This is a genomic window from Ruegeria sp. (genome assembly GCF_040830605.1).
In the GTDB taxonomy this organism is placed as follows: Bacteria; Pseudomonadota; Alphaproteobacteria; order Rhodobacterales; family Rhodobacteraceae; genus Ruegeria.
In genome coordinates, this window is the sequence record NZ_JBFOMD010000004.1 from 111,556 (window position 1) to 168,569 (window position 57,014).

At 63.5% G+C, this 57,014-nt stretch carries 49 protein-coding genes (1 of these 49 running past the window's edge); 27 read left to right on the top strand and 22 right to left on the bottom strand.

All coding sequences use genetic code 11. The features are described 5' to 3' along the window. On the bottom strand, window positions 1-676 hold the 5' portion of the coding sequence (gene pip / locus AB3N21_RS07270) for a prolyl aminopeptidase (protein ID WP_367934602.1). It extends 302 nt beyond the left edge of the window; the window shows 676 of its 978 coding nt (coding positions 1-676); it begins with the start codon at window positions 674-676; its stop codon lies beyond the left edge, outside the window. 48 nt (window positions 677-724) lie between these two features. Between pip and ubiG the strand changes: the two genes are divergently transcribed. Further along, complete coding sequence (gene ubiG, locus AB3N21_RS07275; protein ID WP_367934603.1) at window positions 725-1,471, top strand: bifunctional 2-polyprenyl-6-hydroxyphenol methylase/3-demethylubiquinol 3-O-methyltransferase UbiG; 747 nt, start codon at window positions 725-727, stop codon at window positions 1,469-1,471. 111 nt (window positions 1,472-1,582) lie between these two features. Here the strand turns inward: ubiG and AB3N21_RS07280 are convergent, their stop codons facing one another. From AB3N21_RS07280 to AB3N21_RS07295, 4 genes are read right to left on the bottom strand one after another with little or no spacing between them, the layout of a single operon-like run. Continuing rightward, a complete protein-coding gene (locus tag AB3N21_RS07280) occupies window positions 1,583-2,023 on the bottom strand; it encodes a MarR family winged helix-turn-helix transcriptional regulator (RefSeq protein ID WP_367934604.1) in 441 nt (146 codons plus the stop codon). Window positions 2,024-2,037: 14 nt separating this feature from the next. After that, window positions 2,038-2,868 carry a carbon-nitrogen hydrolase family protein gene (locus tag AB3N21_RS07285; protein WP_367934605.1) on the bottom strand — a complete coding sequence of 277 codons (831 nt, stop codon included), beginning with the start codon at window positions 2,866-2,868 and terminating at the stop codon, window positions 2,038-2,040. Further along, window positions 2,868-3,125, bottom strand: coding sequence for a glutaredoxin 3 (gene grxC, locus AB3N21_RS07290; RefSeq protein WP_367934606.1), 258 nt, complete (start codon window positions 3,123-3,125; stop codon window positions 2,868-2,870). The genes AB3N21_RS07285 and grxC overlap by 1 nt, the downstream gene beginning before the upstream one ends. Before the next feature lie 38 nt (window positions 3,126-3,163). Next, entirely contained in the window at window positions 3,164-3,892 is a 729-nt protein-coding gene (locus AB3N21_RS07295; RefSeq protein ID WP_367934607.1) for a double zinc ribbon domain-containing protein, read from the bottom strand. Window positions 3,893-3,908: 16 nt separating this feature from the next. On the opposite strand from AB3N21_RS07295, the gene AB3N21_RS07300 reads away from it, so the two are divergent. Together AB3N21_RS07300 and hemH are read left to right on the top strand one after the other, a co-directional pair. Further along, window positions 3,909-4,739, top strand: a complete 831-nt coding sequence (locus AB3N21_RS07300; RefSeq protein ID WP_367934608.1) for a methyltransferase domain-containing protein — start codon at window positions 3,909-3,911, stop codon at window positions 4,737-4,739. A 56-nt stretch (window positions 4,740-4,795) separates the two neighbouring features. Beyond that, window positions 4,796-5,845, top strand: a complete 1,050-nt coding sequence (gene hemH / locus AB3N21_RS07305; RefSeq protein WP_367934609.1) for a ferrochelatase — start codon at window positions 4,796-4,798, stop codon at window positions 5,843-5,845. A 74-nt stretch (window positions 5,846-5,919) separates the two neighbouring features. Here the strand turns inward: hemH and AB3N21_RS07310 are convergent, their stop codons facing one another. Together AB3N21_RS07310 and AB3N21_RS07315 are read right to left on the bottom strand one after the other, a co-directional pair. Beyond that, complete coding sequence (locus AB3N21_RS07310; protein WP_171175333.1) at window positions 5,920-6,102, bottom strand: hypothetical protein; 183 nt, start codon at window positions 6,100-6,102, stop codon at window positions 5,920-5,922. 139 nt (window positions 6,103-6,241) lie between these two features. After that, window positions 6,242-6,841, bottom strand: a complete 600-nt coding sequence (locus AB3N21_RS07315) for a L,D-transpeptidase (protein WP_367934610.1) — start codon at window positions 6,839-6,841, stop codon at window positions 6,242-6,244. Between the two features lie 27 nt (window positions 6,842-6,868). Between AB3N21_RS07315 and AB3N21_RS07320 the strand changes: the two genes are divergently transcribed. The 4 genes from AB3N21_RS07320 (at window position 6,869) to AB3N21_RS07335 (ending at window position 12,416) form a co-directional block, all read left to right on the top strand. Further along, a complete protein-coding gene (locus AB3N21_RS07320; protein ID WP_367934611.1) occupies window positions 6,869-7,540 on the top strand; it encodes a CAP domain-containing protein in 672 nt (223 codons plus the stop codon). 250 nt (window positions 7,541-7,790) lie between these two features. Beyond that, window positions 7,791-9,689 (top strand): M36 family metallopeptidase, encoded by a 1,899-nt coding sequence (locus AB3N21_RS07325; protein ID WP_367934612.1) that lies wholly within the window; start codon window positions 7,791-7,793, stop codon window positions 9,687-9,689. A gap of 24 nt (window positions 9,690-9,713) precedes the next feature. Next, window positions 9,714-10,346 (top strand): superoxide dismutase family protein, encoded by a 633-nt coding sequence (locus tag AB3N21_RS07330; protein WP_367934613.1) that lies wholly within the window; start codon window positions 9,714-9,716, stop codon window positions 10,344-10,346. Between the two features lie 12 nt (window positions 10,347-10,358). Further along, window positions 10,359-12,416, top strand: a complete 2,058-nt coding sequence (locus AB3N21_RS07335; protein ID WP_367934614.1) for a choice-of-anchor B family protein — start codon at window positions 10,359-10,361, stop codon at window positions 12,414-12,416. On the opposite strand, the gene AB3N21_RS07340 is transcribed toward AB3N21_RS07335, so the two are convergent. Next, on the bottom strand, window positions 12,413-15,346 hold the full coding sequence (locus AB3N21_RS07340) for an error-prone DNA polymerase (RefSeq protein WP_367934615.1): 2,934 nt from the start codon (window positions 15,344-15,346) through the stop codon (window positions 12,413-12,415). The genes AB3N21_RS07335 and AB3N21_RS07340 overlap by 4 nt on opposite strands. A gap of 121 nt (window positions 15,347-15,467) precedes the next feature. On the opposite strand from AB3N21_RS07340, the gene AB3N21_RS07345 reads away from it, so the two are divergent. Then, window positions 15,468-15,935 carry a DUF1203 domain-containing protein gene (locus AB3N21_RS07345; RefSeq protein WP_367934616.1) on the top strand — a complete coding sequence of 156 codons (468 nt, stop codon included), beginning with the start codon at window positions 15,468-15,470 and terminating at the stop codon, window positions 15,933-15,935. Between the two features lie 75 nt (window positions 15,936-16,010). On the opposite strand, the gene AB3N21_RS07350 is transcribed toward AB3N21_RS07345, so the two are convergent. After that, window positions 16,011-16,940, bottom strand: a complete 930-nt coding sequence (locus AB3N21_RS07350; protein ID WP_367934617.1) for an ABC transporter ATP-binding protein — start codon at window positions 16,938-16,940, stop codon at window positions 16,011-16,013. Window positions 16,941-17,029: 89 nt separating this feature from the next. Between AB3N21_RS07350 and AB3N21_RS07355 the strand changes: the two genes are divergently transcribed. The 3 genes from AB3N21_RS07355 to polA all read left to right on the top strand — a co-directional run bounded on the left by AB3N21_RS07355 (window position 17,030) and on the right by polA (window position 20,627). Beyond that, window positions 17,030-17,206: a zinc-finger domain-containing protein gene (locus AB3N21_RS07355; protein WP_171175347.1), complete on the top strand. Its 177-nt coding sequence runs from the start codon at window positions 17,030-17,032 to the stop codon at window positions 17,204-17,206. A gap of 81 nt (window positions 17,207-17,287) precedes the next feature. Beyond that, window positions 17,288-17,758, top strand: coding sequence for a hypothetical protein (locus tag AB3N21_RS07360; protein ID WP_367934618.1), 471 nt, complete (start codon window positions 17,288-17,290; stop codon window positions 17,756-17,758). 70 nt (window positions 17,759-17,828) lie between these two features. Beyond that, on the top strand, window positions 17,829-20,627 hold the full coding sequence (gene polA / locus AB3N21_RS07365) for a DNA polymerase I (RefSeq protein WP_367934619.1): 2,799 nt from the start codon (window positions 17,829-17,831) through the stop codon (window positions 20,625-20,627). Between the two features lie 45 nt (window positions 20,628-20,672). Here polA and AB3N21_RS07370 read toward each other — a convergent pair whose 3' ends face one another. The 3 genes from AB3N21_RS07370 to AB3N21_RS07380 form a co-directional block, all read right to left on the bottom strand. Beyond that, window positions 20,673-20,906 (bottom strand): DUF2798 domain-containing protein, encoded by a 234-nt coding sequence (locus tag AB3N21_RS07370; protein ID WP_367934620.1) that lies wholly within the window; start codon window positions 20,904-20,906, stop codon window positions 20,673-20,675. 74 nt (window positions 20,907-20,980) lie between these two features. Next, window positions 20,981-21,736, bottom strand: coding sequence for a hydroxypyruvate isomerase family protein (locus AB3N21_RS07375; protein WP_367934621.1), 756 nt, complete (start codon window positions 21,734-21,736; stop codon window positions 20,981-20,983). Between the two features lie 159 nt (window positions 21,737-21,895). Next, entirely contained in the window at window positions 21,896-22,492 is a 597-nt protein-coding gene (locus AB3N21_RS07380) for a DUF1285 domain-containing protein (RefSeq protein WP_367934622.1), read from the bottom strand. Between the two features lie 64 nt (window positions 22,493-22,556). On the opposite strand from AB3N21_RS07380, the gene AB3N21_RS07385 reads away from it, so the two are divergent. The 4 genes from AB3N21_RS07385 to AB3N21_RS07400 are packed head-to-tail and all read left to right on the top strand — an operon-like array spanning window position 22,557 to window position 29,234. Continuing rightward, window positions 22,557-23,564: an AAA family ATPase gene (locus AB3N21_RS07385; protein WP_367935063.1), complete on the top strand. Its 1,008-nt coding sequence runs from the start codon at window positions 22,557-22,559 to the stop codon at window positions 23,562-23,564. Further along, window positions 23,561-24,436 carry a DUF58 domain-containing protein gene (locus AB3N21_RS07390; RefSeq protein ID WP_367934623.1) on the top strand — a complete coding sequence of 292 codons (876 nt, stop codon included), beginning with the start codon at window positions 23,561-23,563 and terminating at the stop codon, window positions 24,434-24,436. Before AB3N21_RS07385 ends, AB3N21_RS07390 begins: the two co-directional genes overlap by 4 nt. Next, window positions 24,433-27,195 carry a DUF4159 domain-containing protein gene (locus AB3N21_RS07395; RefSeq protein ID WP_367934624.1) on the top strand — a complete coding sequence of 921 codons (2,763 nt, stop codon included), beginning with the start codon at window positions 24,433-24,435 and terminating at the stop codon, window positions 27,193-27,195. Before AB3N21_RS07390 ends, AB3N21_RS07395 begins: the two co-directional genes overlap by 4 nt. After that, on the top strand, window positions 27,192-29,234 hold the full coding sequence (locus tag AB3N21_RS07400; RefSeq protein WP_367934625.1) for a hypothetical protein: 2,043 nt from the start codon (window positions 27,192-27,194) through the stop codon (window positions 29,232-29,234). The genes AB3N21_RS07395 and AB3N21_RS07400 overlap by 4 nt, the downstream gene beginning before the upstream one ends. On the opposite strand, the gene AB3N21_RS07405 is transcribed toward AB3N21_RS07400, so the two are convergent. The 4 genes from AB3N21_RS07405 to AB3N21_RS07420 are packed head-to-tail and all read right to left on the bottom strand — an operon-like array spanning window position 29,231 to window position 38,114. Then, window positions 29,231-30,079 (bottom strand): 2-keto-4-pentenoate hydratase, encoded by an 849-nt coding sequence (locus AB3N21_RS07405; RefSeq protein ID WP_367934626.1) that lies wholly within the window; start codon window positions 30,077-30,079, stop codon window positions 29,231-29,233. The two genes, AB3N21_RS07400 and AB3N21_RS07405, sit on opposite strands and share 4 nt — an antisense overlap. Before the next feature lie 19 nt (window positions 30,080-30,098). Continuing rightward, window positions 30,099-32,135, bottom strand: a complete 2,037-nt coding sequence (gene pbpC, locus AB3N21_RS07410) for a penicillin-binding protein 1C (RefSeq protein WP_367934627.1) — start codon at window positions 32,133-32,135, stop codon at window positions 30,099-30,101. Next, the gene (locus tag AB3N21_RS07415) at window positions 32,128-32,691 is read right to left on the bottom strand and encodes a putative glycolipid-binding domain-containing protein (RefSeq protein WP_367934628.1); all 564 of its coding nucleotides are present in this window, start codon (window positions 32,689-32,691) and stop codon (window positions 32,128-32,130) included. Before AB3N21_RS07415 ends, pbpC begins: the two co-directional genes overlap by 8 nt. Next, window positions 32,688-38,114: an alpha-2-macroglobulin family protein gene (locus AB3N21_RS07420; protein ID WP_367934629.1), complete on the bottom strand. Its 5,427-nt coding sequence runs from the start codon at window positions 38,112-38,114 to the stop codon at window positions 32,688-32,690. Before AB3N21_RS07420 ends, AB3N21_RS07415 begins: the two co-directional genes overlap by 4 nt. A gap of 138 nt (window positions 38,115-38,252) precedes the next feature. Here AB3N21_RS07420 and AB3N21_RS07425 point away from each other — a divergent pair, with 138 nt between their 5' ends. Beyond that, a complete protein-coding gene (locus tag AB3N21_RS07425; protein WP_367934630.1) occupies window positions 38,253-40,469 on the top strand; it encodes a response regulator in 2,217 nt (738 codons plus the stop codon). A 113-nt stretch (window positions 40,470-40,582) separates the two neighbouring features. Then, window positions 40,583-41,047, top strand: a complete 465-nt coding sequence (locus tag AB3N21_RS07430; RefSeq protein WP_367934631.1) for a VOC family protein — start codon at window positions 40,583-40,585, stop codon at window positions 41,045-41,047. An 81-nt stretch (window positions 41,048-41,128) separates the two neighbouring features. On the opposite strand, the gene yaaA is transcribed toward AB3N21_RS07430, so the two are convergent. From yaaA to AB3N21_RS07445, 3 genes are all read right to left on the bottom strand, one after another. Then, entirely contained in the window at window positions 41,129-41,911 is a 783-nt protein-coding gene (gene yaaA, locus AB3N21_RS07435; protein WP_367934632.1) for a peroxide stress protein YaaA, read from the bottom strand. A gap of 30 nt (window positions 41,912-41,941) precedes the next feature. Then, the gene (gene recQ, locus AB3N21_RS07440) at window positions 41,942-43,981 is read right to left on the bottom strand and encodes a DNA helicase RecQ (protein ID WP_367934633.1); all 2,040 of its coding nucleotides are present in this window, start codon (window positions 43,979-43,981) and stop codon (window positions 41,942-41,944) included. Between the two features lie 99 nt (window positions 43,982-44,080). Continuing rightward, entirely contained in the window at window positions 44,081-44,368 is a 288-nt protein-coding gene (locus AB3N21_RS07445) for a YggT family protein (protein ID WP_171175377.1), read from the bottom strand. 98 nt (window positions 44,369-44,466) lie between these two features. On the opposite strand from AB3N21_RS07445, the gene AB3N21_RS07450 reads away from it, so the two are divergent. From AB3N21_RS07450 to AB3N21_RS07495, 10 genes are all read left to right on the top strand, one after another. Then, window positions 44,467-45,888, top strand: coding sequence for an MFS transporter (locus AB3N21_RS07450; protein ID WP_367934634.1), 1,422 nt, complete (start codon window positions 44,467-44,469; stop codon window positions 45,886-45,888). Beyond that, window positions 45,888-46,754: a penicillin-insensitive murein endopeptidase gene (gene mepA, locus AB3N21_RS07455; protein ID WP_367934635.1), complete on the top strand. Its 867-nt coding sequence runs from the start codon at window positions 45,888-45,890 to the stop codon at window positions 46,752-46,754. Before AB3N21_RS07450 ends, mepA begins: the two co-directional genes overlap by 1 nt. Continuing rightward, entirely contained in the window at window positions 46,727-47,611 is an 885-nt protein-coding gene (locus tag AB3N21_RS07460) for an esterase-like activity of phytase family protein (protein ID WP_367934636.1), read from the top strand. Before mepA ends, AB3N21_RS07460 begins: the two co-directional genes overlap by 28 nt. A gap of 95 nt (window positions 47,612-47,706) precedes the next feature. Beyond that, window positions 47,707-48,345 (top strand): queuosine precursor transporter, encoded by a 639-nt coding sequence (locus tag AB3N21_RS07465; RefSeq protein WP_367934637.1) that lies wholly within the window; start codon window positions 47,707-47,709, stop codon window positions 48,343-48,345. A 59-nt stretch (window positions 48,346-48,404) separates the two neighbouring features. Continuing rightward, window positions 48,405-48,824, top strand: a complete 420-nt coding sequence (gene arfB / locus AB3N21_RS07470) for an alternative ribosome rescue aminoacyl-tRNA hydrolase ArfB (protein ID WP_367934638.1) — start codon at window positions 48,405-48,407, stop codon at window positions 48,822-48,824. Window positions 48,825-48,883: 59 nt separating this feature from the next. Further along, on the top strand, window positions 48,884-49,630 hold the full coding sequence (locus AB3N21_RS07475) for an SDR family oxidoreductase (RefSeq protein WP_367934639.1): 747 nt from the start codon (window positions 48,884-48,886) through the stop codon (window positions 49,628-49,630). An 84-nt stretch (window positions 49,631-49,714) separates the two neighbouring features. After that, complete coding sequence (locus AB3N21_RS07480; protein ID WP_367934640.1) at window positions 49,715-50,734, top strand: P1 family peptidase; 1,020 nt, start codon at window positions 49,715-49,717, stop codon at window positions 50,732-50,734. Between the two features lie 114 nt (window positions 50,735-50,848). Beyond that, window positions 50,849-51,262: a cytochrome c family protein gene (locus AB3N21_RS07485; protein WP_367934641.1), complete on the top strand. Its 414-nt coding sequence runs from the start codon at window positions 50,849-50,851 to the stop codon at window positions 51,260-51,262. A gap of 218 nt (window positions 51,263-51,480) precedes the next feature. Continuing rightward, window positions 51,481-52,023, top strand: coding sequence for an isopentenyl-diphosphate Delta-isomerase (idi, locus tag AB3N21_RS07490; RefSeq protein ID WP_367934642.1), 543 nt, complete (start codon window positions 51,481-51,483; stop codon window positions 52,021-52,023). A 59-nt stretch (window positions 52,024-52,082) separates the two neighbouring features. After that, window positions 52,083-53,360, top strand: a complete 1,278-nt coding sequence (locus AB3N21_RS07495; RefSeq protein WP_367934643.1) for a flavin-dependent oxidoreductase — start codon at window positions 52,083-52,085, stop codon at window positions 53,358-53,360. A 111-nt stretch (window positions 53,361-53,471) separates the two neighbouring features. Here AB3N21_RS07495 and glpK read toward each other — a convergent pair whose 3' ends face one another. From glpK to panB, 3 genes are all read right to left on the bottom strand, one after another. After that, the gene (gene glpK, locus AB3N21_RS07500; protein WP_367934644.1) at window positions 53,472-55,109 is read right to left on the bottom strand and encodes a glycerol kinase GlpK; all 1,638 of its coding nucleotides are present in this window, start codon (window positions 55,107-55,109) and stop codon (window positions 53,472-53,474) included. A 69-nt stretch (window positions 55,110-55,178) separates the two neighbouring features. Next, complete coding sequence (panC, locus tag AB3N21_RS07505) at window positions 55,179-56,030, bottom strand: pantoate--beta-alanine ligase (RefSeq protein ID WP_367934645.1); 852 nt, start codon at window positions 56,028-56,030, stop codon at window positions 55,179-55,181. Next, a complete protein-coding gene (panB, locus tag AB3N21_RS07510) occupies window positions 56,027-56,866 on the bottom strand; it encodes a 3-methyl-2-oxobutanoate hydroxymethyltransferase (protein WP_367934646.1) in 840 nt (279 codons plus the stop codon). The genes panC and panB overlap by 4 nt, the downstream gene beginning before the upstream one ends. Between the last annotated feature and the right edge of the window lie 148 nt (window positions 56,867-57,014).

Genomic DNA, 57,014 nt, shown 5'->3' on the forward strand with positions numbered 1-57,014 from the left:
TCTCTCCGGTCGAGCCGCTGTTGTGGATCGACGCCAGCGCGTTCTCCCACGCCGACCAGGCACGGCCATAAAGGGTTTCGCTGGCCACATCGCCCGAGAACAGCCGCTTGTGATAAGCGGTGATGGCGTCACCCCGCTCGGCCTCGGGCAGGAGCGAGACGAATTTCGACCACGGCTCAGGCCAGAACTTCCCGGCTCCGCCGCCATAAAACCAATCAAGCTCGGCCTGCGTCATCAGGAACACGCCGCGCAGCACCAGACGGCTGACGCGATCGGGGTGGGTCTGGGCATAGACCAGCGCCAGCGTCGCGCCCCAACTGCCGCCGAACGCGATCCATTGCTCGATATCCAGCGCCTTGCGAATACGCTCGATATCGGCGACCAGATGCCAGGTGGTGTTGTACTCGACGGAGGCATGCGGCCGCGACCGGCCACAGCCGCGCTGATCGAAGAGAATCACCCGGTAGACCAGCGGATCGAAGTACCGCCGCATTGCCGGGCTGCAGCCGCCACCCGGACCGCCATGCAGCACCACGACGGGTATCCCGTTGGGATTGCCGCATTGTTCCACATAGATGCGGTGCCCCTGGCCCACGTCGAGCATCCGCTGATCGAAGGGATCGACCGGCGGATAGAGATATTGCACTGCGCGCTTTTGGTCCGGGTACTTGTCCATTATGGGCCTATATAGTCCTTAGGCGTAAAAGAGCATACGGAGACAGGAATGCAAGCGCATCCAAACACGGTGGACCCGTCCGAGATCGCAAAATTCGAAGCGATGGCCGCCGAATGGTGGGATCCTCACGGAAAATTCAAGCCGCTGCACATGCTCAACCCCTGCCGTCTGGACTACATAACCCGCCAGATCGCTGGTGAGTTCGACCGCGATCTGAAGGAGGACAGTCCCTTTGCCGGACTGCGGCTGCTGGACATCGGCTGCGGCGGCGGTCTGCTGAGCGAGCCGATGACACGGTTGGGCGCCGATGTGGTTGGTGCCGACGCTGCCGAGGGCAATCTTCCGGTCGCGCGCATTCATGCCGAACAGTCGGGGCTCAAGATCGACTATCGCCACACCACCGCCGAGGCACTGGCCGAGGCCGGAGAGCAGTTCGATGTGGTGCTCAATATGGAGGTGGTCGAGCATGTGGCCGATCCGCTGAGCTATCTGACCGCCACACAGCAGCTTTTGCGGCCCGGTGGCCTTCAGGTGTGCTCGACCATCAACCGCAACCCGAAATCCTACGCGATGGCAATTGTGGGTGCCGAGGTGGTGATGCGCTGGCTGCCGCGCGGTACGCATGAATGGTCGAAATTCATTACGCCCGATGAACTGTTCGATCTGCTGCGGCAGGCGGGGCTTGAGCCCGTTGACCGTAAGGGGTTCGTGTTCAACCCGATCTCGTGGAGCTGGTCGATTTCGGACCGCGACCTAAGCGTGAACTACGTCACCGCAAGCGTGAAGCCGGAATAGGATTCGCGAGGTTTTCAACCGGTGCCAAGGCGTTTGGAAACGCCTTGAAGCGGTTTGCAAACCGCTTAAGCCGCTTGCAAGCGGCTTGGTCCCGGTCAGAACCGGGGCGCTTTATTCATCTTCCAGCCTGATCCGCAGATCGCGCAGCACCGGCAACGTCGTGCGGACGCGGTCCAGCCCCAGCTCCTTGACCACCTGATTGATCAACGGTGCAATCGAGGAAATTGCCTGATCCCGTGCTTGCCGTCCGGCGGGGCTGATCGCCACCATCTTGCGCCGCGCATCGTCCCAGTCGGGACGGATGTGGATGTATCCAGCCCATTCCAGCTTGGCCAAGGTGTTGGTCATCGCCCCCCTCGTGACGTGGAACGTGCTGGCCAATTGCGCCGGGCTGCGTTCATCCCCCACAAAGGCCAGATGATTCAACACCGAGAAATGCGAGATTTCCATGCCCTTGGGCAGCACCCGGCTCAGCCGGTTCCGCAGCAATTGGTCGGCGGTCAGGATCTCGCTGAACAGCGCGACCGCCAGGGCGTTGGTATCGTCTTGCATGTTCCAAATCTGGATCAGGGGCCGTCGAAGGGACGGACATGAGTCAGTGAGGGCACCTTGCGCCGCGCCTCAGTAACAGACTTATCATCCAGATCAAAAATGTGAATGCCGGGTTCGGTGCCTGCGTCGATCAGCACCTCTCCCCACGGCGCCACGACCAGAGAGTGCCCGTGGGTATGCCGCACCTTGCCGCGCGTTGTGGGGTGCGTGCCGGTCTGGCCCGGGGCCAGCACCCAGCACCCGGTTTCGATGGCGCGGGCCCGCAGCAGCGATTCCCAATGCGCGGCACCGGTTACCGGCGAAAACGCCGCCGGAACGGTTAGGATGGTGGCACCGGCTTGTGCCAAGGCCGCGTGCAGATGTGGGAACCGCACGTCGTAGCAGACCGTCAGACCGATCCTGCCGAACTCGGTATCTGCCACCACCGCCTGCGTTCCGGGCCGGTAATTGGCGGATTCGCGGAAGGTTTCCGTTTCAGTCACCTGCACGTCGAACATGTGGATCTTGTCGTACCGCGCCACGATCCCGCCCTTGGGATCGATCAGAAACGAACGGTTGGCAAAGCGGCCATCGGCGTCGTGGGTCTTGATCCCCAGCGAGCCGATCAGTAGCCAGATGCCCAGCCCGGCGGCCTGTTCACGTAGACCTGCCAGCGTGATGTCATCCTCTTCGTGCTGCAACACCTCGCGCTGCTGCGTGGTGCTGTTCGACACGCAATTGGTCACTTCGGGGGTCAGGATGAACCGCGCGCCCTGTGCTGCCGCCTCGGCCACAATGCCGCGGACCATGTTCAGATTGGCGACAGGGTCGTCTGATGAGGTGATTTGCAGCAGCGCGGTCTTCATCAGGCGGCCAGCAGCGGATCGAGCTTGCCCGAGCGTTCGAGGTCATAGAGATCGTCGCAGCCGCCCACATGCGTCTCGCCGACAAAGATCTGCGGCACGGTGCGGCGGCCATTCGCGCGCTGGATCATCTCGGGCTTGCGGTTCGGGTTCCGCATCACGTCAATCTCCGTGAACGAGATGCCCTTTTGGGTCAGCAACCGCTTGGCAGCATGGCAAAAGCCGCAGAGCGGTGAGGTGTATATTTCGACAGCTTTCATATCTGTTCCCTAGAGTTTTTTGGGCAATTTAGGGGCAATTAAGCATCCTTGGCAACGCGCGCCAGCGTGAGCACGAAAATATGATTTGCACCTGCGTTAAGGCAAGCACGGGCGCAGGCCGCCAGAGTTGCGCCCGAGGTCATTACGTCGTCCACCAGCAGCACATCGCGGGCCGCCATCCGGTGCCGGCGCTTGGGGTGCGGGGCGATGGCCTGCGATAACGTTTCGGCCCGCTCGGCCGCAGTCTTGCCGTCCAGAACCGGGGTGCGCTGGGCCCGGATCAGCAGATCGGGGCACACCGCCAGACCGGTTTCGCGCCCCAGATGCTGGGCGAGCAGGGCGGACTGGTTGTAGCGCCGTTTGACCAGTCGCGACCAGTGCAACGGAACAGGGGCGATCAGCATGCCCTCGCGCAGCAAATCCTTGCCCGCCCGAGCCATCCACAGCGCTGCCGGGCGGGCCAGTTCTGGCCGGTCGCCATGTTTCAGCGCCAGAATCATTCGGCGGGCGCGGCCCGTGTATAGCAGCGCTGCGCGCCCGTCTTTCCAGGGGCGCGGGGTGGTCATGCAGTCGTCGCACTCGATCCGGTGGCCATCCGTGTCGCCGGGCAGCGGCGTGCCGCAGCTTTCGCAGATGGTGCCGCCGATAAAGGGTGTGTCGCGCCAGCAGGGGCCGCAGAGACCGAAATCCGAGGTCACCAGATCGCCGCAGCCCAGGCAGCGCGGCGGGTAGATCAACTCGACAGCGGTTTGAATCCGGTTCCACATGCGTTAACTGCGCCTCATGAAGATGCCCGCGTCCGATATTCCGGCCCTGTTCGACCGCACCACCCTTGCCGCCCGGCGCGCCCGCGCGCAGGACGAGGCCCTGTTCCTGCACCGTGCCGCAGTGGACGAGGTGCAGGATCGCCTCTCTATGGTTAAGAGAGAGTTTACGGCGCCCGCCGTGGTCACGCCATTTCCGCAGGTTTGGGGCGAGATTCTGCCCGGTGCGCGGATTGTCGCGGACGATGAGGTGCTGGCACTGCAGCCCGGCGTTCATGATCTGGTGGTCCACGCTGTGGCGCTGCATTGGGCCAACGATCCGGTGGGCCAGCTGATCCAGTGCCGCCGGGCGTTGAAGTCCGATGGCCTGCTGCTGGCCGTGTGTCTGGGGGGCGAGACGCTGCACGAACTGCGCGCGGTGCTGGGGCAGGCCGAGGCCGAAGTGACAGGCGGGCTCAGCCCCCGGATCGCGCCGATGGGCGAGATCCGCGATCTGGGCGCGTTGCTACAACGGGCCGGGCTGGCGCTGCCGGTGGCGGACAATGTGGCTCTAACTGCGGAATATCGCGACCTGATACATCTGATGCGGGACCTGCGGGCGATGGCCGAGACCAACGTGCTGTCTTCACGGCTTAAGCACCCGACCCGGCGGGCGGTGTTCGATCGCGCCAGCGCGCTTTATGCCCAGAACTACGCGACATCCGATGGAAAGCTGCGCGCCACGTTTGACCTGATCTGCCTGACCGGCTGGTCGCCGGACGAAAGCCAGCCGAAACCGTTGCGCTCGGGCTCGGCTCAGGCGCGGCTGGCCGAGGCGCTTGGCACAAATGAGACCAAACTGTCCGATTGACGGGGCCTGAATTCCCGTTATCTCAGGGCGGAACCGATCAATTCAGGACGCCCGTGATGTTTGACGCCAGCCGACCCACCCATGCCCCCGCCGATCATCCGCAAATCAAGATGGGTCGCGTGGGCATCCTGCTGGCCAATCTGGGCACGCCCGACGACTACTCGTACTGGCCGATGCGGCGCTATCTGAACGAGTTTCTGTCGGACCAGCGGGTTATCGATTATCCGAAGTGGAAATGGCAGCCGATCCTGCAGGGAATCATCCTGACCAAGCGGCCGTTCAGCTCGGGCGCGGCGTACAAGTCGATTTGGAACCACGACAAGGGCGAGAGCCCGCTGATGACCATCAGCAAGGATCAGACCGCCAAAGTGGCGGCGGCGATGCAGGAACAGTATGGGGACCGGGTGCTGGTCGATTTCTGTATGCGCTACGGCAATCCCTCGACCAAATCCAAGGTGCGGCAGATGGTGGCCGAGGGGTGCGACCGCATCCTGTTTTTCCCGCTTTATCCGCAATATGCGGGTGCCACGACGGCCACGGCCAACGACCAGTTCTTTCGCGCCCTGATGGATGAGACATGGCAGCCCGCCGCGCGCACGGTTCCGGCCTATTTCGACGAACCTGCCTATATCGACGCGCTGGCGCAGTCGATCGAGCGGGCCTATGCGGCGATGGAGGCTGAGCCGGATATCCTCGTCTGCTCCTATCACGGCATGCCCGAACGCTACCTGACGCAGGGCGATCCCTATCACTGCCAATGCGCCAAGACCACGCGGCTGCTCAAAGAGCGGTTGGGATGGGGGGATGACCGAATTGTCTCGACCTTCCAGTCACGGTTTGGACCCGAGGAATGGCTGAAACCCTACACCGTCGATCACGTGGCCGAGCTGGCGCGGCAAGGGAAAAAGAACATCGCCGTTGTGGCGCCAGCCTTTTCCGCAGACTGCATCGAGACGCTGGAAGAGATTAACGAAGAGATTCGTGAGAGCTTTGAAGAGGCCGGGGGAGAGAGCTTTACCTACATCCCCTGCCTTAACGACGAGGACGCCCATATCGCGGCACTGGCCAAGGTGATCCGGGACAACCTCAGGGGGTGGCTGGACTAATTCAGCCAACCTTCCGGGCACAAAAAAAGACGGTGGAGAAATCCACCGCCTTTTCTTAGATGACTTACGTCGACTTAGCCTGCAGCAACAGCAGCAGCCACCACGACCAGCAGGATCAGGGGCAGCAGGATGCCTTGCGACGAGCCCTGGGTCTCTTCGACAACAACCGGTGCCTCAACAATCGGCTCTTCCAGGTTGCCCGCAGATGCGGTCGAAGCAGCAGCGGTCAGCGCAGCAGCGAGAACGAGTTTTTTCATATTAACCTCCAGAATTTGCGCGATTCCCAATACGTGAACCGCGCACTCAAGACTTACCTCGTGGTTTTTTCTAAGCAGCAATGTTGCGGGATTGCAAACGCTAGTTGCGGGCGCAATGGATCAGCGAATGGAAATGTCGTCAAATTAGCAACACTTGCGTTCCCACCTTTGCCATACCGAAAAGCTCGGCAATGTGCTCGTTATAGAGTCCGATACAACCATTCGACGAACGGCGCCCGATCTTGCGGGTGTCATGGGTGCCGTGGATACGGTAATACTTCCAGCTCAGATACAGCGCGTGGGTACCAAGCGGGTTATCGGGGCCGGGCGGCACATAGTCCGGCCATTCCGGGTTGCGCTTTTTCATGGACGGTGTGGGCGACCAGCTCGGCCCCTCGACCTTGCGGATCACACTGGTGCGTCCGCGGCGTGTCAACTCGTCCGTCAGCGGAACCGAGGATGGGTAGAGTTTGTAGACAGATTGATCCGCAGACCAGTAATGCAGCGCCCGCGAGACTGTATCGACCAGAATCGCGCCGTTTTTGGTGTTCGAGAAATACGGCCGCCAGTCAAGCGCCCGGAAACTTGAGATGTTGCGGCGGACCGCCGGTTCAGCCTCGGGCGCGGGGCGCAGCGGGTCGCCGGGGATATATTGTGCAACGGCCGGCGTGGCCAATGTGGCGGCAGCGCCGGTCAGAAAACTGCGGCGCGTGGCGGATTGAGTGTGTTTCTTGACCATGTGGGCGGACCTTTTATGTGTTCACTCATGGAAATCTTCGGCAGTTTATTGCCAGAAAGCCGCAGTCGCAAATCAAACTGGCCGATTCCGGCGGTTCGTGGCATTTGGGCATTTGCTCATGCGGACACACCACGCTATTCCCCTGTGCGATACAAACGGACCAGGCTGATCATGGCGCGTATTCTTTCGTTGTTACTCATTTGTTTTGTCGGTCTTGCGGCATGTACCGTACCGAATAACACCCAGACGCTGGGTGCGGATGGCAAACCTTTGCCGACGCCTTACAAGATTCGCGGCAACTCGGACAAACTGCAGTTCCGGATGCTTGATTCGGTCAATGCGCTGCGTCAGGCCTCGGGTTTGCAGCCCGTTCAGCTGGATGCGCGGCTGAATGCGGCAGCGGCAACCCATGCCCGGGACATGTCGGTGCAGAACCGGCCCTGGCATTTCGGCTCCGACGGTTCGTCGCCGTTGGATCGGGTCAGACGGGCCGGATACACCGGCACGCTGGTCGGAGAGGCGATCTCGGAAACCTACGAAACCGAGCTTGAGACACTGGCCGCGTGGATGGATTCTCCGGGCCCGCGCTCGGTGATCATGGATCCCAAGGCGAACCAGATGGGTTTCTCGTGGTTTCAGGAAAACAGCGGCAAGATCTGGTGGACGCTCGAGATGGGTAGCGGCGGCTTCAGCAGTTGATCTGACATCACCCCTACAAAAATCAGGCCCCGACGGGGCCTTTTTTGTGCGCATGGATTGGGTCGTCTCGGACACATCGCAAGTGGCGGGGGACTCGGCTCAGCGGTCGCTGATGGATTTTGCACCATTGTCCTCTCAGGACGGCGGTTGGGAAGCCCCGGGCATCCGACGTTCAACCGCAGGCTGATTCGTGGTAAGATGAGCCACTGGCAAAGGTTTGTTACAGCTTGTTTTAAGGGGGAATGGCGCAATGCTTCTCCTAAGAACGCCTACGAAAATCCTCGCCGTGACACTCGCAAGCTTTGCATTTCAGCATGCGTCGGCGCAGGAGAGCAACTTTCATACCGACGGACGGACGACGCCCCGGCTGGACGTCATCACGTCCGATCTGATTGACAGCAATGCGGTCACTCTTCCCGCCGCCATGACCGGCGCGGAAACCTTGGCTGGCATCGATGAAAGCGTCTCGGTGCTGCAATTTCTGGCTGTGAACTCAAAGCGTTACGGGTTGAGTGACACTGCTGCGGAGTTGCAGCTAACCCGGAAACAGCAATCCCGGTTGGGCAAGCACTATGTCTTCCGGCAATTTCTGGGCGGGCTTGAGGTGGTCACCGGCGAGATCGTCGTGTCGGTGGGCAATGATGGTGTCGTGACCCGGGTGTCGAACAATATCCACCCCGTGGCGGGCGACGCTGCGGCCGAAAAGACGTCTGAGCCGGCTATCGCCGAGGACGCCGCCTATGACGCGGCGTGGCAGGATCTTGGTGTGGTGGATGGAGCCGCCGTGCTGGAGCAGCCTACAATTAGCCTGAAATACCTTCCTTCGGATGGCGGTTTTCGGCTGGTCTATGAGGCCAATATCGCGGTGAGTGAGCCCTATGGCTACTGGCAGTATCTGATCGACGCCGGGACCGGCGAGGTGATACAGGCGCGCAATCGGGCAACTGATCTTGGCGACGCGCACAAACGCGCGGCAACCGAAACGACGGCGGATCGGCTGGAACTGTTCCGCGACTACGAGATGCGTGCCTTGCAGCAGAGATTGTCGGCGATGGAGGCAGCACCGGTGGCGGCAAGTGCAGCAGTGTCGAACGGAAAGGCACAGGTGTTTGACCCTGATCCGATCACCACATTACAGGATTCCAGCCTGACCGACACCTCCGACGCGAGCGCGTTTGACGACGCTTACCAGGAACGTGAACTGATGGAATTGACGGAACGCGATGGTGCTTTCCACCTCGAGGGTCCTTGGGTTCAGGTGGTGGACTGGGACCGGCCGTTTGTCGATCCGACAACGACGCCGGACGGCATTTGGACCGCCCTGCGCGGCGATCTCGGGTTCAACGATGCGATGACCTATTATCACATCGACCAGACACAGCGGTATCTGCGGTCGCTGGGCTATATCGATATCGTCGCAAGGCCGATTGAAGTCGACGCAAACGGTGTCAATGGCGGCGACAACTCCTATCATGTGCCTGATCTGACAACGGGCCGCTCAGGACGGCTTGCCTTCGGTCATGGTTGCGTCGACGACAATGAGGACGCCGATGTGATCTGGCATGAATACGGCCACGCCATCCACGCCGATATCGTGGGGTCGAACTGGACCAGTGGTGATACCGGCGCGATGGGCGAGGGGTTCGGCGATTACCTGGCCGCATCGCTGAGCCTGCGTGCCACTGGCGGCGCAAACTTTCAGTTGGACCGGGTGTTCAACTGGGATGGCGGCACCTGCTGGGCGGGCCGGTCGGTAAACATGACCGGAGCGGTTTATGATCCGGGGCGCACCTATCCCGATCATGTCGGGATTGGCGGCGGCGCGGTGTCGGATGAGCTTTGGGGCTCACCGCTCTTCCAGGCTCAACTGGCGCTTGTCGCGGCTGGGAAACCGATGGATGACGCGGATGCAATCATTATCGAAGGCATGTTTGGCATTTCCTCGGCTGGCGCCCGGATGCCCGATCTCGCCATGCTGACAGTTCTGGCCGCCGAGGCCTTGTTTCCCGGTGACATCCATGCGGGCGTCTTTCTGGACAGCTTCCAGAGATACAATATCTGTGACCCGAACCAGTCCGGCGCGTGTGTTGCGCCGACATCGGTGGCGGGCGCCGCGGGCGGTGCGGAAACGCCCGTGTCCAAGAATTGATCCGCTAGATCGGAGAGTGTCGAGATGAAAATCCTGCACGCTGCCCTTGTATGCCTTACCGCTCTGCCCTGTATGGTCGCGGCAGAAACCATCGAAGCGCCCATTCACAGAATATCGGCGCAGGGTGTGCATGACCGGTTGGGAACCCTGTCTGTCAGGCAGGGCACGGGATCGGTCGAGATTCGCGTGGTGTTGTCCGAGTTCCCGTCCGGCTGGCACGCCATGCATGTGCATCAGAACCCGTCCTGCGAACCGGAGCTTCAGGATGGAGAGTGGGTCGCGGGCGCCGCTTCCGGCATGCATTTCGACCCGACCGGCGTCATGGCGAACATGCCCGGGATGACCAGCGGCAGTGACGGCATGGACATGGCGGATAGTGAGGGCGGTATGGAAATGGCACATAACATGGACGGTATGGAAATGCCGGACGACGATCCGCCGCCGCCCGGGCGAAAACCACGACCGCTTGGTGATCTGCCTGCGGTCTACACAGACGAACATGGCGTGACGGATTCACGGATTCTCAGCTATCGGCTGCAACTGGACCAGTTCCGGGGCCGATCCGTGGTTCTGCACGCTCATCCGGAAGCCAGCGAAGACTTGCGCTTGCCCAGAGGGGGCGGCGAGAAAATCGCCTGCGCTGTTCTTCCCAATTAGGGAGTTATTATAATGACGGCCTTGAAACCGATCCTCTCAACCGCGCTGGCCACCGTGCTTGTGGTCGCATTGCACCCGAGTGTGGCTCTGTCACATGGCGACGGATATCCCAGTCTTTTCGTGGCCCAAGGGGGTGTTGACGAAGGCAAATGCATCAACCCCGAGAAACCTTGCGGCACCATTTCCTATGCCCTGTCGAAGGCCGAAAAAGGTGACGAGATCCGTGTGGCGCATGGTATGTTCCGCTTTCCGACCGAGCGGCGCGAAGAGGCGCTGAAACTTCTCGGCAGCGTCATCCGCATTCGCGGCGGGTTCGATCCCGAGCAGAAATTCGAGAACCGGACGAACGATCACCGGGTCACGGTTCTGGTCGGCCCCGACACTGCGTACCGGTCGCGGCTGGCCGAGAACGGGTTCCTTCTGGTGCCGGACGATCCGTCCGAACTGGCGCAGGGCGAGATCATACTGGCGCAGGCCGAACAGCCGGGTGAGCAGACCGGCTATGTCTCGGAAGGGGGTGCAGATACCGGTGACTGTACGAACCCCGACGATCCGTGCCAGACGATTGCCTATGCCGTGTCACAAGCGGCGGAAGGTCAGGAGATTCGGGTCAGCGAAGGTTATTTCGACCTGGATTCCGAGACCTTGGCGCAGGCAAACGAGCGGCAGGTGCAGATCGCGGGCGGTTTCGCGCGGGCCAGCAACTTTGCCGCAACAGCTGCTGCGCCCAATGTGGCGGCGCTGGCAACCGTTGTCACCGGCCCTTCGGTCTCGGATCGGGCCGCGCTTGCCGGCAGCGGTATCCGGCTGCAGCAGGACCGCAAACACCGGACCATTTCGCCTGCGGCGCGTGACGCCGCCCTCAAGGGGCCGGCAGCGTGCGAAGCCGGCATGGCGGACGGTCACCCTTGCAAGGGCATCAACCGCATCGCCCAGATGCCGCTGGGCGCGTTTTCATCCAGCCCCGGCGAAGCGAATGACATCTGGGGATTTGTCGATCTGAACGACAATCGGGAATATGCGATCATCGGGCTGCAGAACGGCACCGCAGTAGTGGACGTCACCGATCCGGAACAGCCCAAGGAAATCGGGACCATCCCGGGCCTGCCCACCATCTGGCGGGACATCAAGGTCTATCAGTTCTTCGACGATGCGGAAAACCGGTGGAAGGCTTATGCCTATGTGACAGCCGATGACCGCGCCGCACAAACCCATGGCATCGTCATCATCGACCTGACCGAGCTGCCGGACCGGATCACTCAGGCCGCCACACTCGATCTGGTTGATGTCGCGCATAACGTCTACATCTCGAATGTCGACTATTCCACCGGCGCGGCGCTGCCCGGCTTGACGCCGTTCGTCTACATTCTGGGCTCGGATTTCGGTGATCCGTCCACCATCGGGGCGTTCTTCGTTCTGGATGTGAGCGATCCGGTCAATCCGGTTCTGGTGCAGTCACCGCCGTCGGACGCGACCTATTCCCATGACGCAACGACGATGAGCATCGACGACGACCGGGCCAATGTCTGTTCGGGTCAGCCCTGCGAGGTTCTGATCGACTATTCCGAGGATGCCGTCGATATCTGGGACGTGACGGACAAGGGCAACGCCCGGCTGCTGAGCACGATCACCTATCCGGACAAGGTCTATATCCACTCTGGCTGGTGGACCGAGGACAAGAATTTCGTCCTGATTCAGGATGAGCTTGACGAGCAGGACCTCCAACTGAACACGACCGTCCGTGTGCTGGACCTGCGGGATCTGGAAAACCCGAGCATCACCGCGACATGGACCGGCCCGACCGGTGCCATCGACCACAATGGCTTTACGCTGGGCAATGAGTATTACATCTCGAACTACCGCCGGGGCCTGACGGTGCTCGACATTTCCGATCCGCAGAATATCGAGGCCTTGAACCCCGAAGAGGCGGCGCTGTTCGACACTTATATCGAGGACCCGGTCGATGATGCGGTTTTTAACGGTGCCTGGGGTACATACCCCTATCTGCCGTCGGGGACGATCCTGGTCAGCGATATCGAAGGGGGATTGTTCCTGCTGCGGCGGAACTAGGGCGCGCTGCCTTCTATCGCGCCCTCTGCGCGCGTGTATTGCACCGGCGTCAGCAGATGCCGGAGCAAGGCCACCGGATGCGCCTTGAGGCTGAGGCGCATGGCTACGTAATCTTCGACCACCTGCTCGCCCAACGCCATCTGCGGCAGGTAAGCTGCCGGTTCGTCCAGAACCTCGCCCTCTAGGTCCTGTGCAAAAAGCGGTAGGGGTTTGGTGCTGGCAATCGCCTTGGCATGCCATAGCGCCTCGCGCCGGGTCAGGCCACAGCTTGCGAACACATCCGCCTCGGCCAGCCGCTCGATCACCGACGGGCCAAGCCCGGCACGGCGCCAGATATCCTCGATCTCGTGGTAGCCATTGCCGCGTGCGGCGGTCAGCCATTCGGCATCCTCTTCGCAGACCCCCTTGATCTGCCGGAACCCCAGCCGCAGCGCCAGACCACCGCGCCCGTCAGGCTCCATCACGTTGTCCCAATAGCTGGAGTTGATGCAGACCGGGCGCACCTCAACCCCATGCTCGCGCGCATCGCGCACGATCTGGGCGGGCGCGTAGAACCCCATCGGCTGCGCGTTCAGCAGCGCGCAGGCAAAGATGCCCGGGTGGTGGCACTTGATCCAGGCGCTGGCATAGACCAGCAGCGCGAAAGAGGCGGCATGGCTTTCGGGAAAGCCGTAAGAGCCAAAGCCCTCAATCTGGGAAAAACAGCGCTCTGCAAACTCCCGATCATAGTTGTTCCGCTCCATGCCGCGCAGGAAGAGCGAGCGGAACTCGCTGACATTGCCATGTTTCTTGAAGGTCGCCAGCGAGCGGCGCAGCCGGTCGGCCTGTTCCGGCGTAAAGCCGGCACCGACGATGGCGATCTGCATCGCCTGTTCCTGAAACAGCGGTACCCCCATTGTCTTGCCCAGCACTTCGCCCAGCGCATCCGAGGGGAAAACGACCGGCTCTTCTCCATTCCGCCGCCGGATATAGGGGTGCACCATGTCGCCCTGAATGGGGCCGGGGCGGATGATGGCGACCTCAATGACAAGGTCATAGAATTTGCGTGGCTTCATCCGGGGCAGAAAGTTCATCTGCGCCCGGCTTTCCACCTGAAACACGCCGATGCTATCCGCCACGCAGAGCATGTCATAGACCTTGGGATCCTCGGGCGGCAGGGTGGCCAGCGTGTAGTGGGTCTGGTGATGCTGCCCGATCAGGTCAAACGCCTTGCGGATGCAGGTAAGCATGCCAAGGCTCAGCACGTCGACCTTGAGAATGCCAAGCGAGTCGATGTCGTCCTTGTCCCAGCAGATGACCGTGCGGTCCTCCATGGTGGCGTTTTCGATCGGAACCAGCTCATCCAGCCGCCCCTCGGTGATGATGAAGCCGCCCACATGCTGTGATAGATGGCGGGGAAAGCCCACGATTTCATAAACCAATGCCATGGTCTGCTGCAGGCGGCGATCCTCGGGGTCGAGGCCGATCTCGCGCATCCTCTGCGCCTCAAGCCCTTCGGCCGAGAAAAACCCCCAGAGCTGGGAACTGAGCCCCGAGATCGTGTCCTCGGTCAGCCCCATGGCGCGGCCCACCTCGCGGATGGCGCGCTTACCGCGATAATGGATGACCGTGGCGCAGATGCCCGCGCGTTCGCGGCCATAGCGCTGGTAGATCCATTGGATCACCTCTTCGCGCCGTTCATGTTCGAAATCGACGTCAATATCGGGCGGTTCGTCGCGCGCCTCGGAGACGAAGCGTTCGAACACCATGGTGCCCATTTCAGGGGAGACCTCGGTGATACCGAGGCAGAAACAGACCACCGAATTGGCCGCCGAGCCGCGTCCCTGACACAGGATGTGGCGTGACCGGGCGAAGGTGACGATGTCGCGGACGGTGAGAAAATAGGGCTCGTATTTCAGCTTGCCGATCAGGGCAAGCTCATGCGCCAGCATCTGTTTGGCCTTGTCCGGCGAGCCTGCCGGGTAGCGCCAGGCGAGCCCCTCATGCGCCAGGCGGTGCAGGCGCTGGGCCGGGGTTTCATGCTCGCTGCCCTCGTCGGGATATTCATAGCGCAGCTCGTCGAGGGAGAAGGTGAGTTGTTCGCTCAATCTGTGCGCCTCGGTCACGGCCCCTTCGAACCCCTTGAAGATGTGCAGCATCTCATCCTTGGAACGCAGGCGTTGTTCGCCATTGACCAGCGCGTTGTGGCCCAGTTCGTCCACCTTGCAGCGCAGGCGGATGGCACTCACCACATCGGCTAGCTTACGGCGGCGCCCGTGATGCATCAGCGGCGCGGCGCTGGCGATTATGGGGAGGTCGAGTTTTTGCGATTCAGCCTCTAATTCGGCGAAATAAGCAGTATCTGCGCCATCGTATCGGGGGCTGAGCAGCAGATGCATCCACCCGGCAAAGCGGCGCGCCAACTGTTCCGCCTGTGGCACCCACTCACCCGCGCCGCCCTGAGACGTCGGTGCCTGTGGCCAGAGCAACAGGTGGAGACCGTCGGAGAATTCCTCGAGGTCGGACAGGTGGAGAATGCAGTCGCCTTTTTCGGCGCGCAACCGCCCGGTGGAGAGCAGGCGGCAAAGGCTGGCCCAGCCTTGCCGGTTCAGCGGCAGGGCGGTGACGGGGGGTGCGTCGGTGAAGATCAGTCTGGCCGCCGGGATCAGCCGGGGAATGTCGTAGATCGGGTATGAGGGCGGTTTCGGGATGTGACCCGGGCGCGGTGGGCCGATTTGGGTGTTCTGTGTCTCCCACGCCTGACGCTCGCGCACCTTGCGGGCGATCTCGCGCGCCTCGGTATGGGCGCGGACGATCCCGGCCACCGAATTGTCATCGGCAATGGCGATGGCGGGCAGGCCCAGCGTGACGGCGCGCGCCATGTATTCCTCGGGGTGCGAGGCCCCGGTGAGGAAGGTGAAGTTCGAGGTGATCGATAATTCGGCATACATGGCGATTCTCTATTATATTCACGTTTTGTTCTTTTTCGAGTCTTTCTCGTCATTGCGCAGGAAACGGGTCGTTTCTACGTACCGGGTGGCGCATGGTCGGAGGCAGAAAAGGAGAGAGCACATGTTCAGGATCACCGCCCTGCCCACTGATGAAGTTCGCGCCTATCAGGCCGGTCAGCCCGACGCCTATGGCAACGCGCCCGAACGCGCCGTGTCGGACGGGGGCGGCAATCCCTGCCGTCATTGCCTGCGTTACATCCCGGAAGGCGAGGAGATGCTGATATTGGCCCATCGGCCCTTTTCAGAGACACATCCATACGCCGAAACCGGCCCGATCTTTCTATGTGCCAGGCCTTGCGCACGGTATGAAGAAGATGGCGAGATGCCGGAGGCGCTGATCAATTCTCCGGACTACCTGATCAAGGGCTACGGGAGGGATGACCGGATTGTCTATGGCACAGGTGCCGTGACGCCGACCGATGAGATCGGTGTTGCAGTGGCCCGGATTTTTGCGCGCGATGATGTGGCCTATATCCATGTGCGGTCATCCCGCAACAACTGCTATCAGGCGCGGATTGATCGGGAGTAGAACTGAGCGAAGGCCGCAATCAGGTCTTTGGCGCTACCCTCTCCAGCTCGCGCCAAGAATTTTCCAAAATTCTTGTCACCGCCCGGCGGTCAGCGCCAGAAAGACATCCTCAAGGTCCGCTTCCTCGGTCTTGACATCTCGGATGCAGATACCGGCGGCGCGCACTGCTTCGAGCACCTGCTCGGCGCTGGTGTGCTGGCTGTGATACTGCAGGATCAGCGCGCCATCGTCGCGCATATGCGCCTCGATCCCATCCGCTTGCGGCAGGGTTGCCACCGGGGCGTCCGGTACGATCACCATCGCGCGCGCATCGAGCCGCCCCAGCAGGTTCGCGGTGCTGTCCTGCGCCACCAACTCGCCATGATTGATGATGGCGATCTCGTCGCACATCTCCTGCGCCTCTTCCAGGTAATGGGTGGTTAGGATGATGGTCATACCCTGCGCATTCAGCTTGCGCACATTGGCCCAGAGCATCTGGCGCAGCTCGATATCCACGCCCGCCGTAGGCTCGTCCAGAACCAGCACATGCGGCCGGTGCACCAGCGCCTTGCCCAGCAACAGCCGCCGTCGCATCCCGCCTGAGAGGGTGCGTGCATAGGCCTCGGCCTTGTCCGAAAGACCGATCATGTCGAGAATCTCATCGCTGCGGCGCTGAGATCTGGGCACACCGTAAAGGCCGGCCTGCACCTCCAAGGCGCCGCGCGGAGTAAAAAACGGGTCGAGGTTCAGCTCCTGCGGCATTATCCCGATCGAGGCGCGGGACTGACGCGGGTTGGCGTCCTGATCGAAGCCCCAGATCGTCACCTTGCCGCTCGTCTTGACCACCAGCCCGGCCAGAATGTTGATTAGGGTCGATTTGCCCGCCCCGTTCGGCCCCAGCAGGCCAAAGACCGAGCCGCGCGGCACCGTCAAATCAATCCCCTTCAGCGCCTGTTTGTCGGGCTGGCCACGGGTGCCGCGATAGGTTTTCCTCAGCCCCTCGATCCGGATCGCATCATCGGTCATTTGCGGCTCTTGCCCCTGCTCAACTCATCGCTCATAAACGCACCTACTGCATGCCCGCGAGGCCGACAACTCAAGAAGGATCGCCAGCGATGACCATCGAAGCGCCGGAAACCAAGATCGTCGAGACAACCCGCGTCGCCTGTGACGGCGGCGAAGGGGCGTTGGGACATCCGCGCGTGTGGTTGCAGATCCCCGAGGATCAGGGCTGGGTCGAGTGTCCGTATTGCGACTGCAAATACGTATTGAAGGGCACCGAGCAGGCCTGAGCTCTGTTCGGCAGATCATAACGCCAAAGTCTCGCCGCGTTTTGATGGTACCGACGCCGCGCAACGGCGTGGGAGAGCGCGATGACTGACATTTCCGCCAAGGACATCCAGAGCCCCGTTTTCGGTTGGCTAGGGTTCATCGTGGGTTCGATCGCCCTGATGGCTGCCTTGTTCGTGTTCTGGGCCGGGCCGTTTGTGCCGCAACAGTCCACGGGCGTCTCTCTTGGGGAACTTGCTGCCGAGATCGGGAAATCCACCCTGCGGGCTGCCGCCGGTTTGGAACAGCCGGAACCGGTCACCCAGGCTCGGGACACGGACGACTATTTACGCATCGGCGTCTCTATGCTGGGAGGGATCGCGATCATTCTGTCTGCCGTAGGTCTGCTGCGCCACGAAAAGATGCGCCCTGCGATAGCTGGCATCGTGATCGGCACGGGAGCGATCCTGTTCCAGTTCTTTGCCTGGGCGTTTCTGGCTCTGCTTGGCGTGCTCGTCATCATGGCCTTGCTGCACAGTTTCTCGGACTTCTTTTCGGGCCTCCTTGGTGGCTAGATCGCGTTCTTGACTGGCCACCCGTGCGACCCTGTGGCAGAACCGGTTCTGACCGACAGGGAGAGGGCGCATGAGTGAGTTCGGAAAAGGGTGTCACCTGCATCTGATTGATGGATCGGCCTTCATTTTTCGCGCCTATCACGCACTGCCGCCATTGACGCGGAAATCGGATGGGTTGCCGATTGGTGCCGTTTCCGGGTTCTGCAACATGCTGCAGAAATATGTCGAGGGGAACACCGGGCCGGATGCGCCTACGCATGTGGCGGTGATCTTCGACAAGGGCTCGCACACCTTCCGCAATGAGCTTTACGACCAGTACAAGGCCAATCGCGAGGCGATGCCCGAGGATCTGCGCCCGCAGATCCCGCTGACCCGCCAGGCGACCGTGGCGTTCAACATCGCCTGCAAGGAGAAAGAGGGTTATGAGGCCGACGACATCATTGCCACCTTGGCGGTGCAGGCGAGGGACGCGGGCGGACGCGTGACCATCGTGAGTTCCGATAAGGATCTGATGCAGTTGGTCGGTGACGGGGTCGAGATGCTGGATGCGATGAAGAACAAGCGCATCGACCGCGACGGGGTGTTCGAGAAATTCGGAGTCGGCCCCGAGCGTGTGGTGGATGTGCAGGCGCTGGCGGGCGACAGTGTGGACAACGTGCCGGGGGCGCCGGGGATCGGGGTCAAGACTGCCGCGCTCCTGATCAACGAGTTTGGCGATCTGGAAACGCTGCTGGACCGAGCCGAGGAGATCAAACAGCCCAAGCGACGTGAGACGCTGATCGAAAAACGCGACCAGATCGAGCTGTCGAAGAAGCTGGTGCAGTTGGATGCGGAAACACCGCTGGATTTCACGCTGGACGATCTTGAGGTGAAGGACCCCGAGCCCGAGAAGCTGATGGGGTTCCTGGCCGAGATGGAGTTCCGCACGCTCACCAAGCGGATTGCCGGGCAACTGGGTGTCGAGGCGCCAGTGATCGCTGATGCACCCGCACCTGCGGCTGATGAGGCGGTGCCTGAGGACATCCCGTTTGATGCCGGGAAATACGAATGCGTGCGCGATGCGGCGGCTTTGCAGAAATGGGTCGATGCTGCGTATGAGCGCGGCTGGGTGGCGGTGGATACCGAGACCACCGGGCTGAATGAGATGATTGCTGAGCTGGTGGGCATTTCGCTTTGCGTTGAGCCGGGCACGGCCTGCTACATCCCGCTGACCCATCGGCAGGGGGCGGGCGATGATCTGTTCAGCACGGACGACCTGGCCGAGGGGCAGATGCCGGTGGATGAGGCTCTGACACTGTTGAAGCCGGTGTTTGAGGATCCTTCGGTCCTGAAGATCGGGCAGAACATGAAATACGACGCCAAGATCTTTGCTCGCTACGGCGTCAATGTGGCCCCGGTCGATGATACGATGCTCATGTCCTACGCTATGCATGGGGGAGAGCATGGGCACGGGATGGACATGCTGTCCGAGCGGTATCTGAGCCACACGCCGATCCCGATCAAGCCGCTGCTGGGATCGGGTAAGTCGGCGATCACCTTCGACAAGGTCTCGGTCGACGAGGCCACCGCCTATGCTGCCGAGGATGCGGATATCACCCTGCGCCTGTGGCAGTTGTTCAAGCCGCAGTTGCACCGGGCACAGGTGACCACGGTTTACGAGACTTTGGAACGCCCGCTGATTCCGGTGCTGGCCGAGATGGAGATGCATGGGATCAAGGTCGACCGCGAGGTTCTCAGCCGCATGTCCAATGCGTTCGCGCAGAAGATGGCGGGGCTTGAGGCCGAGATTCACGAATTGGCGGGTGACACCTTCAATGTGGGCTCACCCGCGCAGTTGGGTGAGATCCTGTTCGACAAGATGGGGCTTGAGGGCGGCAAGAAGGGCAAGACCGGAAAATACTCGACCGGCGCGGATGTTCTTGAGGATCTGGCAACCGAGCATGAATTGCCCCGCCGGGTGCTGGATTGGCGGCAACTCAGCAAGCTGAAATCGACCTACACGGATGCGCTGCAGACCCATATCAATGACGATACCGGGCGGGTGCACACCTCATATTCGATCACCGGCGCAAGTACCGGGCGGCTGGCCTCGACCGATCCGAACCTCCAGAACATCCCCGTGCGGACCGAGGAAGGCCGCCGCATCCGCGAGGCGTTCATTGCCGAGCCGGGCAATGTGTTGCTGTCGCTCGACTACAGCCAGATCGAGCTGCGGATTCTGGCGCATATCGCCAATATTCAGGCTCTGAAACAGGCATTTTCGGATGGTCTGGACATTCACGCCATGACCGCGTCCGAGATGTTCGACGTCCCTCTGGATGAGATGACCCCGGATATCCGGCGGCAGGCCAAGGCGATCAATTTCGGTGTGATCTACGGCATTTCCGGTTTTGGTCTGGCTCGCAACCTGCGCATCCCGCGGGCCGAGGCGCAGGGTTTCATCGACCGCTATTTCGAACGGTTCCCGGGCATCCGGCGCTACATGGACGATACCATCGCCTTCGCCAAGGAGCATGGCTATGTGCAGACCCTGTTTGGTCGTCGTATTCATACGCCCGAGATCAACGCCAAGGGGCCGCATGCGGGTTTTGCCCGCCGCGCGGCGATTAACGCACCGATTCAGGGCACGGCGGCGGATGTAATCCGACGCGCCATGGTGCGGATGCCTGACGCGATTGCGGATCTGCCCGCAAAGATGCTGTTGCAGGTGCATGACGAACTGCTGTTCGAGGTGGTCGAGGACGCGGTGGACGACACCGTCGCCGCCGCGCGTCAGGTCATGGAAGGCGCAGCCGATCCGGCGGTGAAGCTGGATGTGAAGCTTATCGTTGATGCCGGACGGGGGGCCAACTGGGCCGAGGCGCACTAGGGAACGCGCCCCTCATCAGGCCCAGCGGGCCCTCTTCGCGTCTGGTCAGGCCTCTTCGGGCCTGACCAGACGAGCCACCAGCCGCCGGGCCAGCGGGGCGACGACGAGGATCACAGCAAATGCGACGGGCCAGCTAAGCGTCCAGGCGCCCATCCATTTGCCGAAGGTTTCGGGGCCCAGGCCGACATTCCTGATCGTGGCGATGCAGGTCACGATGCAGGACATCAGCCCCGAAACAATGAAGCCGAACAGGGCAGGGGCGAAACGTGCTGGGATCATACGGGCGTTCCTTGAGCTGGGTTAGCGCATCACATGCAACACTTGAGATGTGAAATCCAGTGCGCCCGTGCACATCACAGGCTCATCCAGTGCAGAGATGCTTCGGTCCGCGCAGTAGAGGGCGTGTATTCGGCACTGACCCAGCCTGTATAGCCGCTTTGATCTATCGCGTTGAAAAGGCGTTGGAAATCGATGGGTCCACGGCCGGGTTCGGACCGGTCCGGGGCCGCACCGATCTGGACGTGGAAGACGCGAGCCCGGAACTGCTCCCACACCGCTTGCGCGTCCCCATGGATCATTTCCGCGTGAAAACTGTCATACTGTAGCCCGACATTGGGGCGGTCGACCCAGTCCAGAATCTCGACCGCCAGATCGTAGTCGTTGAGGAAGTAGTCGGGCTGCGAGATCGGGTTCAACGGTTCGATGGTGAAGCGCTGAGTGGGTGCGGCGTCGGCGGCCCATTGCAGGTTTCGTACGAGTGTTTCGGCGGCTTCGTCCCCGGACACATAGCCCGCCATCACATGGATCAGCCCGGGCCGCAGCACCTCGGCATAGCGCAGCACCCTGCGGATGTCGGACTGAAACCGCGCCTCTCCGCCCGGCACCGCGCCATAACCGGGCTGACCACCGGCGTAGTTTGGCGGTGGTGCGTTGATCAGCACCAATTCCAGCCCGTTGGCCAGCAAAGCGCGGCGCGTCTCTTTGGCGGCTAGTTCATAGGGAAGCAGGATCTCCACCGCTTCGAATCCGGCAGCAGCGGCGGCGGCAAAGCGGTCCAGATAGGGTAGTTCGTCGAACAGCAGGGACAGATTGGCGGCAAATCTTGGCATTGGGCTCTCGCACTGGGCGCTCCAGACATACCGGCCCGGGTGCATAGGGGAAAGAGCGCATCCCCAGCTTCTTCTGTTCAAAAATATCCCGGGGGAGTCGCCCTTGGGCGACGGGGGCAGAGCCCCCTTTCCAAGGTGATCACAGGCGTGATCGTCGACCTAAAGAGAACTCGTTTCAGTCGCCTCCAACTCTTCCGCTGGAATCACCGGAAAGAACTGCCCCGAAGACCACAGGCCGAACCATCCGTCGTGATGCGTCCCCAATTCGACCAGCCGGTAAAAGCTCTTGCGGTCGATCAGTGCCTCAAGCCCGGCGCGGATCAGGATATAAGGCGACGGCTCGCCCGTCTCAGAGTCGCGCTCAACGCGGATGGGATGGCCGGGCCCCGCGATGGCGGTATCACCGACATGGGTGGTGAATGTGAGCTGCTGCATCTCTCCTTCGCCCGATACCTCGAAATCGGTGGCGACAAAGGGCGCGTCGTCGACGGTGATTCCCACCTTTTCAACCGGCGTGACCAGAAAATATTTGCCGTCCTCCAGCTTCAGGATCGACGAAAAAAGCCGAACCATCTCAGGCCTGTTGATCGGCGTGCCCAGATAAAACCATGTCCCGTCCCGCGCGATCCGCATGTCCAGATCGCCGCAAAAGGGCGAGTTCCACAGGTGGACCGGCGGAAGGCCCCTTGATTCCACCGCCTTGACCGATGCAGCAATGCCATCTGCTGAAGGTGTCACAGCATTTTGTTCGCTCATTGTTTTTGCCATTTCCTCTCAGCGCGATACACTCCAAGCATACATGCCGACGGAAAGGAAAGTCATGTCCGAACCTGCCGACCTTGTCGCCGAGATCGAAGCGCTGGAAGAGAAGCTGCAATTGGCCAAGTCCTCGATCACCCGCCGCTTCATCGGGCAGGAGCGGGTTGTGGACCTGACCCTGACTGCGCTTTTGTGTGGTGGGCACGCGCTGTTGATCGGTTTGCCGGGGCTGGGCAAGACGCTGTTGATCGAGACGTTGTCGACCGTGATGGGGCTGGATGGCAACCGCATCCAGTTCACGCCGGACCTGATGCCTGCCGATATTCTGGGATCCGAGGTGCTGGATACCGCCGAGGATGGCAGCCGCCATTTCCGCTTTATCTCCGGGCCGATCTTCTGCCAGCTTCTGATGGCGGATGAGATCAACCGCGCCAGCCCGCGGACGCAATCGGCGCTGTTGCAGGCGATGCAGGAGCGCACGGTGACCGTGGCGGGCGAGGATCGCTCACTGGGTGTGCCGTTTCATGTGCTGGCCACCCAAAACCCGATCGAACAGGAAGGCACCTATCCTCTGCCCGAGGCGCAGTTGGACCGCTTCCTGCTGCAGGTCGATGTCGACTATCCCGACCGCGCAACCGAGCGCGACGTCCTGATCGCCACCACCGGGGTCGAGGAGGAGGAGGCCTCGCAGGTGTTCACCCACGAGGAACTTCTGGCCGCGCAGGTCCTGCTGCGGCGGATGCCAGTTGGGGAGTCTGTGGTTGAACTGATCCTCGATCTGGTCCGCGCTTTCCGTCCCGATGAGCCCGGCGTGTCCGAGCGTGTCGCGGAAACCGTGGCCTGGGGGCCTGGCCCGCGTGCCGCGCAGGCACTGATGATGACCGTGCGGGCGCGTGCACTGCTGCAGGGGCGGCTGGCGCCCAATGCCGAGGATGTGCTGGACATGGCGCGCCCGGTGCTCAGCCACCGGATGGCGCTGAACTTTGCCGCCCGTGCCCGCGGTGACAGCCTGGCCGAGCTGATTGACAGCACCGCTGCCAGCCTGACCCGCAACGAGGCAGCGGCGTGAACGCCGCGCTCTCCTTACGCGAAAGATCCGAGGCTGAGGCGGCCCGACTTCCCCCGCTGTTGGCACGGGCCGAACATCTTGCGGGCACTGTCCTGCTGGGCGATCACGGCCGCCGCCGCGCTGGGTTGGGGGACGATTTCTGGCAGTATCGCCCGGCGCAGACCGGTGACAGCAAGCGGATGATCGACCATCGCCGCTCGGCCCGGGGCGATCAGCAATATGTGCGCGAGCGCGAGTGGCAGATCGCGCAGTCGGTGATGCTGTGGGTCGACCAGGGCGCGTCGATGCGGTTTTCCTCGGATAAGAACCTGCCGCCCAAGGCCGACCGGGCCCGGCTGCTGGGCCTGGCCACATCGATCCTATTGGTGCGCGGGGGTGAGCGTGTGGGCCTGACCGGTACCACCCTGCCACCCCGGCGCGGCAATGCGCAGATCATCCGATTGGCCGAGGCCTGGTCGCAGGACGAGGCGCATGATTACGCACCGCCCAAGCATCGCGCCATGATCCCGCATTCGCGCGCCGTGTTCATCTCGGATTTCCTCAGTGATCTCGAGGAAGTGGAGCTGGCGCTGACCAAGGCCGCCGATCGGGGCGTGCGGGGCATTCTGTTGCAGGTGCTGGACCCGAAAGAAGAGACCTTTCCGTACCGGGGCCGGACGATTTTCGAAAGCGTCGGCGGCTCGCTCAGGCACGAAACGCTCAAGGCGGGCGATCTGCGCGAGCGGTATCTGGACCGGTTGGCGCGGCGCAAGGATGCGCTGCTGCAGCTCTGCCGTGCGACCGGCTGGCAGCTGGGCCTGCACCACACCGGTGACAGCGCGCAGGCGGCTCTGTTGTGGCTCTATCGTGCGCTGGATGGGGGAACCCGATGACCGTCATTGCAGGCATCGGCTTTACCGCGCCCTGGATTTTGCTGGGGCTGCTGGCACTGCCGGTGCTGTGGATCATCCTGCGGGCCGTGCCGCCCGCGCCGATCCGGCGACTGTTCCCGGCGGTGACGCTGCTTTTGGGCTTGCAGGATGACGAAAGCGTCTCGGACCGCACGCCCTGGTGGCTGCTGCTGCTGCGGATGCTGGCGGCGGCGGCGCTGATCATCGGGCTGGCTGGACCGGTTCTGAATCCGTCGCGGGATGAAACCGGCACTGGGCCTTTGCTGCTGGTATTCGACGCCAGCTGGGCCGGTGCCTCTGACTGGTCCCGCAGGCTGAGCCTGATCGATACACAACTGACCGAGGCGGGACGCGCCGGGCGGCCCGTGGCGTTGCTGCGGCTCAGCGATCCCGAACCCCCGGTCTTTCAATCCGCCGAGGCCTGGCGCAGCCGCCTGCCGGGCCTGATGCCGATGCCGTGGCAGCCGGATGCGGCGCTGATCGAGGCGGCGCTGAGCGGTCTTGACACGCTGGAGGGCGGGTTTGACACCCATTGGTTCAGCGATGCCGTGGACTATGACGGGCGCGCGCAATTGCTCCCGGCCTTGCAGTCCCGCGGCGCGGTCACCGTGTTTCAGACCGACGCGCCGGTTATCGGCCTGTTGCCCGCGCGGTATGAGGACGGCGCCATTCAACTGACCGCCACCCGCTCGCGGCCCGACGGGGTGCAGAGCGTGACGATTCTGGCGCAGGGCCGTGACCCGGCGGGCAATATGCGCATGCTGCAATCCGCCACCGCCGAGTTTGCCGAGGGCGAGACGCAGGCGAAAACCGCCCTGTCCCTGCCGTCGGAACTGCGGGCGCGGATCACTCGGTTCGAGTTGCAGAGCCTGCGCTCTGCCGGTGCCATCACATTGACCGATGACAGCCTGCGCCGCCGCGAGGTCGCGCTGATCGCCGGCAACCGCAACCGTGAGGGGCTGGAGTTGCTCTCACCGCTGCATTACCTGACGCAGGTGCTGATCCCCACGGCGGATTTCGTCGATGGCACGCTGCTTGAGGTGCTGCCCGCCAAGCCGGACGTGATCGTGCTGGCGGATGTGGCCACGCTGTCGGGGCAGGAAGAGGCGGAGCTGGTCGAGTGGATCGAACAGGGTGGGCTGCTGCTGCGCTTTGCCGGGCCGCGCATGGCCGCCAGCGATCTTGGCCGCGATGAAGAGGATATCCTGCTGCCCGTCCGCCTACGCAGCGGTGGCCGCACGGTGGGCGGCGCGATGAGCTGGGGTGAGGCCAAGGGGCTGGCACCCTTCGCCGAGACTTCGCCGTTCCACGGCCTGACCGTGCCCGAGGATGTGACCGTGACCACGCAAGTTATGGCGCAGCCCGATCCCAATCTGGCCAACCGCGCAATCGCCTCGCTCAGCGATGGCACGCCGCTGGTCACCCGCAAGGCGCTGGGGTTGGGGCAAGTGGTGCTGTTCCACGTGACGGCAGATGCGGAATGGTCCAGCCTGCCGCTCTCGGGCCTGTTCGTCGAGATGCTGGACCGGCTGGCCGTGGCCTCGGCTGCCAAAGCGCGGGAAGAGGCGCAGTTGCAGGGCACCACCTGGGCGCCCGCGCAGGTGCTCGACGGGTTTGGCGGGCTGTCGGATGCGGGCAATCTCGCAGGGATCGATGGGGTTTTGCTCGCCAGCGGTGAGATCGGCCCCGATCTGCGGCCCGGCATCTACGAGAACGGCAAGCAGCGGCTGGCGCTCAATGTGCTGTCCGAAGAGGCCGAACTGAGCCCCGCCGTCTGGCCCGCCGACGTGCCTGTCCGCGGGCAGGAGCGTAACCGCGAGACCCCGCTGGGCGGGCCGTTGCTGAGCTTTGCGCTGATCCTTCTGGTGATCGACGTCATCGCCTCGCTGGCGCTTTCGGGGCGCCTGGGCCTTGCGCGCGCTACGGCTCTGATACTGGGCGCGGTGATCGCCGCACCGCAGGGGCACGCGCAGGAGGGGGCCGAGACCAGCTTTGCCCTGTCCTCCACCAACGAGCTGGTTCTGGCCCATGTTCTGACCGGGGATCAAAAAGTAGACGATGTGGCGCTGGCCGGGTTGCGCGGCCTGTCGGACACGCTGTTCTATCGCACTTCGGTCGAGCCCGCCGCGCCAATTGGTGTTGACCTCGAACGCGACGAGCTGGCCTTTTTCCCGCTGCTCTACTGGCCGGTTACACCGGATCAGCCGCTGCCCTCGGACGAGGCTTACTCCAAACTCAACGCCTATCTTCGTTCGGGCGGCATGATCCTGTTCGATACCCGCGACGCCGATATCGCCCGGTTCGGCACCGCCAGCCCGAATGGGCGTAAGCTGCAACAACTGGCCGCGCCGCTGGACATCCCGCTGCTGGAACCAGTGCCGCGCGACCATGTGTTGACCCGCGCCTTTTACCTGCTTCAGGATTTCCCGGGCCGCTATGTCGGCCCTGAGGTCTGGGTTGAGGCCGCGCCGCCCGATGCCCAGCAGATCGAGGGGATGCCGTTCCGCAATCTCAATGACGGGGTCACGCCGGTGGTGATCGGCGGCAATGACTGGGCCAGCGCCTGGGCTGTGGACCGCAACGGTCAGGCGCTGCTGCCGGTCGGGCGCGGCTATGCGGGTGAACGTCAGCGTGAGCTGGCCCATCGCTTCGGCGTCAATCTGGTGATGCATGTGCTGACCGGGAATTACAAATCCGATCAGGTCCACGTGCCCGCCTTGCTCGACAGGTTGGGACAATGACCGGAACCGTCATATTCGATCCGCTGATCCCATGGCCGATACTGGCCGTCGTGGCTGCCCTGTCGGTAGGTGGCGTGGTGCTGGCGCTCTGGCGAGGCCTCTCGGGCTGGGCGCTGCGCGGGCTGGCGGCGCTTGTGGTCATCGGTGCTCTTGCCGGGCCGGTCTATCAGATCGAGGACCGCGCGCCGCTGACCGACATCGTGCTGATGATCGAGGATGAAAGCGCCAGTCAGACCCTGTCGGATCGGGCTGATCAGACGGCGCAGGCCGCAGATCAGCTCGCTTCGGTCATCGAAGCGCGCGACAATACCGAGCTGCGCCGCATTCGCGTCCGTGACAGCGAAAGTGACGAGGGCACACAGGTGATGACCGCCCTCTCCGAGGCGTTGGCCGAGGAACCGCGTGCGCGCATCGCCGGGATCATCGCGCTGTCTGACGGTCTGGTGCATGACATCGAACAGACCCCGGAACTGCCCGCGCCGATGCATCTGCTGCTCACCGGACGCGAGGATGACTGGGACCGGCGCCTGATCGTGCGCAACGCGCCGGCCTTTGCCATCATTGGCGAGCCGGTCACCCTGACCCTGCGGATCGAGGATAGCGGGGCCGCGCCGGACTCGCGACCTCTGGCGCCGCTGGAACTGTCGGTGGATGGGGGAGAACCAGAGCGCTTCGACCTGCCCGTCGGTCAGGACATCGAGCTGCCGGTCACCCTGTCCCATGGCGGGCGCAACGTGATCCAGTTCTCGGTGCCTGCCGCCGAGGGCGAGCTGACCGACCGCAACAACACCGCGCTGATCCAGATGAACGGCGTGCGCGACCGGCTGCGGGTGCTGCTGGTCTCGGGCGAGCCGCATCCGGGCGGGCGCACATGGCGCAACCTGCTGAAATCGGACAGTTCGGTGGATCTGGTGCATTTCACCATCCTGCGCCCGCCCGAGAAACAGGATGGCGTGCCGGTGGACGAGCTGTCGCTGATCGCCTTTCCCACCCGCGAGCTGTTTCTGGAAAAGATCGAGGATTTCGACCTGATCATCTTCGACCGCTACAAGCGGCGCGGCATCCTGCCCGCGATCTATCTGGACAACGTCACCAAATATGTGAATGGCGGCGGTGCGGTTCTGGTGGCGGCGGGGCCGGATTTTGCGACCGCCGACAGTATCTTTCGCTCACCGCTGGCGCCGATCCTGCCCGCGCAGCCGACCGCGCGGGTGATCGAAGAACGCTATGTGCCAGAAGTGACCGAATTGGGCGAGCGCCATCCGGTGACCTCCGGGCTGACCACCGACGAAGAATGGGGCGCGTGGCTGCGGCAGATCGAGGTCAAGCCGCGCTCGGGTCAGATGCTGATGACCGGGATTGACGAGCGGCCCCTGCTGGTGCTCGACCGCGTGGGCGAGGGCCGGGTAGCGCTGTTGGCCTCGGACCATGCCTGGCTCTGGAGCCGGGGATACGAGGGTGGCGGACCGCAGCTGGAGCTGTTGCGGCGGCTGGCGCATTGGATGATGAAAGAGCCCGAGCTTGAGGAAGAGGCGCTGTGGGCCGAGGCCAGTGGCCAGACCATGCGCATCATTCGCCGCACGTTAGAGACTGAAATTGGCCCCGTGACCGTGACCAACCCCGATGGCAGCACCGTCGAGGTGATATTGGACGAGGTCTCGCCGGGCCGCTACGAGGCGCTGTATCAGGGGCCGGAAATCGGGCTCTATCGTTTGCGCGAAGGCGATCATGAGGCGGTGATCGGTCTTGGCCCCGCCGCCCCGAAGGAGTTCGAGCGCACGATTGCCACCGACGAGATCGTGGGCCCGGTGCTGGCCGATCTGCGCGGCGGGGTGATCCGGCTAGAGGACGGATTGCCCTCGGTCCGCACCGTGCGCGAAGGACGCCCGGCGGCGGGGCGCGGATGGATCGGCCTGACCCCGCGCGGCGCCTATGAGACGCGGGATGTCACGCAGGCCGGGTTGCTGCCGCCGTGGCTGGTGCTGCTGTTGGCCAGTGGTTTCTTGCTTGCCGGATGGTTGCGTGAAGGGCGGCGTTAATCCGTGAACACAACGCTGACCGATGGATCGCCTGGCAGGCCGGTATAGGTCGCCGTTGCTCCGCCCTTGCCCTTGGCGGGCGGGAACAGCGGGCCGAAAGATCCGACCGAGATCATGTCTCCGGGCTTGAATTCGATGCCCTTGGACATCAGCCATAGGGCGGAATTGGCCGGATGACCCAGTACCGCCTTGCCCGGAACCTGTGTCAGAACTTCTCCGTTCGCCGCCGCCAGCGTGACCTGCATGTCACCCAGCGCCTGTGCCATTGCAGCCGGGTCCTCAACCGGTATTGCAGCGCCCAGCACGCCCAGTTTCGGGGCCACGCCGATGGCGGTCAGCGTGACGCCGGTGATGGGCTCGCCCTCGGCCAGCGTCAGATCGGGCAGTTCGATGAAGGAATGTATGGCTGAGACATGGGTCAGCACCTCTTCCGGCGTTGTCGCTTGATTGATTGCCGCATCGCCCACCACAAGGATCAAGTCCGCCTCGAATACCGGCCTAGCGCCCCAGTTCGCGGGCACCTCGGCCCCGTCCGGCAGCATCATATCGCGGTAAAGCACGCCGCGCACCGGCTCGGACACGCCGAACCTCTCCTGTGCCGGTTTGCTGGTCAGCCCGGCCTTGTAGCCCGCAATCGGCCCCTTGTGCGGCTCCATCGCGATGGCAAGTTTGGCCTGGGTGCAGAGCGCATCTTCGATGCTCCCGTCCCTTGTTAGAGCCTGTGTTGGTGTGTTGGACAGGTAGTCAGCGACAAAGGCCTCGATCTCCGCCTCGGTGGCGCAATCGGCGAGGGCGGTGCCTGCGGTCAGGCTGGCGGCAAGGGCGTAGATCCATGTTCGTGTCATGATGACCTCCTCGTTCGGTTCACTCGATCTCCACGGTCACCCGGTCCGATCGCCCGCGCGCGTCAATCACCACCAGCGAGGCGTAACCGCGCCCCGGATTGGGCACCTGAAACTCACGCTGCCGGATACCGGTGGCCATCGGCTGCCCATCGGCCAGCAGCGAGAACGGTCCGGACCCGCCACGTAGCTTCACCGTCAGCGCGCCACCATCGGTGGCCAGCCGGGCGCCATCGGGCGGGAACAGAAGTTGTGGTGCGTCAGCCTGCGTCTCGAAGGCGGCCGAGCGGGGGCGGAACCGTTGCAGGGGTTGCGGCAGGTCAGCGGCGCCTACGATCAGCGTTGAAGGTGGCGGCGGCGGCAGGGGATCAAAGCCGGGTTTCAGACGACCAAAGGCCTCGAACAGCAACGGCGCCGCCAGATCGCCCCCAAAGGCGCCGGGCACTGGGGTGCCATCCGCGCGCCCCAGCCAGACCCCGATCACATGGCGCCCGTCATAGCCCACTGCCCAGACGTCGCGATGGCCATAAGACGTGCCGGTCTTATAGGCCAGCACCCCGGCAGGCGCGCCCGGCGGCGGGGTTAGCCCGGCCAGAATGTTGCCGACCTGCCAGGCGGCGACGTCCGACATGACCGGAGCGGTCAGTTCTTTCGGATCGGTCAGACCATGGCGCAGCAGCGGCCCCTGACCGCCCTGTGCCTGCGCTGCGTAGAGCTGTACCAGATCGTGCAGGGTGATCCCGACACCACCCAGCGAGATCGCCAATCCCGGCGCTCCACCCGGCAGGCGCGGCTGGGCGCCCGCGCGCCGCAGCGCCGCCATCACGCGGCCCGGTCCAAGCTCATGCGTCAGCCGCACCACGGGGATGTTGAGCGACATCTGCAACGCCTCGCGCACACGGACATCGCCGCGGAAGATGCCGTCGAAATTGCGGGGGGTGTAGCGACCGAACATGACCGGGCCGTCGTGGATCAGGGTTTCCGGATGCGCCATGCCCTGATCGAAGGCCAGCCCGTAGACCAGCGGTTTCAGGGTCGATCCGGGCGAGCGCAGGGCGGTGGTCATGTCCACGAAACCCTGCCGCGCATCGGCATAACCTGCGGACCCCACTGAGGCCAAAACCTCGCCACTTTGATGATCGGCCACGATCATTGCACCCGATACACGCGGCCCGGCGCGCGCAGCGGCACGGGCCACCAGCGGTTCCAACCGCGCCTGCAGTCCGGCGTCCAACGTCAGGTCATGGACAGCGGTCTCGCGCGTTTCTGCGCGCATCCGATTGGCCAGATGCGCCGCCAGTTGCGGGAAGGCTCGCATAGTGCTTGGTAAACGTTCGGAAAACGCGGCCTGAACCTCGGCCTCGGGCAGAACCCCGTGCCGCTGAATCCGTGTCAACACCCGGTCTCGCGCAGCCCGTGCCTGCTCCGGATGACGGTCGGGGCGCCGCGCCTCGGGCGATTGTGGCAAGGCCACGAGCAGCGCAGCCTCGGCCGGGGTCAAGCGGCGTGGTTCCTTGCCGAACCAGGCCAGCGTCGCCGCACGCACCCCTTCCAGATTGCCACCATAAGGCGCGTGGGTCAGATAGAGTGACAGGATCTCGTCCTTGCTCAACCGCCGCTCCAGCGCCAACGCCAGCCGGATCTGGCGCAGCTTGCCGCTCCAGCGCCCGGTTGGACCATCCTCAAGCAGGCGCGCCACCTGCATGGTCAGAGTCGAACCGCCCGAGACCGTCCGGCCATTCCACAGAGCCTGCCCGGTGGCGCGGGCAATGGCCAGCAGGTCCACCCCGTTATGGGAGCGGAACCGTTTGTCCTCATACCGGATCAGCATCGAGACGAACCCGGCATCGACCGGCCCCGGGCGCAGCCGCCATATCCCGTCCTCCACCGGGTAGGTCCGCAGCAGGGCGCCGTTGCGGTCCCGCACCTCGACCGAGATTTCCGCCAGAACCGGGGGCAGTTTGGTGCGCGAGATCCAATCCTCCACCGCGTCCCGCGCCAGACCTGCAAGGAACAGGCAAGCGGCGAGGCTCAGCAGCAGACGGGCGGGGTTAGCCATCGACCCAGCCCTCCCACAGATCCGGGTAGCGGGTGACGAAGCCGGTTTCGTGCACGTCCAGATCAGCGTTGAAATTGGGGGAGGTGTAGGAGACCTTGCCCGCCTCGATCCAGGTATAGGTCTGGTCCAGCCGGGCAATGGTGGCGAAATCCGGCAGCAGCCATGCGGCGCAGACCGAGGCGCTGTGCCCATCGGTCGGCGTCAACCTCCGCAGGGGCAACAGGTTGGTGGCAGGCGTAAAGCTGAGGTCCAGATCGGGGCAATCGCCGGTATCCGCTTGCGGTTCGTCGTTGAGCAGCCAGCCCTCGGCCCCACGGCGCAGGCGCAGGGCCAGCGTGCGGCCTGCAACCTCACCGCTGACATCGGCGGACAGGCTGGTCCAGTCCGGGCCGCAGCGGACATCATAGGTCAGGTTCGCGTCGGTCCCGTCCTCGTGCCAGATCGCCTGCCCGACCAGCATCCAGCCGTGATCCAGACGCGACAGGGTGCAACGGTCGGTGCCTTCGATATCCAGCCGCCGCCAATGAGCGGTAGCAATGGCGGTGCGGCCTGTCATTGCACCACGACCTGCCCCGTTCCGGTCCATGCGCGGTACCGCGGACGGTACATATCCTCGACCGAGGCGGCCGGGTGATGGAACGTGCCGGGCGTCACCGCGCGGGCCACATAGGCAAGCGTCACCGAGCCGCCGCCAAGCAGGTCTACCGCCGCGAGGAACCGGTCGGACCGGAACTCGGCATGAGACGCTTCGGTGAGGTCCAGCCAGTCCAGCGCCCGCACATCGCCCGAGCGCAGCAGGTTCGGGTTGTCGATCTCGACCCCGGCGGGCAGCGGATCGTCCAGCATCAGGCGGCCATCACCCGACTCATGCGGGGACACGGTCAGCACGGTCACGAAGCGTTCGCCCACGGCAAAGCTGCGCCGGTCGAGCGGGGCGCCCTCCATCGAGTAATACTGGCGGGTGATCGTATAGCCGGTACCGCCCGCAGGCGGTGCGACCTGGGGCACGCCGCTCACGGTCAGGGTGATATCGGTGCTTTGCCCATCGACCGCGGTGATGTTCAGTGCCTCGCCGGCGTTGCCTTCCAGCACCTGCACGAAGGGTCCGTCAACCGGTGCGCCGTTCACCCGCAGACCCGACTGACCGGGCGTTGCGGCCAGCGCGTGGGCGGCCAGCAGGGACCAGGTGGCCTCTTGCGTCGACAGGGTGGCGCTGTCGGCGCTGACGCGGGTGACAAGGGCGTTGCGGTCCACCACATTGCTGCCTGCCTCGGTCGCAAGCGCCAGCAGGCCCGCCGCATCGCGGAATCGGGTGCCATAGTCGGCGCGCCAGACCTGAGCCTCTTGCGCGGTCTGGCTGGCAACCATCCGTGCGGCGCGGGCAAACATCGCATCGGCCCGGGTCTGATCGCCGTATGAGGCCAGCGCGGCGCCCAGTTGTGCCGCCGCGAGCGGCGTGTCAAAGGCCTCGCCCTTGACGTCGGCATAGTAGCGCAGATCGCCCATCGCCGCCGCGCCCTCGCGCGCCAGCACCATCAGGGCATAGGCAATGTCCTGGCCCCCTATGTCGAAATCAGGTGCGTAGTTGATCCGGTTGCGCAGATTGTCCATTGCCTGCGCAAAGGCGCGGTCGGGCACGGCGTGGCCTTGCGCCCGGGCGCGGCTGAGGAAGTCGCTGACATAGGCGTCCAACCAAAAATCCCCGCTTTCCGCGCGCCACAGCCCGAACGCCCCGTTCGAGGCCTGCCGGGTCAGCACCCGGGTGATCGCGGCGTTGATACGCTTTTCGACCGCAGGGCCGTCACCCAGCCCGGTCGCTTGCGCCACGGAAGAGAGATAGAGCAGCGGCAGCGCCTGACTGGTCACCTGCTCGGTACAGCCATAGGGGTAGCGGTCCAACCGGTCGAGCAGGCCGGGCGTGTCGAATTTCGCCAGCGGACCTGCGGACAGGATCGCCTTGCCTGATCCCGGCCGCAGACCGGCAAAGACGTCATTCGAGAACAGGAAACTGTCGCCCGCGCCCAGCGCGAACCGCCGGGTTTGTGCCACCACCGGATCGTTTGAGCGCACCGGCAGGGTCAGCGATTGGGTCAGCGCACGGCCATCCGGCGTGGTCAGAGCCACCTCCACCACCGGATCGCCGATAGAGGAGGCGGTGACGGGTACCTCGAACACGGCCTTGCCGCCCTCGGCCAGCGTGAACGACCCGGGTACAGTGCCCAATTCCAGCGCTGCAGGGGCGTTCAGAGCCAGCGACATCGCGCCCGAGGGGCCATCGGCATGGACCACCTCCAGCAAGATGCGGCTACTGTCACCCGGCGCGAGGAAGCGTGGTAGGCTGGCGGTAACCACCACCGGGTCACGCACGATCATCTCGGCTTTGGCCTGTCCCACGGCGCTGGGCGACCAGGCCACCGCCATCAGCCGCACGGTGCCGTTGAAGGCGGGTAGGGCGATGTCGACCACCGCCTCTCCGTTCGCGTCCAGTTCGACGAGGCCGCTGAAGACCGCCATCAACTCTTGTGTTGGCGGCGGGGACTGCATCCGCATGCCCGCATCGCTGTCACCGCCGGAGCGCACAGTGCCCATGGCGCCGTTCATGCCGTCGATCAGCCGTCCGTAGACGTCGCGCAACTCCACACCAAGACGGCGCTGGCCGAAATAGTGCCCTTTGGGATCGGGGCTTTCGAAGCCGGTCAGGTTCAGGATACCCACATCCACGGCGGCCAGCGTCATCCAGACCTGCTCACCCTCGGCAGCGCCTTCCACCTTGACGCGCGCCTGTTGTGTTGCGCGCGGCTCGGTAACCTCCGGCACGTCGAGTGAGACCGTCAGTTCGCGCCCCACCGGCTCGACACTGGCGTGGGCCACGCCCAGCGCGCGGGCCGGGTTCTGCCCGGCGGTCACATCCATCGGCCGGATCACCGCGGCGGTGACATAGGCCCCTGCGCCCCAGTCCTCGGTCACCGGCACAGGGATCACGGTTTCGCCCTCGGGCACCTCAATCATCTGGCGCGCAATCACCTTGTTGGACAGCACCGAGACCTGCGCCCCCCCGGCCATGCGCGGCACGATCCGCAGCTGCGCCGTGTCGCCCGGTCGATAGCTGTCGCGGTCCAGCGACATCTCAAGCCGATCCGGTGTGGCCGAGGCATCGGCGGCCTGATACCACCCGGCGTAGAAATCCACCGCCGAGGCGGCATAATCGCCATCCAGCCGTTCCACCACCAGCTCATACCGGCCCCAGTCGACCGGCTGGCTCAGCACCAGCGGCTCGGCGGTCAGACCAGCGTCGCCGGTGGCAACGCGGGTGCGGCGGGTCGTGGGTTCCCAGTTCCAGTTGCCGTAGAGCTGATACCACTGATAGCGCGTCTCGACCCGGTTCAACGTCCAGCGGACGCGCATCGGCATGGGCGAGAGCTCGGGGGACAGGCCGATAACATGGAACGCGGCCTCGGTTCCTTCGCTGACCACATCGTCGAACATCGGCTTGATGCCAATCACCGGGCCGGCTGGCAGAACCGGCGCGGTCAGGCGGCGTTCAACCGGGCGGGCCGAGCCATCGGCCAGACGGGCGATCACCGTCGCCTCAAGCGGTTTGCCCCCCGCATCGATCTGCGGAATCTCCACCGGTACGGTCGCCAAACCCTGCGCATCTGTCCGCGCGCCGCCGAACTGGCTGCTTTGGGCCGAGGTGCGTTCGTCATAGCGCCCAAAGCGGTAATCCTCATAACCCGCGACGGTCTCTGCCGCGCGCAGCACCACCTGCCCGTCGATGGTCAGGTCCGAGCCCGGCGCGCCAAAGAGATACTTCGCCTCGATTCGCAGCGGCGGGCTCTCGCCCGGGCGCATCGGCGCGCTGGGCAATGACAGGTCATAGTCGATGCGTTCGGGCAGGAAATCCTCGACCAGCACGGTCTGGCTGGCCAGTGCCGGGCCCTTGGGATCGGACCGGAGCTCCAGCCGCCATGTTCCGCGCGGCACATCCGGGCTGACGGGCAGTGCAAAGACATGGCCGCCCGCGACCCCGCCATCCGAGACCAGACGGCGGTATTCCACTCCGTCGGGACGGCTGAGAATGGCGGTCAGCGGCAGCCCCTCGACCGCCTGCGCCTCGCCATCGCGGCTGAGCGCCGTGGCGTGGATCGTCTCACCGGCGCGGTAGGCGCCGCGATCGGTGGTCAGGAACACATCCACCGGTCCGGCGGGCGCGCGGCCCTCGACGCCCCGATCGGACAGGTCAAAGGCGGGATCGGTTAGCGACAGAAAGCTGAAATCCTCATCTCCCGTCTTGGCAAGGATCATCGCGGGCGCCGCCGCACCCCGGCCCCGGGTCAGGCCCGGATCGAAGCGGGCCAGCCCGTCGGCATTCGTTGTGGCCTGCGCGATGACGGCATTGGCGCGCGAAATCAGCGTCACATCGACACCCTCGCGCGGCGCGGCATCACCGAGCCCTCGGATCGTCACATGCAGCCCGTCTGTGCCGGACATCGAGCTAATCCCCAGATCGGACAGCACGAACCACTGCGTTGCGCCGGGATCGTCATAGGGATCTGCCCCCGGCACCCGCGCGGTCAGCGCGTAGATCCCGGCGGGCTGTCCGGCAATCGCCTCGGCCATCGGCAGGCGCGAGATCATGTCGCGGTTGAGTTCGGATTGCACCTCGGCCGTACCGGTCCAGACATCTTCGGCGATCTCGTCCGAGAACTGTTCATCCTGCCAGTGATTGAGCGGGCGGCCAAAGAACTCATCCTGAATTGCGCGCAGCAGGTTGCGGTCGCTGACGCGGCGCAGGGTCAGGTCCAGCTGGGTCAGGTTGACCGTCTCGACCGGCAGCGCGGCATCTGCCGCCTTGGGCAGCACGTAGCTGCGCCCGGGGAACCGCACCGAAGGCGATCTGTCGCGCACATAGTGGGTCAGCGTCACGTCGCGGTAGAGCGATTCACCCGACGCCGCAGGCAGCCCCTCGCGGTAGGTGATACGGTAGCGCTTGCCGTGCTCGACCCCGTCCACGCAAAGCTGTGTGCCATCCGCCTGCACCACCATCTGCGGTTCGGGCATTTGCACAAAGGTCTCGTAATCCACCCCGGCCTTGACTAGCGGCTCAGAGAACTGGGCGCAGATCCGGGGCGCCGCGGAGTCGCTTTCCACCGAACTGTCGGTGACGCGAAAACCGTATTTGGCCACCGCCCGGTCGAGAGCGGTCTGGATGTCCGCGCGCGGCTGAATCCGATACGCGAGACGCAGGGCCGAGACCATGTCTCGCCCGCGGTCATTGCGCTCCAGCGCGTCAGCCAGGATATCCAGCGCAGCAACCTGTCCGCCTTGCGTTCCGGCCCGCAAATAACCGTTGAGCGCGGCACTTAGGGCGCGACGCTGGTAGTTGCGTTGCTGGTTTCCGTCATTGGTTCGGATTCGCAGCAGCAACCGGGCGTATTCCACCCATAGATCCGGGCGGTCGGACAGCGACACCGCGACCCCGCTCCAACGCATGGCGCGGACGGAATCACCAGCGGTGCGCGCGGCATCAAGAACCGCTTGCAAATCCAGCCCGCCGCCCGGATGGCGCAGGCCCAGATCGCGCGCCTGGTTCAGCGCACGCTCAAAATCCTGTTGCCTCAGGAACGCAAGATCGCCTGCCCGGGCCGGCGCCGCGCTGAGAATATCCGGCGCCGTCGCTATTTTCTGAGCCGATATTGCACCTTCGTATAGGGCGGCCTCGCCAACACCGCTTTTGGGAAAGCAGGCGTTCGAGCGGGTGTTGAAGGTAAACGCGGCGCAATCTCTTCGGGCCGAACAGGCCCGCACGCAGGAGGACAGGTTGGTGTCGAACAGAGCCTCAAGATCACCGCCGGGAAAATCCGCATCGCGGGTCACCACATAGCGGAACTCGGGCACATGAGTTTGCGCCTGAACTTCGTTTGCGCCAGAAAAAACCGAAAGAAACAAAGCAATTGAGGAAAAAGCAAAGCGTCGCATGACGGCCTCCTGTTTGTTCTCAGGGTCGCATGAGGGCACAGGGCTTTGCAACGATTCCCATCGGGGCGGGCAAGCTTAAACACTTTTTCACCGTTGCGGCGGATGCTCGGGCGCGGACCACCCGTGGGAACGATTGCGATGAGCCTTGCCAACAAACTTGCCGAGGAACGGCGCGCCCGTCTGGCCGCCGAGCGATTGCTGGATCTCAAACAGGCCGAACTTTCGGCTGCGAACCGCAAACTGGGTCGTCACGCGCTGGCCCTGACCAAGCGGATTGGCGAGAAACAGGCCGAGGTCGCGACCGTTCGGGACGAGAACGAAAAGGTGAAATCGGACCTGACGGTTGCCAATGCCAAGATCGAGGTGGCCGAGCGGCGGCTGTGGCACTCGATCCAGACCATTCAGGACGGGTTCGCCTTTTTCGATTCCGACAACAAGCTGATCGGCGCCAACACCGCCTATCTCAACGCGTTCGACGGGTTGGAGGAGATCGCGCCGGGCATCTCTTACATGCGCATATTGCAGTTGTTCACGGATGAAGGGATCGTGGATACCGGCGAAATGGCGGCCGAGGAATGGCGCGCGATGATGCGCGACCGCTGGATGTCGCCCAGCCCCAAACCGGTGGTGGTCCGCATGTGGAACGGTCAGTATATCAAGCTGATCGACCAGCGGGGTCACGGGGGCGACGTTGTCAGCCTGGCGCTGAACATCACCTCGACCGTCCGATACGAGGCCGAGCTGCGCGCCGCCCGCGAACGGGCCGAGGCCGCCAACCGTGCCAAATCCGCCTTTCTCGCCAATATGAGCCATGAGATTCGCACACCGATGAACGGGGTCGTCGGAATGGCCGAGCTGCTGACCGATACCAGCCTGGACGAGGAACAGAGGCTCTATGTCAACACGATCCGGAACTCGGGCGAGGCGCTGCTGGTGATCATCAACGACGTGTTGGACTACTCGAAGATCGAGGCCGACAAGCTGGTGCTGCATTCCGAGGCTTTTGACCTTGAGCGCTGCATTCACGAGGTGGCGATGCTGTTACAGCCGACGGTGCGCGACAAGGGCCTGTCGATGCTGGTGGATTACGACCTGTTCCTGCCCACCCGCTTCGTCGGCGATCCGGGGCGCGTCCGGCAGGTGCTGACCAATCTGGTCGGTAATGCGGTGAAGTTCACCAGTCAGGGCCATGTCTTGATCCGGGTGACCGGGGTGCCCGATCCGGCCGGCGAAAGCTGCGCCATCCATGTGGCGATCGAGGATACCGGGATTGGCATTCCCGACAGCAAGATCGGCCACATCTTTGGCGAGTTCAATCAGGTCGAAAACGAGCGCAACCGCAAGTTCGACGGCACCGGGCTGGGCCTCGCCATCACCCGGCGGCTGATCGAATTGATGGGGGGCACCGTCTGGGTCGAAAGCGAAGAGGGTGAGGGATCGTGTTTCGGGTTCCGCGTGACCCTGCCAACCGCGGACGGGCCGCAACCGGTGCCGCCCAGTCTGGCCGGACGGCTGCGGCATGTGATGATCGTCGATGATGAGGTCATCAACCGCGCTATCCTCGAAAAACAACTCAGCCGCCTTGGCGCGCGGGTGACGTCCTGTGTCTCGGGTAGCGAGGCGCTGGAGCGGCTCGATGACAGTATCGATCTGGTGCTGAGCGACCACAACATGCCGGACATGGACGGGCTGGAACTGGTCGAAGCGATCCGCGAACGCGCTTGGAACGATCTGCCCTTTGTTCTTCTGTCCTCCAATCCGGGCGCGGTTCACGCCGACCCGGCCCGGCACTTGCTGCAGGGCGTGCTGCAAAAGCCCATCCCCCGCGCCGAGCTGTTCTCTCGTCTGGAAAACTTGGGCGATCCGGTGTTTGAGCCTGCGCGGTCGCTGAGCGCCGAGGCGGACGGGGCGTCTGATCCGTCCGCCCCGGGATGCCCCGGCCAGAAGCAACGCCAGATGCGGGTTCTGGCGGCCGAAGACAACCGCACCAACCAGCTGGTTCTGCGCAAGATGGTCAAGGCGCTCGATATCGATCTGCGCTTTGCCAATAACGGGCTTGAGGCGGTTGAGGTCTATGAGGCGTTTCAGCCCGATCTGATCTTCATGGATATCTCGATGCCCAAGATGGACGGCAAACAGGCCACCGGAGAAATCCGGCGGCGCGAGGCAGGGACCGGCCACCACGTTCCCATCGTGGCATTGACGGCGCACGCGATGACAGGGGATGCCGACGGGATTCTGAGCGCCGGGCTGGACCATTATCTGACCAAACCGCTGCGCAAGGCGCTGATTCACGAGCGGATCATCGCCGCCTGTCCCAAGGACGCGCGGCCCGTGCTGCCTGAAGAAGAATAGCGCGCCGCTGATTTTGTTTGGGCAGAACGCGCGGGCGCAAGAGCCGACCCGGATTGAACCGGGCGGCACCTGATGGCTTGCCCTTTCTTGAAACGCCCATTTAAGCTGGTCTCATGACACAGGATCGAGGATTCCGCCCGCGTGCCCTGGGCGAGATTGCCATCCGTTGCGCCGACATGGCCGCGATGGTCGAGTTCTACGAAACCGTGATCGGACTGGAGCGTCTACGCGGCGATCACAAAAGCGCCATCACCTTTTTTCGGATTGCCGAAGGGTTTGGTGGCCACACTGCCGTGCTTGCCTTGTTCCACTACGAGGTTTCTGTCAAACCGGGCCAGCATCCGACGGGATTCGCCCCACCGGTAACCGGCGCCGCATCATCCCTGCATCACATCGCGCTGTCGCTACCATTCGAAGAACAGGAAGCGGTCATTCGCTGGTACGACCACCTCGGTCAGCCCTATTGGGTCGAGCAGTTCGGCTGGATCGGCTGGCGCGGTGTTTTCACCCAGGACCCCGAGGGAAACACCGTGGAGCTTGTCGCCTACGATGCGTCGATGTTGTCGGATCAGGCTTGATAAAGCACTTCGCGAAAAACCACTTAAATCCAGTATCACCTGACGCGTTAAAAACCATGATTTCAGACAGCGTTGGGTGTTTCAGGTGTTTGGCGGCGTGGTGTAGGGTCTGATAAATACCGGTTTGTCCGGCTCGGACATCTCTTCGTAATAGGCATAGCCACCGGTATCGAACTCGATCAGTGCCGCCGGATCGGTCAAGCGCCGCTGGATGATATAGCGTGCCATGGCGCCGCGGGCCTTTTTGGCGAAGAAGCTGACGATCCTGGGTGCGCTGCCCTTGTCCTCCATGAAGACAGGCGTGATCACCCGAAGGTTCAGCGCCTTGGGCGCGACTGCACCGAAATACTCCTGACTGGCGCAGTTCACCAGAATGCTGGTTCCGATCTCGGCGGCTTGCGCATTCAGCGCATGGCTCAGTTGGTCGCGCCAGTAGTCATACAGGTTCTTGCCGCGTCGGGTCTTGAGGCGCGAACCCATCTCCAACCGATAGGGCTGGATCGCGTCCAGCGGGCGCAGGACGCCATAAAGCCCGGATAATATCCGCAGATGGTCCTGCGCCCAGGCCATCTCATCCTCATCCAGCGATGCGGCCTCGAGCCCCAGATAGGTATCCCCCGCAAAGGCCAGCGCGGCGGGGCGGGTCACGTCGGTCTCGGGCGTGTCGGAGAAGACCCGGTACCGGTCGCGGTTCAGCCGGGCCAGATCGTCGCTCAGATCCATCAGCTTCTTCAGATCGCCAAGGGTCTGATTGCGCATCGTCCTGGCCAACCGGATCGCATCGTCCTGAAACGCAGGTTCGGTCGCTGCCACGTCCCGTTCCGTCCAGTCCAGCCGCTTGGCCGGAGAGATCACTGTCAGCATGCCCGCCCCCTCATTCCGTTCCGACCGTATCTAGCCTGCCGCCCGCAGTACGTCCAGAAACGCGGCGCCGAACCGCTCCGCGCGGCGTTCACCCAGTAGCCGTTCCAGCGCAGTTTCGTCATTCGGGCGCATCTGCGCGACCTTGGCCAGTTGCGAGGCCGAGCAGGTCAGCGGCTTGTCGATCCCGTCCGGGCCGCGGGCCAGTTCGGTTTGCACTTCAAGCAACTGATCATATAGCCCGGCGGTGTCCCGTCCGGCCAGTTTGCGCCGCGCCGGATGCACGGTTTCGACTGCGCCCGAGATCACCTCCAGGAACGTGTTGCCGTACCGCTCCAGCTTCTTGGCGCCAACGCCGCCGACCCGGGCCATGTCGTCCAGCGTCGCGGGGCGTTTTTCGGCCATCTCGATCAGCGTGCGGTCGGGAAAGATCACATAGGCCGGGACTCGCGCGGCCTCGGCCAGCGCCCGGCGCTTGGCCTTGAGTGCGGACAGGAGCGGCGCGTCTTCTTCCGACACCATCGCCTTGACGGCGGGGCGACGGGTGGCTTTGCGGATGGAATCCTTACGCAGCCGGATCTGGGCTTCACCCTTCAGGATCGGTTTCGCCGCCTCGGTCATCCGCAGCGCGCCGTGACGCTCCGGGTCCGGGCGCACCAGATCATGCCCCATCATCTGCCGGAAAATCGCCTGCCATTGTGGGCGCGACCAATCCTTGCCGACACCGTAGGTGGGCAAGTTGTCGTGGCGGCGGGCGCGGATCTTGTCGGTTTCGTTGCCGAGCAGGATGTCGATCAGATGCCCGGCGCCGAACCACTCTTCGGTCCGCAGTATGGCCGACAGTGCCATGCGCACGGGCGTGGTGCCGTCGAACACCTCGGCCGGAGTGTCGCAAAGATCGCATTTGCCGCAGGGTGCGGCCTCTTCTCCGAAATAGCGCAGCAGGGTCTGGCGGCGGCATTCCAGCGCTTCGGCCAATCCTAGCAGGGCGTTGAGCCGCGCGTGATCGGCAATGCGGCGTTCGGGCGGCGCCAGCCCCTCGTCGATCTGCGACCGACGCAGGCGGATGTCGTCGGGGCCGAACAGGGTCAGTGTCTCGGCGGGGCCGCCATCGCGACCCGCGCGCCCGATCTCCTGATAATAGGCTTCGATGGATTTGGGCAGATCGGCATGGGCCACCCAGCGGATATCCGGCTTGTCGATGCCCATGCCAAAGGCGACGGTGGCCACCACGATCAACCCGTCCTCGCGGGCAAAGCGGGTCTCGACGATCCGGCGATCCTCGGCCTCCATCCCTCCGTGATAATGGCAGGCGGTGTGGCCATCCTCGCGCAATGCGCGTGCCAGCGCCTCGGTCTTGTTGCGGGTCCCGCAATAGACAATGCCGGACTGACCGCGCCGGGCAGCGGCGAAGTCTAGGATCTGCTTGCGCGGGCTGTCCTTAGCACCAAAGGCCAGATGGATATTGGGTCGGTCGAACCCGCGCAGGAACTTGCGCGGTGCAACACCGTCGAACAGTTTCTGGATGATCTCGTCCTGCGTCTCCGCATCCGCCGTGGCGGTGAAGGCGGCCAGCGGCACGTCCAGAGCGCGGCGCAGCTCTCCGATCCGCAGGTAATCGGGGCGGAAATCATGGCCCCACTGGCTGACGCAATGCGCCTCGTCCACGGCGATCAGGCTGACGCCGATCCGGCGCAACATGCCCATGGCCGAGCCCGCCGCCAGCCGCTCGGGCGCCATGTAGAGCAGTTTCAGCCGACCGTGTTCCAGCGCCTGCCACACCGCGTCGGTTTCCTCGGGTGTGTTGCCCGAGGTCAGCGCACCCGCCTCAACCCCGGCCACCTGCAGGGCGCGCACCTGATCGCGCATGAGGGCTATCAGCGGTGAAATCACCACCGTGACTCCGTCACGCAGCAGCGCAGGCAGTTGATAACACAGAGACTTGCCGCCTCCGGTCGGCATGATCGCCAACACGTTCTCACCCGTTGTCACGGCATCGACAATCTCTTCCTGGCCGGGACGGAAGGCGTCGAATCCAAAGACATCTCGCAGCAACGGCGCGGAGTCGAACATCTGAGGGGCAGCCCTGTCTAAGATTATGTCTATCTGCTCTTAGACCGCACTCTCACATACTAAGAATCGGTGAACAAGAGGGCTGGATGTCCCTTGAGGTCACATAAAGCCAAAGAGGGTTGGCAGAATGTATGCGCGAAGCGAAATCACGATGATGAAGGCCACCAGCGGCGCGAGATCAATGCCACCGGTATCAGGCAGAAAGTTCCGGATCGGGCGGTAGATCGGCTCAAGAAGCCGGTTCAGACCATACCAAAGCTGCGCCACGAACTGCTGACGCAGGTTCAGAACCTGAAAGTTGATCAGCCAGCTCATGATCACATGCACGATGATAATAAAATAGACCACGCTGAGGATTAACTGCAGAGGTCCGTAGATTGCCATCATGTCTGAATACTCCGATCTGTTCCGGCGACAGGTAGTCGTTTCAGCCTCAAAGAACAAGGGTTTGCCATGTGACGTGGGGCGAGCACCGTAGGAAATGCTTGCCACGCGAGCCACCTGACCCGCATAACTTGTCAAAACAGATCAAAAGGGCAGGCATGGCAGAGATTTCCAAGCGCAAGCGCATCTGGGGCTGGTGGTTCTTTGACTGGGCCAGCCAGCCCTATCACACTCTGCTGGTCACCTTTGTCTTCGGTCCCTATTTCGCGGGCGTCGCAGCCGAGTATTACTTGGGCGCTGGTTTGACGCCTGATGCCGCGGCGGCGCAGGCGCAGAGTGTCTGGGCGCGCTGCCTGACCATCACCGGGCTGGTCATCGCTTTTGGCGCGCCGCTGCTCGGGGCGCTCGCGGATGTGTCCGGGCGCCGCATTCCGTGGATCTTTGCCTTTTCGGTGATGTATGCCGCAGGTTCTGCCGCTTTGTGGTACACGATGCCGGATGGCTCGAACATGTGGTTGATGCTTTCAGCCTTTGGCCTTGGCTTTGTGGGCGCGGAATACGCGCTGATCTTCATCAACTCGCAACTGCCCGATCTAGGGGACGACAGCGAGGTGGGTGAGATCTCCGGCTCGGGCTTTGCCTTCGGCTATTTTGGCGGGCTGTTGTCGCTGGCGATCATGCTGGCGCTTTTCGTCGAACAGCCCAGCGGCAAGACGCTGGTGGGGCTCGACCCGCTCTTTGGTCTTGACGCAAGCCAGCGTGAGGGCACCCGCTTTGTCGGCCCGTTCACCGCCGGATGGTTTGTCCTGTTCATGGCGCCCTACTTCCTGTGGGTCCGTGACGGCGAGCGCAGCGAGAAGCAGGGCAGTTTTGGCGACGCGCTGCGGCTGTTGGGCAAGTCGGTTGCCAATCTGCGTCATCGTCACAGCCTAAGCGCCTATCTGGGCTCATCCATGTTCTACCGCGATGCGCTGAACGGGCTTTACAGTTTTGGCGGTGTCTATGCCCGACTGGTGCTGGAATGGGATCTGATCAAGATCGGTGTGTTCGGCATCGTCAGCGTACTCGCCTCGGCGGTGTTCGCGTGGGTGGGGGGCAAGATGGACCGGAAATTCGGCCCTAAACCGGTGATTCTGGTTGCGATCTGGGTGCTGATCCTGGTCTGCACCACCATCGTTTCGATGGATCGCAGCCAGATTTTCGGCATCGCTTTAACTGAAGGCTCAAACTTGCCGGATACGATTTTCTTCGGCTGCGGCATCCTGATCGGCGGCATGGGTGGGATCCTGCAATCGGCCAGCCGGTCGATGATGGTGCGCCATACCGATCCGCAAACACCGGTCGAGAGCTTTGGCCTTTATGGTCTTTCGGGCCGCGCCACCGCCTTTGCCGCGCCGCTGCTCATCGACATCGCGACCGTCACCACCGGCAGCGCAAGATTGGGGGTTTCGCCAATCGTCCTGTTGTTTATTCTGGGCCTGTTCCTGATGCGCTGGGTCAGACCGGAAGGGGACCAGACCTGATGAGACTGCTGCAACTTGCCGCCTACGCTTTTGCATCGATGATCTTTGCCACCGGGGCAGATGCCGCGCCATTGGCAAAAGAACTGTTCGGGGCCAAGTCCAAAGCCTCCAAACAACGCGCGGCGGCTTATGGGTCATATTCCAAGGGATGCGTCGCCGGGGCGGTTCAATTGCCGGAAACCGGCCCCACCTGGCAAGCCATGCGGCTAAGCCGGAACCGCAATTGGGGACATCCGGAGACCATCGACTATATCCAGAAACTTAGCGGCTTTGCGGCCCGGCAGCCGGGATGGAACGGTCTCTATATCGGGGATATCAGTCAGCCTCGGGGCGGTCCGATGCTGTCCGGACATCGCAGCCATCAGATCGGTCTGGACATCGACATCTGGATGCGGCCCGCGAACGATCTGCGACTGTCGCGCCGAAATCGTGAAAACATCTCGTCCATCTCGATGCGCCGCGCCAACGGAGCCTTTGTCAATTCCAACTGGACCAAGCAGCACCACGCCATCCTGCGGGCGGCGGCCAAGGACAAGCGGGTTGCGCGCATCTTTGTTTTCCCCGGCGCCAAGGTGCAGATGTGCAAGGATGAAAAAGGCGATCGTGCCTGGCTGCGCAAGATCCGGCCCTGGTGGGGGCACCACTATCATTTCCACGTGCGTCTGAAATGCCCCAAGGGTGTGCGCGGGTGCCTCAATCAGGATCCCCCACCCCGCGGCGACGGCTGTGCGGATGCGCAGCAATGGGTGAGCAACATCCTCAACCCGCCGCCGCCGGACCCCAATGCGCCGCCGCCGAAGAAGCGTCGTGAATACGTCCTGGCCGATTTGCCCAAGCAATGCGCATCCGTACTGCAATCTCGATAGTCTCGGCGCTGCTGCTGGCGGCCCCCGCCCTTGCTGTGGACGCCAAGTCGGCAACCCATCTGAGCAGCTATACCTGGCGTGAAAAGGCGATCTGGTTCGGCGGGTTTTCGGCGCTGGAATTGTCCGAGGACGGCCAGAGCATGACGGTGCTCAGCGATCGGGCCAGCATTCTGACCGCCACGATCACACGCGACGGCGACCGGATCACAGATGTGACTGCAGGCAAGGCGTACAGCGTCAGGTCCAGCAGAAACCGCATTCTTTTGGGCTGGGCAGGCGATTCCGAGGGGCTGGCCATCGCGCCTGACGGCACGATCTTTATCTCGTTCGAAGGCGTGCACCGTGTCGCGCGGTACCCTGAGCTTGGCAGCCCCGCCAAAGTGCTACCCCGACCCAAGGCCTTTGAGGGTTTGGCCCGCAACGGCTCGTTTGAGGGTCTGGCGATGGATGGCCTTGGGCGGCTTTATACTCTGACCGAAAGCAGCCGGACGATAGACGAGCAGATTCCGGTCTACATGTGGAACGGGCAGGGGTGGTCCACCCCGTTCACCTTGCCGCCAAGCGAGGGGTTTCTGCCGGTGTCCGCCGATTTCGGCCCGGATGGCAGGTTTTATGTGCTCGAGCGTGACGCCTCGCTTCTGGGTTTTCGGTCGCGCCTGAGACGGTGGGAGGTTACCGAGGGTGGCGTTCGCGCCGAAGAGACTCTGTTCAGGACCGGCACCGGCACCCATGACAACCTCGAAGGGCTCTCGGTCTGGCGTGACCAACAAGGGCGGCTCAGGGCGACGATGATCTCTGATGACAATTTTCTGGGCCTGCAGCGCACCGAACTGGTGGAATATCTCTTGCCCGAATGACTTGCGCTGCGCGCGCAAGGCGGTTAGAAGCCCGCTTTGCCCGGTGGCCTCGCCGGGCCAAGTCGCCGCAACCTTGTCAAAACGGGCATCAAGACATGCAACGCTCATACCTTCCCGGCATCTTTGCCATGGCCGCCATCGTGGTGGCATCGAATATTCTGGTCCAGTTCCTGATCCTGGACGGCCTCCTGACCTGGGGTGCCTTTACCTATCCGCTGGCCTTTCTGGTGACGGATATCATGAACCGCGTCTACGGCGTGGGACCGGCGCGCAAGGTGGTTTTCGCCGGGTTTGTGACTGGTGTCATCTGCTCGCTGATCGGCAGCCAGATCATGCTCGAGTTCGGCCCCGCCGTGCCACTGCGCATCGCCGTTGCCTCGGGCACCGCGTTCCTTGTGGCGCAGCTTACCGACGTCACCGTGTTCAACCGCTTTCGCGGTGGGGTCTGGTGGCGCGCGCCGCTGATCTCGACCCTGATCGGCTCGGCGCTGGACACCGCGCTGTTCTTCACCATCGCCTTTTCCGCCTCGGTCACCGTGTTCGGCCCGAGCGCCGACGCCGCCATCAACTGGGCGTGGGAGGCGGTGCCGTTCATGAATTCCGGCCCCGCCGCCCCGCTTTGGGTGACGCTGGCCTTTGCCGACTGGCTGGTGAAACTGTCACTGGCGCTGATCGCGCTGATCCCGTTCCGGGTGATCGTGCAGCGGCTCGACCCGGCAGCACGTATCGCCTGACCTGTCAGGGCCACCCCACCCGGGTGGCCCTTTCGTTTTCCCGCCTGTAAGGTCGCGTCATGCTGCGCATCAGCGACGATATCGCCATAGAGGACTGGGAAATCACCGAAAGCTTCATGCGCGCTTCGGGTCCCGGCGGGCAGAATGTCAACAAGGTCTCGACGGCGGTTGAACTGCGGTTCGAGGCCGAGCGCTCGCCCGCCCTCCCCGATCCGATCAAATCCCGCCTGAAACGCCTCGCCGGGCGGCGCTGGACCAAGGAGGGGGCTATCGTCATTCAATGCGACGAGACCCGCTCGCAAACCCGCAACCGCGAGATCGCGCGCCAGCGGCTGGCCGCGCTGATCGCCAAGGCGCTGGTCAAGCCGAAACGCCGGATCGCCACCAAACCCACCTATGGCTCGGTAAAGCGCCGTCTTGCAGCCAAGAAAGCGCGGGGCGAGGTCAAGGCGCTGCGCGGCAAGGTGGGCGAGGAATAGTCTGGCATCTTCCGGGCACGTTGATACTCTGCCCCCGATAGCCGAGAGGGGGCAGGGCCATGAGGCTTCAGGGAAAAACCGCAATTGTCACCGGCGCCGCCTCGGGCTTTGGCGCCGGGATTGCTACCAAGTTCATCGCGGAAGGCGCCCGGGTGATGATCGCCGATATCAACGGCGAGGCTGCGACCCGCATGGCGGCTGAACTGGGCGAAAACGCCGTCGCGCAACAGGTCGACGTGGCGGATGGTGCCTCGGTAAATGCCATGGCACAAGCCGCGCTCGCCGCCTTTGGTCAGCTCGATATTCTGGTCAACAATGCGGGCGTTACCCATCTGCCGACGCCGCTGGAGGATGTCGGTGAGGACGATTTCGACCGGGTGTTCAACGTGAACATGAAATCCGTCTACCTGACCGCCCGCGCGCTGGTCCCGCATATGAAAAACCGCGGCACCGGCGCCATTCTCAACGTCGCCTCAACCGCGGGCATCTCGCCGCGCCCCAACCTCAACTGGTACAACGCCTCCAAAGGCTGGATGATCACCGCCACCCGAACCATGGCGGTGGAACTGGCCCCGTCAGGTGTCCGGGTCAACGCGATCTGCCCGGTGGCCGGGGAAACCCCGCTGCTCAAATCCTTCATGGGCGAGGACACGCCGGAAATGCGCGCCAAGTTCCTCTCGACTATCCCGCTCGGCCGTTTCTCCACCCCCGAAGACATGGGTAACGCCGCCTGTTTCCTCTGCTCGGACGAGGCCGGCATGATCACCGGTGTCGCAATGGAGGTCGACGGTGGCCGCTGTATCTGACCTGCCCCTTCTTCTGTTCAAAAATATCCCCGCCGGAGGCAGCGCGCGGCCGCGCGCTTTCCCGTACCAACGGACAAGACAGCAATGATCCCGGGCCCCAAAAACCTGATCACCGATATCCCCGGCCTCAAAGTCGGCAACGCGCAGGACGATGTGTTGAAATCCGGCACCACCGTCCTGACCGCCGACACCCCGTTCACCGCCTCAGTCCACGTGATGGGCGGCGCGCCGGGCACGCGCGAAACCGATCTGCTGGCGCCCGACAAATCCGTGGCCCGGATCGACGCCATCACGCTTTCGGGTGGCTCGGCCTTCGGGCTCGACGCCTGTTCCGGTGTCTCGGACGCATTGCGAGCACGTGGGCGTGGGTTTCGGGTGGCGGATGCCGTCATCCCCATCGTGCCCGGAGCGATCATTTTCGACCTGCTCAACGGCGGGCAAAAGGGCTGGGCCGAGAACCCTTACCGCGCCTTGGGCCGCGCCGCCTTCGAAGCCGCTTCGGACAGCTTCGCCCTCGGTACTGCAGGCGCGGGCACCGGTGCGCTGACGGCAATGCTCAAGGGCGGGCTGGGTTCGGCCTCGCTGATACTTGAGGACGGCACCATTGTCGGCGCACTGGTTGCTGCCAATCCGATGGGCAGCGTCACCACTCCCGGCGACCGCCACTTCTGGGCCGCCCCATTCGAGATAGGCGCAGAATTCGGCGGCGTTGGACCCGATCCAAACGCGGGGCTGGGGCGTGGGTTCGAAAGCCGCAAGATGCAGTCCATGCAAACGCAGGCAACAGAACGCGCCAATACCACCATCGCCATCGTCGCCACAGATGCCGACTTGACCAAGGCGCAGTGCCAGCGCGTGGCCATTGCCGCCCATGACGGCATCGCCCGCGCCATCGTGCCTGCGCATTCTCCGGGCGATGGCGATCTGGTGTTCAGCGTCAGCACCGGCGCCCGCTCCCTGACCAACCCCGATCAGGACCTCACCCGCATCGGCCACGCAGCTGCGCTGTGCCTCAGCCGGGCTGTCGCGCGCGCCATCTATCTTGCCACCCCCGCTAAAGGCGATCTTTTGCCGAGCTGGTCGGCGATCCCCGGCAACAATTAGGCCTGTCATCGCGCATGATGTGCGACACACTGCCCGCGCGCGGCAATCTGCCGGTTGACTATCGCTGGCCGCAGGCTTCCATTGAGGCAGCCAAGAACCTTTGGAGTATCAGCCATGACTCGTATCCTTGCCACTGCGCTTGTTGGCCTGCTGGCCGTTCCAGCCTTCGCCGAGGGCGATGCCGAGAAGGGCGAAAAAGCCTTCAACAAGTGCAAATCCTGCCACACCATCGAAAGCGATGCCGGCGAAACCATCGTCAAGGGCGGCAAGACCGGCCCAAACCTCTACGGTATCGCAGGGCGCACCGCAGGCACCGTCGAAGGTTACAAATACGGCAAAAGCCTGGTCGAGGCCGGCGAGAAGGGTCTGGTTTGGGATGAGGCCACTTTCATCGAGTATTCCCAGGACCCCAAGACGTTCCTGAAAACCTATCTCGAGGATGATGGCGCCAAGTCCAAGATGACCTTCAAGCTGAGGAAAGGCGCCGAGGACGTCTATGCCTATCTCGCGAGCGTAGCGTCCGAATAACGGTCCTCACCCACTCATTAACCCTTCGCAAAGGCCGCAGCCCCCTGCGGCCTTTCGTGCGATTGATCGCGCGCCGGTTCGGCGCCACTTTGAAACCGGAGCCGGTTGAAAGGGCCATGCCGCCCACTCGGCGCAACCGATACGCCTCTGGTCGATCCGGCCATCCAAACGCCCGCCCAGGCGCCCCGACGGGCGCAGTGGCAGCAGGAGAAACTGACATGGGAATCATGATCCCGGCATGGGTCGATGGCGAACTGACCCCCGTGGACAAGCTGGAGGCGCATGAAAAGGGCCTCAAGCACAAGGCCGTGTCAGTCTTTGTCGTGCGTGGAATGGAAATCCTGATGCAGCGCCGGGCCATGAGCAAATACCACACGCCGGGCCTGTGGGCGAATACCTGCTGCACCCATCCCGACTGGGACGAAACCTCATCCGCTTGCGCCGTGCGGCGTCTGGGCGAGGAACTGGGGATCGGCGGCCTGTATCCCGAATACCGCCACCGACTGGAATATCACGCCGATGTCGGCAACAACATGGTCGAGAATGAGGTGGTGGACGTGTTCCTGGCCCACGCCCGTGGGGCATTGGCGATGGAGCCTAATCCGGACGAAGTTATGGATACACGCTGGATCGATTATCACGACCTGCTCGCCGAAGTGAAACGCCACCCCGAGCGCTTTACGCCTTGGCTCAAGATCTATCTGCATCATCACGCCGACACGATCTTTGGCCCTGATCTGATCATCTCTGCCAAGGCCTGAGGCTTGCGCCCCGCGCCTCTGCCTGTTTCTCTGGGCCCGGCCGGACGGAGGGCGGGACAATGACCATACTGATCGCAGGTGGCGGCATTGCGGGGCTCAGTCTGGGCTTGACCCTGCACCAGATCGGCGTTCCCTTCCGCATCTTCGAGGCCGCGCGCCAGATGCGCCCCATGGGCGTTGGCATCAACCTGCAACCCAACGCGGTGCGCGAACTTATGGACCTGGGCCTCGGCGCCGAGCTTCAGGCCATCGGGGTCAAAACGCGGCAGTACGGGTTCTATTCCAAGCTCGGCAAGACGATCTGGGAGGAACCGCGCGGCACCTGGGCCGGTTATGCTTGGCCGCAATACTCGGTGCATCGCGGGCACCTGCAGATGATGCTCTATCACGCGCTGATCGATCGGGTCGGGCCGGATTGCGTGGTCGTCGGCGCGCGGGCGGTCGGGTTCGAAACTACCGAAAGCGGTGGCGTGTTGTGGCTGGAAGACGGTCGTGGGATCGAGGGCGCCCTGCTGGTGGGCGCCGACGGCATCCATTCGGCGCTCAGGGCGCAGATGTATCCGGGCGAGGGTGAACCGATCTGGAATGGCCGTGTCCTCTGGCGCGCCACCACGCAGGCGCCGGTCTGGTTCGGCGGAGCGGCGATGGTGATGATCGGGCACGATGCGTTGCGGATGGTGGCCTATCCGATTTCGGACCCCGATGCGGACGGTATCGCAACGATCAACTGGATCGCCGAGAAACGCTTTCCGCTGGATGCCGGGTGGAAGAAAGAGGACTGGAACCGCGCCGCCGATACCAACGATTTCCTGCCCGAGTTCGAAGGCTGGCAATTCGACTGGATCGATGTGCCCGCCCTGATACGTGGTGCCGAGGTGGTCTATGAATACCCAATGGTCGACCGCGACCCGCTACCGTGGTGGAGCCACGGCCCGGTCACGCTGATGGGCGACGCCGCGCATCCGACCTATCCGGTGGGCTCGAACGGAGCCAGCCAGGCCATCATCGACGCCCGCATGATCGGTGCAAAGCTGCTGCAGCACGGCCCCGCACCCGCCGCTTTGACCGCCTACGAGGCCGAGATGCGCCCCCTGACAACCGCCGTTGGTCTGGCCAACCGGGCAGGTGGAGGCCCGGATGCGGTACTGCAACGGGTCGAGGATCTGTGCGGTGGCGATTTCGAGGATATCGAGCAGGTGATCCCGAGGGTGGACCTTGCGGCGCATGCAGATAAGTACAAATCCATGGCCGGGTTCTCGATTGCCGACCTGAATGCGCGGCCTCGGACTATTCCCGAAGGCGCGCGGGTTCGCCATCAGGCGTTAAAAGTCAATTAGAGAGGCGCGGTCTGCCAAACGCAAAGAGCGACCGGTAAGGCTTTGGCTCCCAGCCCGGAATCAAGGCACGCAGTGCCGCCGGGCAGCGCCCGACCGCCCCTTGGGCGGGCGCTATGTTGGCGCAGTAAACCCGCTCAAATCGCGGATGTGGTGGCCCGATAAAGTGATGATCATCAAGCGCAGAAGCACCCGCCCGCGGTCAGGCGCCGCCCTGTGTTCGGAAAGCAGGTTGATGTCGTCTTGACGGCAGGAGAGAGATCTCGCCATCCCTGAAAACATCATCGCCGCCTGAACCGCCTTCTGCCAGCGGGTGTAAGCGGCATCCCGGTCTGATGCGGGCAGGAGGGGCTGGAAACGGCGGTCCAGGGCCCAGGTTTGCGCAAAGCCCTGTTGGTCGGGATAGATACCGGCCTGCATCCCCGCCAGCCAGGCCGCGCCCAGGGCCGTCGTCTCGGGCATCACCGGGCGATCCACCGGGGCGCCCAGCAGGTCGGCCAGGCCCTGCATGGCCCAGTCGGATGCGCTCATTCCGCCATCGACGCGCAGGATCACATCCGTTTCGGCGCCCCAGTCGCCCTGCATCGCCTGCCACAGGTCCCGGGTCTGATAGGCGATGCTTTCCAGCGTCGCCCGTGCGATCTCGGCGCGACCCGAGTTGCGGGTTAGCCCGAACACCGCGTCTCGGCAATCGGGGTGCCAGTAGGGCGCGCCCAAGCCGGTTAAGGCGGGCACCAGCACCACATGTTGCGCCGGGTCCGAGCGGGCGGCCAGTTCTCCGCTTTCCGCCGCTGTGTCGATGATCTGCAACGCATCGCGCAGCCATTGCACGGCGGCGCCTGCAATAAAGATCGAGCCCTCCAGCGCGTAGGTCCGCTGCCCGTTCATCTGGTAGGCAATCGTGGTCAGCAGGCGGTTGCGCGACTCGACCTGCTCAGCCCCGGTGTTGAGCAGGGCGAAACAGCCGGTGCCATAGGTGGATTTCATCATCCCCGGCTCAAAACAGGCCTGCCCCATCGTCGCGGCCTGTTGGTCGCCCGCAACACCGAGGATCGGAATTTCGCCTCCCAGTGCGTTTGTGGTGCCGAATTCCGCCGCGCAATCGCGCACCTCGGGCAGCATCGCCATCGGCACGTCCATCAGGTTGCAAATTTCTTCGCTCCACGCGCCCTGATGGATGTCGAACAGCAGTGTCCGCGCCGCGTTGGTGGCGTCGGTTGCGTGCACGCGACCCTCGGTCAGGTGCCAGATCAGGAAGCTGTCGATGGTGCCGAACAGCAGCTCACCCGCTGCCGCCCGGTCGCGGGCGCCGGGGATGGTGTCGAGCAGCCATTTCACCTTGGTGCCCGAGAAATAGGGGTCCAGCAGCAGGCCGGTCTGGGCGGTGATGTCATCCTCGCACCCGGCATGGCGGAACCGGTCGCAGATCTCGGCAGTGCGGCGGTCTTGCCAGACGATGGCGTTGTGGATGGGTTTGCCGGTCGCCCGATCCCAGATGATCGTGGTCTCGCGCTGGTTGGTGATGCCGATTCCGGCGATCTGTGCGGGCATGACGCCCTGAGCCGCCATCACCTCGCGGCAGACCGTCAGAACGCTGTCCCAGATCTCGTCCGGGTCATGTTCGACCCAGCCTTCCTGCGGGAAATGCTGGGTGAACTCCGTCTGCGCCGTGCCAACGGGCCGCATGTCGGCGTCAAACAGAATGGCCCGGGTTGAGGTTGTGCCCTGATCGATAGCCAGAATATGGGTCATGCCTGCCCTCCCCTTGAACTTTTGAGGGGGACACTAGCCCGACATATCCCATTCGGACCAGTCCGGAATTCAGGCGGCAGGCACCTCAATATTGTCGATCAGCCGGATGCCTTCCACCAGCGCGGCGGCGAACAGGCGGGCAGGTTCGCTGGCGCGGCCGAGTGGCTTCAGCGAGGCCGCGCTGCGCAGATCGAGGTATTCGATTTCCGAGAATCCGGTTTCCAGCAGCTCCGCGCAGGCGTGTTTGGCTACATCGTCAAAAGCCTCACCCCGGCCCAGCGCTTCGGCGACCGAGCGCATTGCCGCATTAAGATGCGCAGCCACCTCCAACCCCTCGGGCGACAGGCGCAGGTTGCGGGAGGACATGGCCAGACCGGACGCCTCGCGCACCGTCGGGCAGCCGATGACCTCGGTCGGGATATCCAGATCGCGGGCCATGCGGCGGACGACCATCAGTTGCTGATAGTCTTTTTCTCCAAAATAGGCTCTGTTTGCGCGCGTCTGGAGGAACAGTTTCGCCACCACCGTCGCCACCCCGTCAAAATGGCCGGGACGGAATTCGCCCTCCATCACGTCCGTGAGGCCCGCGACCGAGACATTGGTGGCAAAGCCCGCCGGATAGATCTGGTCCGGCTCGGGCACATAGATCGCATCGACGCCATAAGGCTCCAGCTTGACGGCATCGTCAGCCTCGGTGCGGGGGTATTTGGCGAGGTCTTCTGGGTTGTTAAACTGCTTGGGGTTCACGAAGATCGTCACGATCACCCGGTCGCAATCGGCCTTCGCGGCCTCAACCAGTGACAGATGGCCCTGATGCAGCGCCCCCATGGTGGGCACCACTCCGATTACCGCACCCGCGCGGGTCCACGCGTCTGTTTTCGCGTGCAGATAGGCCAGTTGCCGCAGGATCGGGGCTGTCATGCCTTGGGTCCTTTGGCGGGGGCCTGATCGGCAAAGATATGTTCGTCGGCGGGAAAGCTGCGGGCGCGCACCTCGGCAGCGTATTCGGCGATGGCGGCCTCGGCCTGCGGGCCCAGCTCGGCATAGCGTTTGACAAATTTCGGTTTGAAGGCGGTGAAAAAGCCCAGCATGTCGTCGACCACGAGGATCTGACCGTCGCACCCGGCGGACGCGCCAATGCCGATGGTGGGAATCGGCACCTCGGCAGTGATCTGATCGGCGAGCGAGGCGGGCACCTTTTCCAGCACCGCTGAGAACGCCCCGGCCTTGGCCACGGCGCAGGCATCGGCCAGAACCGCCTGCGCCTGCGCATCCCGGCCCTGCACCTTGTAGCCGCCCAGCGTGTTGATGGATTGCGGGGTCAGGCCGATATGGGCCATGACCGGGATGCCGCGTTTCACCAGAAAGCGGATGGTTTCGGCCATCTCGATCCCGCCTTCCAGCTTGACAGCGCCCGCGCCGGTCTCGGCCATCAACCGGGCGGCGTTGCGGAACGCCTGTGCGGGGCCTTCCTCGTAGCTCGCAAACGGCATGTCGATGACCATCATCGCCTGAGCCAGCCCGCGCGCCACGGCCTGCCCGTGCAGGATCATCATCTCCATCGTCACGCCGAGGGTCGAGGTCAGCCCGTGCAGCACCATGCCGACACTGTCGCCCACCAGAACAAAGTCGCAATGGGCGTCCATCAGTTGCGCCATCGGAGTGGTGTAAGCGGTCAGACTGACCAGTGGCTCCCCGCCTTTGCGGGCGCGGATATCCTCGGCGTTTGGGGCTTTCTTGCGGGCGGTGGCGCTCATCGTCAGTCCTGCTGGCGGATTATGTTGCAGTGCGGCATAGCAGACAGACCCCCCTTACATAAAGCCCGGTTGCGCCAACATTCCCTTGATTGACCCAAAGTTTGCGGAAACAGTGAGGCCAGAGACGCCGGGCCGCAGGGCTCAGGCG

Bases quoted from the DNA above. Each gene is read 5' to 3' on its own strand.
- AB3N21_RS07360 (WP_367934618.1), top strand. From the start codon at position 17,288: ATGACTGACATTTCCGCCAAGGACATCCAGAGCCCCGTTTTCGGTTGG.
- AB3N21_RS07330 (WP_367934613.1), top strand. From the start codon at position 9,714: ATGAAAATCCTGCACGCTGCCCTTGTATGCCTTACCGCTCTGCCCTGT.
- arfB (WP_367934638.1), top strand. From the start codon at position 48,405: ATGCTGCGCATCAGCGACGATATCGCCATAGAGGACTGGGAAATCACC.
- AB3N21_RS07315 (WP_367934610.1), bottom strand. From the start codon at position 6,841: ATGGTCAAGAAACACACTCAATCCGCCACGCGCCGCAGTTTTCTGACC.
- AB3N21_RS07400 (WP_367934625.1), top strand. From the start codon at position 27,192: ATGACCGGAACCGTCATATTCGATCCGCTGATCCCATGGCCGATACTG.
- recQ (WP_367934633.1), bottom strand. From the start codon at position 43,981: ATGTTCGACTCCGCGCCGTTGCTGCGAGATGTCTTTGGATTCGACGCC.
- AB3N21_RS07335 (WP_367934614.1), top strand. From the start codon at position 10,359: ATGACGGCCTTGAAACCGATCCTCTCAACCGCGCTGGCCACCGTGCTT.
- AB3N21_RS07295 (WP_367934607.1), bottom strand. From the start codon at position 3,892: ATGTGGAACCGGATTCAAACCGCTGTCGAGTTGATCTACCCGCCGCGC.
- AB3N21_RS07350 (WP_367934617.1), bottom strand. From the start codon at position 16,940: ATGACCGATGATGCGATCCGGATCGAGGGGCTGAGGAAAACCTATCGC.
- AB3N21_RS07425 (WP_367934630.1), top strand. From the start codon at position 38,253: ATGAGCCTTGCCAACAAACTTGCCGAGGAACGGCGCGCCCGTCTGGCC.
- AB3N21_RS07310 (WP_171175333.1), bottom strand. From the start codon at position 6,102: ATGAAAAAACTCGTTCTCGCTGCTGCGCTGACCGCTGCTGCTTCGACC.
- AB3N21_RS07370 (WP_367934620.1), bottom strand. From the start codon at position 20,906: ATGATCCCAGCACGTTTCGCCCCTGCCCTGTTCGGCTTCATTGTTTCG.
- AB3N21_RS07355 (WP_171175347.1), top strand. From the start codon at position 17,030: ATGACCATCGAAGCGCCGGAAACCAAGATCGTCGAGACAACCCGCGTC.
- polA (WP_367934619.1), top strand. From the start codon at position 17,829: ATGAGTGAGTTCGGAAAAGGGTGTCACCTGCATCTGATTGATGGATCG.
- AB3N21_RS07485 (WP_367934641.1), top strand. From the start codon at position 50,849: ATGACTCGTATCCTTGCCACTGCGCTTGTTGGCCTGCTGGCCGTTCCA.
- AB3N21_RS07420 (WP_367934629.1), bottom strand. From the start codon at position 38,114: ATGCGACGCTTTGCTTTTTCCTCAATTGCTTTGTTTCTTTCGGTTTTT.
- pbpC (WP_367934627.1), bottom strand. From the start codon at position 32,135: ATGGCTAACCCCGCCCGTCTGCTGCTGAGCCTCGCCGCTTGCCTGTTC.
- AB3N21_RS07345 (WP_367934616.1), top strand. From the start codon at position 15,468: ATGTTCAGGATCACCGCCCTGCCCACTGATGAAGTTCGCGCCTATCAG.
- AB3N21_RS07475 (WP_367934639.1), top strand. From the start codon at position 48,884: ATGAGGCTTCAGGGAAAAACCGCAATTGTCACCGGCGCCGCCTCGGGC.
- grxC (WP_367934606.1), bottom strand. From the start codon at position 3,125: ATGAAAGCTGTCGAAATATACACCTCACCGCTCTGCGGCTTTTGCCAT.
- mepA (WP_367934635.1), top strand. From the start codon at position 45,888: ATGAGACTGCTGCAACTTGCCGCCTACGCTTTTGCATCGATGATCTTT.
- AB3N21_RS07340 (WP_367934615.1), bottom strand. From the start codon at position 15,346: ATGTATGCCGAATTATCGATCACCTCGAACTTCACCTTCCTCACCGGG.
- ubiG (WP_367934603.1), top strand. From the start codon at position 725: ATGCAAGCGCATCCAAACACGGTGGACCCGTCCGAGATCGCAAAATTC.
- yaaA (WP_367934632.1), bottom strand. From the start codon at position 41,911: ATGCTGACAGTGATCTCTCCGGCCAAGCGGCTGGACTGGACGGAACGG.
- AB3N21_RS07460 (WP_367934636.1), top strand. From the start codon at position 46,727: ATGCGCATCCGTACTGCAATCTCGATAGTCTCGGCGCTGCTGCTGGCG.
- AB3N21_RS07320 (WP_367934611.1), top strand. From the start codon at position 6,869: ATGGAAATCTTCGGCAGTTTATTGCCAGAAAGCCGCAGTCGCAAATCA.
- AB3N21_RS07415 (WP_367934628.1), bottom strand. From the start codon at position 32,691: ATGACAGGCCGCACCGCCATTGCTACCGCTCATTGGCGGCGGCTGGAT.
- panB (WP_367934646.1), bottom strand. From the start codon at position 56,866: ATGAGCGCCACCGCCCGCAAGAAAGCCCCAAACGCCGAGGATATCCGC.
- AB3N21_RS07385 (WP_367935063.1), top strand. From the start codon at position 22,557: ATGTCCGAACCTGCCGACCTTGTCGCCGAGATCGAAGCGCTGGAAGAG.
- AB3N21_RS07480 (WP_367934640.1), top strand. From the start codon at position 49,715: ATGATCCCGGGCCCCAAAAACCTGATCACCGATATCCCCGGCCTCAAA.
- AB3N21_RS07430 (WP_367934631.1), top strand. From the start codon at position 40,583: ATGACACAGGATCGAGGATTCCGCCCGCGTGCCCTGGGCGAGATTGCC.
- idi (WP_367934642.1), top strand. From the start codon at position 51,481: ATGGGAATCATGATCCCGGCATGGGTCGATGGCGAACTGACCCCCGTG.
- AB3N21_RS07405 (WP_367934626.1), bottom strand. From the start codon at position 30,079: ATGACACGAACATGGATCTACGCCCTTGCCGCCAGCCTGACCGCAGGC.
- AB3N21_RS07300 (WP_367934608.1), top strand. From the start codon at position 3,909: ATGAAGATGCCCGCGTCCGATATTCCGGCCCTGTTCGACCGCACCACC.
- AB3N21_RS07465 (WP_367934637.1), top strand. From the start codon at position 47,707: ATGCAACGCTCATACCTTCCCGGCATCTTTGCCATGGCCGCCATCGTG.
- AB3N21_RS07395 (WP_367934624.1), top strand. From the start codon at position 24,433: ATGACCGTCATTGCAGGCATCGGCTTTACCGCGCCCTGGATTTTGCTG.
- AB3N21_RS07445 (WP_171175377.1), bottom strand. From the start codon at position 44,368: ATGATGGCAATCTACGGACCTCTGCAGTTAATCCTCAGCGTGGTCTAT.
- AB3N21_RS07280 (WP_367934604.1), bottom strand. From the start codon at position 2,023: ATGCAAGACGATACCAACGCCCTGGCGGTCGCGCTGTTCAGCGAGATC.
- panC (WP_367934645.1), bottom strand. From the start codon at position 56,030: ATGACAGCCCCGATCCTGCGGCAACTGGCCTATCTGCACGCGAAAACA.
- AB3N21_RS07495 (WP_367934643.1), top strand. From the start codon at position 52,083: ATGACCATACTGATCGCAGGTGGCGGCATTGCGGGGCTCAGTCTGGGC.
- AB3N21_RS07375 (WP_367934621.1), bottom strand. From the start codon at position 21,736: ATGCCAAGATTTGCCGCCAATCTGTCCCTGCTGTTCGACGAACTACCC.
- AB3N21_RS07285 (WP_367934605.1), bottom strand. From the start codon at position 2,868: ATGAAGACCGCGCTGCTGCAAATCACCTCATCAGACGACCCTGTCGCC.
- AB3N21_RS07325 (WP_367934612.1), top strand. From the start codon at position 7,791: ATGCTTCTCCTAAGAACGCCTACGAAAATCCTCGCCGTGACACTCGCA.
- glpK (WP_367934644.1), bottom strand. From the start codon at position 55,109: ATGACCCATATTCTGGCTATCGATCAGGGCACAACCTCAACCCGGGCC.
- AB3N21_RS07380 (WP_367934622.1), bottom strand. From the start codon at position 22,492: ATGAGCGAACAAAATGCTGTGACACCTTCAGCAGATGGCATTGCTGCA.
- hemH (WP_367934609.1), top strand. From the start codon at position 4,796: ATGTTTGACGCCAGCCGACCCACCCATGCCCCCGCCGATCATCCGCAA.